The organism is Lysinibacillus sp. FJAT-14745, from assembly GCF_001275675.1.
In the GTDB taxonomy this organism is placed as follows: domain Bacteria; phylum Bacillota; class Bacilli; order Bacillales_A; family Planococcaceae; genus Lysinibacillus.
The window spans coordinates 230,092-287,762 of sequence record NZ_LITM01000005.1 but is presented as its reverse complement, the minus strand read 5'-3'; the positions used below and the strand labels follow the sequence as shown (position 1 = coordinate 287,762).

The following is a 57,671-nucleotide window of genomic DNA, read 5'->3' as shown; positions in this document are numbered from 1 at the left end:
GAATAGTAGAATTGGTCAGGCAATAGCAAAAGAGGCACAAACACTTGGAGCAAATGTCATCCTAATAGATGACAAAGAAACAAGCATGTATAAGCTTTTTGAACAGCTTGAGAATTATAAAAAACAATATCCATCCGCATTTTTTATCCATGCAGCAAATACGCCTACAATTGAAGAAGCACCGATATTATCTGTAGAAGGAATGACCGCAATAACTTTTGGACAAAAGGTTAAGGGTGAGCCAATGGTAACAATCATGTCAGACAAGTGGATTGATTTTAGTGACACGGCAGAAGTAAATGGTCAAATGTGGGATGCGACAGATGCTAAGCAATTCGCACAAGCATTTTGGACATATATATTACAGGGTGAGAAGCAATGAGTTTTTTGATTGCAGAGGTTATAGTGGATGTTTCAACTTACCATGTAGATCGTCCATTTGACTATGAAGTTCCTACAGAATGGGCACATGTTATAGAGATGGGCTGCCGTGTGAAAGTTCCGTTTGGGCCAAGAAATGTTCTCGGCTTTGTGGTCGGATTAAAAAATGAAACAGATGTACCGTCTAACAAATTAAAGTCTATTGCACAAATTTTAGATATTGAGCCTGTATTAACCGAAGAAATGCTGTTAATGGCAAAATGGCTGAAAAACGAAACGATTTGTTATGAAATTGATGCCTTACAGGTCATGCTACCATCAGCGCTTCGAGCGAAGTATGAAAAAATCATAACGCTACTAGAGGAGAAAGACGCTTTGCCAGATGAAGCGCAAGCTATTTTTGGAAAGCGACAACAGGCTAATTTCAAAGAATTCGAGCGTGCAGATTTACTTCCTTTATTAAAACAGCTTATCACTAATAAAATTGTAAAAATTGAAAATGTTGTGAAGCAGCAAGGTAATGTGAAAGAAATACGGATGGTCAAAATTTCAGATCATCAGCAAGATATCGACAAGGCCATGGTAGATGCAGCAAGAGCAGCCAAACAGCGCCAGCTGATTGAATGGATGGGCAGACACCTTGGAGAGGTTCTTTTGCCACAGAAAATTTATGAGGAAACAGGTGCATCTTCCGCGGTATTACAGTCAGTTATCGACAAAGGAGCCGCTCACTTTATACAAGAAGAGGTGTATCGAGACCCCTTTACGAAGGAGGTTTCCCGTACTCAATCTTTACAATTGACGGATGAACAGCACATAGCATTAAAGGCTATTACTGGATCGATGGAAGAACAGACAGCAAAAACTTTTTTGCTACATGGCGTCACGGGAAGTGGTAAAACTGAAATATATTTGCAAGCGATACAAAAGGTATTAGATGATGGTAAGGAAGCCATTATGCTAGTGCCTGAAATATCATTGACACCACAAATGACAGAGCGTTTTCGTAGTCGTTTTGGTGAGATGGTTGCTGTCATGCATAGTGGGTTATCTGTCGGTGAAAAGTATGATGAATGGCGTAAAATTCAGCAAGGAAAGGTAAGCGTTGTTGTTGGGGCTCGTTCGGCAATTTTTGCACCTTTTACAAATTTAGGTCTCATTATTCTAGATGAAGAGCATGAATCAACATACAAGCAAGAGGATTCACCGCGTTATCATGCTAGAGATGTAGCGATTTGGCGAAGTGAATTTTACAAATGTCCAGTTATATTAGGTAGTGCAACGCCTGCGCTTGAATCATTTGCGAGAGCGAAGAAGGGCGTATATAGTTTGTTATCATTAAAGCAACGTGCTTTGCATCAACCGTTACCAACTGTTTTTATTGCCGATATGCGAGAAGAACTTCAAAAAGGGAATCGTTCTATGTTTTCGGAGCAACTTATTGATGCTATACGTGTAAGGCTTGAGAAAAAAGAACAGATGGTGCTGTTTTTAAATCGTCGTGGCTATTCTTCTTTTGTGCTTTGTCGTGATTGTGGGACGGTTGTACAATGTCCGAACTGTGATATCTCGTTAACGTATCATCGAACAACAGAGAAATTAAAATGTCATTATTGCGGTTATGAGGAGCGTGTTCCTCAAATATGTCCACAATGCCAGAGTGAGCATATTCGTTATTTTGGTACGGGCACACAAAAAGTCGAAGAAGAAATTTATAAGCTATTTCCTGAGGCAAGGGTTCTCCGAATGGATGTTGATACAACAAAGCACAAAGGTGCACATGAAGAAATTTTGCAGGCATTTGGAGAAGAACAGGCAGATATTTTGCTAGGGACGCAAATGATTGCGAAAGGTCTTGATTTTCCTAATATTACGCTTGTTGGTGTACTTAGTGCTGATACATCTCTGCATCTACCCGATTATCGTGCAGCGGAGCGTACATTCCAATTATTAACGCAGGTTAGTGGTAGGGCTGGACGTCATGAAAAGCATGGTGAGGTAATTATTCAATCGTATACACCAGAGCATTATGCAATTGAATTGGCAAAAATACAAGATTACGAGCCATTTTACGAACGTGAAATGTTTTTACGCCGCCGCTCTAGCTATCCACCTTATTATTTTGTAGCACTTGTTCAAATATCACATGAAGATGTCATGATGGCGGCAGAGTATGCTGGACGTGCGGTGGATTGGCTAAGGGAAAACTTATCAAACCGAGTAGCAATTATTGGGCCAACAACTGCAAGCATTAGTCGTCTCCAAAATAGATATCGCTATCAATGTTTGATAAAATATAAAATTGAACCTAATCTAATCCCTGTATTACAGCGTCTTCTAGCGATGTATAGAGCGGAATGGATTAAACAGGGAATATTAATGACGGTAGATTTAGATCCGTCAACTATATAAAATGCTCCATCACCTAAATTTGAGCATGACTTTTTGTTGAAACGTATGTCATGGGGATAAGTTGATTGGAGTGGAGGTTGGGCGACTCCTCGGGGATTAGCGAATAGAGGAACGAAGGCTAATATCATCACATCTTGTGATAACGCCTTCGTGACTAACATCGTGCTGCTGCCGCTACGTTAGCACTACGCTTTCGCGCAAAAGACATCTGTTGGCCCGAGACCCTGCAGCGAAGCGAAGCGGCTCATCGAACGCCTCCAGGAAGCTTTGCTCTGTGCGAAAGCGAAGCGACAGCAATTGTTTTTTATCTGTGCGAAAGCGTAGCGACAGCAACAACAAAGCGCCCAACCGGAACGGAAATCAACCCCACATTATGATGTAGCGTTACAATTAGACAAGGTATAAGCCTTAATATAGAAATGAGGAACATAACATGGCAATTAAAAAAGTTGTAGAACATCCAGCAAAGATATTATCAACACCGTGCGCAGAAGTAACAGAAATTAATGAAGAAATTATTACATTACTAGATGATTTATATGACACAATGGTTGAATACGATGGCGTTGGTATTGCAGCACCACAAATAAATGTAGGATTACGTGTTGCAATTGTCGAGCTTGGCGAGGAACGAGATATTTTAGAAATGATTAATCCAACTATTATTGAAACGGATGGCGCTGAAGTAGATATTGAAGGATGCTTAAGCTTCCCGGGATTATACGGTGAGGTTGAACGACCTGACTATGTGAAAATTGAAGCATGTGACCGTGAAGGACGTGTATATGAGCTAGAAGCGGGAGGCTTTGATGCACGAGCAATTATTCATGAAATCGATCATTTAGATGGCGTGCTATTTGATTCTAAAATCAAACGCATTATCACTGAAGAAGAACTTGAAGCAATGTACGCTGAAGAGGAGGAATAACATGACTTCAATAATTTTCATGGGAACACCTGATTTCTCTGCGCCAATTTTGCGTATGCTACATCATGAAGGCTATGATATTAAAGCTGTAGTTACACAACCAGACCGTCCAGTTGGGCGTAAGCGTGTGCTAACACCACCACCTGTAAAGGCAGCAGCTATGGAGTTAGGTTTACATGTTATTCAGCCTGAAAAACTCCGCGGTTCTGAGGAATTGCAGCAAATTATTGATTTACAGCCTGACCTAATCGTAACAGCAGCTTTTGGCCAAATTTTGCCGAAAGAATTGTTAGATACACCACCGCTTGGTTGCATTAACGTCCATGCGTCACTTTTACCGAAATATCGTGGCGGAGCACCTATTCACCAAGCCATTATTGATGGTGAAAAAGAGACTGGTGTAACAATCATGTATATGGAGCAAAAGCTTGATGCCGGTGATATCATATCCCAAAAAGCCATCCCGATTGAAGAGGATGATCATACGGGTGGACTATTTGACAAGCTAAGTGTTGTAGGTTCTGATTTATTAAAAGATACGCTTCCTTCTATTATAAATGGAACAAATAGTCGTATAGTGCAGGATGAAGCACAAGTAACCTTTGCCAGCAATATTTCACGTGAGCAAGAACGTATCGATTGGACAAAGGATGCTACAACTTTATACAATCAAGTGCGTGGTCTTCATCCATGGCCAGTTGCCTATACAACATTTGAAGATGATAACTTTAAAATTTGGTGGGCACAGGTTGGTATCACTAAGCATGATGCTATACCTGGTGAGGTTGTTGCGATTTCAAAGGATCATTTTGAAGTTGCAGCAGGAAATGGTACAACACTTGCCCTGTATGATGTACAACCAGCTGGTAAAAAACGCATGATAGCAGAGGAATATTTGCGTGGTACAGGTTCTAAATTACAGATTGGGGACCAATTTAAATGAGTAAAAAAAGCGTAGTAATTTGGGATGGAAATGTGCGTGATGCTGCACTTTCTATTCTGTTAGCAGTGGATAAAAATCAAGCCTATAGTAATTTGCTTTTAAATGAAACGATCAAGCGCCATAAAATTGAAGCGAAGGATCGTGCGCTTTTAACAGAAATTACGTATGGCACTCTACAATATAAAATGACACTTGACTACTATTTAGAGCCATTTATTCGTGGTTCAGTGGATCATTGGGTGCGCTGGCTTTTACGTTTATCTTTATATCAAATGCATTATTTAACACGTATACCACCACATGCAGCGGTGAATGAAGCTGTAGAAATCGCTAAGCGTCGAGGTCACCAAGGGATAGCTTCAATGGTCAACGGTATTTTACGATCTATTTTACGTCAAGGTGTAGCTTCTACTGATGACATTAAAGATCCGATTGAGCGTCTTGCTATTGAAATGAGTCATCCAGAGTGGTTAGTGCAACGCTTTGTCGATAACTATGGTATGGAAGTAGCGGCTGAAATGTTACATGAAAATAATGTACCTCCGGTGCAGACTGTACGTGTAAATACGACGAAAGCAACCGTTGAGCAAGCGATTGCCAGCATAGAAGCGGAAGGGTTATCAGCGAAAAAAAGTGACCTGATGCCGGAATGCTTACATGTAACAAATGGTCAGCCAGCTCGAACGAAGGCTTTCCAAGAAGGGCTTATTACTATTCAGGATGAAAGCTCCATGATTCCAGCAAATGTGTTGCATCCATCTCCTGGCATGCGCGTCTTAGATATGTGTGCAGCTCCAGGTGGAAAGACAACACATATAGCTGAGATTATGAAAAATGAAGGTTCGATTTTAGCGACTGACCTTCACCCTCATAAATTAGATTTAATCGACCATAATACGAATCGTCTAGGGATTGATATAGTAGAGACTGCTCCAGTTGACGGACGTAAGGCACCGGATTATCTACAACTAGAATCATTCGACGCTATTTTAGTCGATGCGCCGTGTAGTGGTTTAGGTGTTATGCGCCGCAAGCCAGATATTAAATATACAAAACGTGAGGAAGATTTAGAAAACCTCCAAAAAATACAATTGGCGCTATTAGATGCTGCAACAAAAGTATTGAAAATAGATGGTAAGCTTGTGTACAGTACATGTACAGTCGATAAAAGGGAAAACGAAGGTACAGTAGAGGCCTTTTTAGCAACGCATCCAGAAATGGAAGCTATACAACTAGAATCTTTACCAACAAAATTAGCGGAAAAGCAAGCAAATGGCATGCTTCAAGTCTTTCCACAAGACTTTGGCAGTGACGGTTTCTTCGTTGCCGCCTTTCGTAAAAAAGGAGAATCCAACTAATGGTGGATCAAGATAAATTTAATGAGCGTATAAGCGACTTAGTTGAAGAAGCAGAAGACAAGCCTGTTCGACACGCAAAAAAAGAAAAACCAAATTTAAAGGAATCGGTATACTCATTACAGCCGAAACAGTTAGAAGAATGGTTAACGGAGAATGGTGAAAAATCGTTCCGTGCAGCACAAATTTTTGATTGGCTTTATAATAAACGAGTAAAAACATTTGAAGAAATGTCTAACCTTTCAAAGGGATTACGTGAAAAGCTTGAAGCAAGTTTTGCATTGACGACATTGTCAACAATTATTCAACAGGAATCAAAAGATGGTACGATCAAGTTTTTATTCCAATTACAAGATGGCTATTCGATTGAAACTGTATTAATGCGCCATGAATATGGGAATTCTATTTGTGTGACAACACAAGTAGGCTGCCGAATTGGCTGTACGTTTTGTGCGTCAACTTTAGGTGGATTAAAACGTCACTTACAAGCAGGGGAAATCGTGGAACAAGTTGTCAAAGTACAACAAACTTTAGATGAAGTGGGCGAGCGTGTGTCACATATCGTCATTATGGGTATTGGAGAACCTTTCGATAATTATGATGCGATGATGAACTTCTTAAAAGTCATCAACCATGAAAAAGGGTTAAATATTGGTGCGCGTCACATCACTGTCTCAACATCAGGGATTGTTCCAAAAATTTATCAATTTGCTGATGAACAGCTACAAATCAACTTTGCAGTATCCTTACACGCACCAAACCAAGAGGCTCGTCAAAAACTAATGCCAATTGCTCGTGCTTATAAGTTGGATGAATTAATGGAAGCCGTTCGTTACTATACCGAGAAAACTGGCCGACGTGTTACTTTTGAGTATGGTTTAATGTCTGGTGAAAATGATTCAGTTGAAATTGCAGAAGAATTATCTGCATTAATAAAAGGGCTTAAATGCCATGTGAACTTAATTCCTGTAAACTACGTACCAGAACGTGATTATGTTCGTACATCCCGTAGTCAAATTTTTGCCTTTGAAAAAACATTAAAGAAGAATGGGATTAACGTAACGATCCGCCGAGAACAAGGTTCTGATATTGCAGCTGCGTGTGGTCAATTACGTGCGCAAGAGAGATCTGAAGAGACGAGGTGACCAGTGTTGGAATACACAGTCGAAAGTGATATTGGGTTAAAACGAGCAATTAATGAAGACCGTGCGGCATTTTTTAAACGTCCAGACGGGCTTGCACTAGCACTTGTAGCAGACGGCATGGGTGGTCATAATGCTGGCGATGTAGCGAGTGATATGGCAATGAAACAGATAGAATCCGTTTTTTTACAGGCAGAGGCACATCATTTTGCATCAACAACAACAAAAAAAGAGTGGTTATTACAAGCAGTCAAGCAATTGAATAAAAGTATATACGACTATTCTTTATCACATGAAGACTGTAAAGGAATGGGCACGACGTTTATTGCAGTGTTAATTGAAGAAAATCATTGCTATATCGCACATGTTGGTGATAGTCGTGTGTATTATTTCTTTGATGATGGTGCACAACAAATAACAAGAGATCACTCCTATGTAAATGTTCTGGTTGAAAATGGTGAAATTAGTGAAGAGGAAGCCTTGACGCATCCGAAGAAAAATTTCATCTTAAAAGCTGTTGGTACAGAAGAAACGATTGAACCTGACTTTTATGAAGTTGATTTAGCATCAGAATCGTATTTACTCATTTGCTCTGACGGTTTAAGCAATAAACTTACAGTGTATGAAATGGCATCAATTATTACGTATCCAGATTCAATAGAAGAAAAAGGACGAAAACTTGTGGAATTAGCAAATGCAAGCGGGGGAGAAGACAATATCTCCCTCGTGCTACTCACAAGGCAAGATGAGGAGGTGTAAGTATGCTTGTAGGTAAACGAATTAGTGACCGCTATAAAATTATAGAGCTTATTGGTGGCGGTGGTATGTCCAATGTTTATTTAGCACATGACATGATTTTGAACCGTGATGTAGCGATTAAAATATTACGCTATGATTTTACCAATGAGGATGAATTGCATCGCCGTTTTCAACGTGAAGCACTTTCTGCTACAAGCCTTACACATCCAAATATCGTTAGTGTTTATGATGTAGGTGATGATGGTGATCTACATTATATTGTGATGGAGTATGTCCAAGGAAAAACATTAAAGCAGTACATACAGGAATTTGCACCAATTTCTCCGGCCAGAAGTGTGCATATTATGAAGCAGTTAACGTCAGCAATTGCCAATGCTCATGAAAATCATATTATCCACCGTGACATTAAACCTCAAAATATTTTAATGGATGCTGAAGGCAATGTGAAAATAACTGATTTTGGCATAGCGATGACGCTTAGTGCAACGTCATTTACACAAACGAACTCCGTGCTTGGAACGGTGCATTATTTATCACCAGAGCAGGCGCGTGGTGGTACGGCAACAAACAAATCTGATATTTATGCTCTGGGCATTGTTTTATATGAGTTATTAACTGGAGAATTGCCATTTTCAGGCGAGTCAGCAGTTTCGATAGCGCTTAAACATTTACAATCTGAGACACCGTCAGTCCGTGCATTCGATGCTACCATTCCACAAAGCGTGGAAAATGTTGTGCTAAAAGCTACGGCGAAAGATGCTGCTCATCGTTATTCAACGGTAGAAGAAATGCAAGCAGATTTAGAAACAATTTTATCGCCAAATCGTATTAATGAACCGAAGTTTGTCATACCGGAAGATAATGATGTGACAAAGGCTATTCCGATTATAAGAGAGCCAGTTATACGTAAAGACGAGGATTTAACGAAGACAAGAGCAATCGAACCAATTACGCAGTCAAAGCCGAAACCCGAGGCTAAGAAGCCAGTTGAAAAGGCAGCACCTGTAAAGAAAAAGATAAAATGGCCAATATATGTTGCTGGACTAGTAATAGCGGCTATCGCCATTTTCCTATTCTTTTATTTTGGCACAGATTTTTTTAGCCCTAAAAAGACACCTGTACCTAGTGTGGCTAATATGACAATTGAGGAAGCTACTAAGAAATTAGTGGCTGAAGGTTTTACTGTTGGTAAAGAACGTCAGGAGCGTTATGATGAGAATGTCGAAAAGGATAAGGTCATTGAAACGGACCCTGCGGAGGGTACAGAGCGTGTAAAAGGTACGGAAATAGACTTAATCGTCAGTCTTGGAAAAGAAACGACAAAAGTGGAAGATTATAGAGGGCAGCAAATTAGCCAAGTCAAATCAATGATAAAGGGTAAATTTTTAGAGCCAGAAATTAACTACGTGCATTCAACAGAGCCAGAAGGCACAATTATTGAGCAAGAGCCGAAACCTCCAGAAGAAGTAATTGCTAAAGATACAACGATGAAATTTACGGTAAGCGCAGGAGTGCAAATGGTTACAGTAGGTAATGTTGTAAATTACACGAAGGCTCAAATGGATGACTATGTAAGAAGAAATGGCTTAAAATGGAGTATTGCTCGTGAAGACTATAATGATACAGTAGCTGCTGGAAGTGTTATTTCGCAATTGACAAAATCCGGGACTGAAGTTGAAGTAGGATCTACAATCGTTGTTGTCATAAGTAAGGGACCTGCCGAAAAACCTAAAAAAACTATGGTGAAAACTGTAGCTGTGAAAATACCATATGAACCAGCTGAGGAAGGTATGGTGCAAACTATTCGTATTGAAATTCAAGATAAAAACCATACAATGTCATCAGTAGCCGATACATTTACTATTACAGCTGATAAAGACTATAAAATACAGCTTGTCATTGAAGAGGGCGAAGTAGGCGCATATAGAATTATTCGTGATTCAGAAATTATTGATGAAAACAGATACAACTCCGACGATGTCAAATAAGGGGGAATTGGATGGCTCAAGGCCAAATTCGTAAAGCATTAAGCGGTTATTATTATGTATATGATGGACAACAACTAATACAATGTCGAGGACGTGGGGTATTTCGTAATCGTGGGGAATCCCCACTCGTTGGCGACAATGTAGAATATACTCTGGAAACAGAGGGATCAGACGGCACTATTCAAAAAATTATGGAACGCCAAAATGAATTAGTACGTCCTCCAATAGCCAATATTGATCAAGGTATTTTGGTGTTTTCTGTCAAAGAACCTAATTTTAATACAATTTTACTGGATCGTTTCTTAGTTGTTTTAGAGTCATTTCATGTTCATCCGATTATTTGTTTAACAAAGATGGATTTGCTAAAAGACCATGAACGTAAGGAATTACAAGGTTATATAGCAGATTATGAAAGTATGGGTTATACCGTACTGCAAACCTATAAGGATGAGGAAGAATTAGTTGATCGTCTACAACCTATTTTAAAGGGAAAAAGTTCCGTGTTAGCAGGGCAATCTGGAGTTGGGAAATCCACACTACTGAATACATTGATTCCAGATTTAAATTTGAAAACCGGAATTATTTCACAAAGCTTAGGGCGTGGAAAACATACGACTCGCCACGTTGAGTTAATCGAGGTATGTGACGGCTTATTAGCAGATACGCCAGGATTTAGTTCATTTGATTTTGATGATATAGAGAAAGAAGAATTAGGCGCATGCTTCCCTGAAATGGTCCGTATTGCAGATGATTGTAAATTTAGAGGCTGTTTACACTTAAAGGAACCAAAATGTGCAGTAAAGGCAGCGGTGGAAACAGGAGAAATTCGTGACTATCGTTATAAACACTACGAACAATTTATGCAAGAAATTATGGATCGAAAGCCGAGGTATTAATGATGATACAAATAGCACCATCAATTTTAGCAGCTAACTTTGCTAAATTAGGAGAAGAAGTAAAGGAAGTTGAAAAGGCAGGGGCACAGCTTATTCATATCGACGTTATGGATGGTCATTTTGTGCCAAATATTTCTTTTGGCTCTATCGTATTAGACGCCATTCGTCCTTTAACTGATTTACCGCTAGACGTTCATTTAATGATCGAAAATCCTGATCAATATATTGAACAATTCGCCAAAGCAGGAGCGGACTATATTACGGTGCATGTAGAAGCTTGTCGCCATTTACACCGTACGATTCAATTAATTCGCTCATATGGAGTCAAACCAGGTGTTGTATTAAATCCACATACACCAATAGAATCTATTCAACACATTTTAGAAGATATTGATATGGTGTTGTTCATGACAGTGAATCCGGGGTTTGGTGGACAAAAATTCATTCATTCTGTTGTGCCAAAAATTGAAGCATTAGCAGCTATTATTAAAGAACGTAATCTAGATATTGCTATAGAGATCGACGGTGGCATTAATGCAGAGACAATTATTCCTTGTGCACAAGCAGGAGCAACAATTTTTGTAGCTGGTTCCGCTATTTATAGTAAAGAAGATCGTTCCGCGGCCTTACAAGAAATTTTAGCCGCTGGTGAGGCAGCGATTCAAGGATGACAGTAGTCGTTGTTTGTGCAGGTGGACCAAAAGAGGAACTCTGTTCATTTAGTCCGTATAAAGAGCAAAGTGATGTGTTATTTATCGGAGCAGACCGAGGAGCACTATACTTAATCGAACAAGGAATTACACCACATGCCATAGTAGGAGATTTTGACTCACTATCGCAAGAGGAATACGAGCTGGTGATGGCACATACAAATGATAGACAACGATTCCAGGAAGAAAAAGATGAAACAGACACGGACTTAGCGTTATTAAAAGCCTTGACCTATACACCGCTAGAAATTGTACTTACAGGTGTTACAGGTGGACGTTTAGATCATTATGAGGCAGCAGTTCGTTCGATTTATCGTTTACAAAAAGAGCATCCGCAGGTAGTATTGAAGATTATTAATCATGCAAATATGATGCAATTTTTAATGCCAGGCAAGCACATCATTGAAGCAGACGAGCAATATCGTTATTTGTCTTTCTTTGCACACGAAGAGCCGATTAAAGATGTGACATTAAGGCAAGTAAAGTATGAAACAACAAATGAAAAAATCTCTCTCGGTACATCCCGCTTTACAAGTAATGAAATAATAGGTGAATCAGGGTCTATATCTTTCTCGCAAGGCATATGTTTAATGATAAGAAGCATAGATTAGCGTAAGGGGGAGAGAGTCCTGAAAGTATATACGTTCCAGCTACCGAAATTTGTAAGTAGTATTACGCGTACGTGTATCAACATGTTTAAAAAAGAAAAGAAAGTAAAAAAATCCGACTAACACTAGTCGGATTTTTCTTATAGTATTGAAAAACAAAACGGTCAAGGAATTCTTTGTGAATATTATGGTGGATGATTTCCGTTCCGACTGGGCGCTTTCCTAGGGGCGCCCAGTCGGAACGGAAATCAACCCCTCGCTTTGTTGAAGAACTATACTTTATTATATCGTAACTGCCAGTCTGCATAGGTGTTTTGTTGTGCTGCTATATGTAATGAAAGCCGCTAGGAATTACTATGAGAAGTAATTTCTAGCGGCATAGTCATTTTATTATATAAATATTCACAAAGGCGGTTGGTAGTTTGCCTAGTTATTGAGACAGAAAAAAATCGATTTGCGCCAAATGCGAAATCGATTTTTTGGAAGCAACGATTAAACGCGCTCGATTTTACCTGATTTTAATGCACGAGCAGAAACCCATACACGTTTTGGTTTACCGTCTACTAAGATACGAACTTTTTGAAGGTTAGCACCCCAAGTACGTTTGTTAGCGTTCATAGCGTGGGAACGGTTGTTACCAGTACGAGCTTTACGTCCAGTGATTACACATTGTTTTGGCATGTTGTATTCCCTCCTTACTGTTGATGCTGAAAGATTATTATTTCAGTTCGGTATTTCACATACCATAATAATTTAACATACGATGACGTTCAGTGCAACAGTTTTCACATAACCTTTCAAGAAAAAAACCTTTACAGACAAAAAATACTTGTTAAATAATGGTTGTAAATTCCTAGGTAATACAATTTCTGGTATATAGTAGTTCGATTTTAACCCACATTAACATCCTGATTAAAGCTTCACTTTATTTCCCTCGGTAGCCAAGCTTCATAGAAACACGTTTACCAGTTTCTACTAAACGCTCTGTAAGGGAATTAATATGTTCTGCTGAAACGTTAAAGCTAACAAAACCTATACTTACTGCACCGACTACTTCATTGAAACCATTTAAAATAGAAACTGCAATGGAGGATGTTCCTGCTGTTCTTTCCCCATGACTAATGGCAAATCCTTGTAGTCTTATTTGCTCAAGCTGTGCCTCTAATTCAGCGATTTCTTCATGAGGAATAAGCTGTTCAATAATTTCCTTTGCTTGAGAAATGGGCATTGTAGCTAATATTGCTTTATTTGCAGCCCCAATATGCATCGGTATACGAATACCTAACTGATCGTAAATACGAATTGGATTAGCTGCACTGTCTATTCTTTCGATAATAATTGTATCTAAACCAGCAGGCTTACTTAAATAGACACTTTCCTCGACTTCTCTTGCTAAACGCTCTAATTCTGGCCTAATTTTACTAATGTAGTCCATCGTATCATACACTTGTAAGCCAAGTTCCATCCATATTGTACCGAGTCGATATTGTTTACTTTGATCGTCTTGTTCAATCATTCCTTCCTTAATCATCGCTTTTAAAATTCTATGTAATGTACTAAGTGGTAAATTGCATTTTGCCGAAAGCTCTGAAATGGACAAGCTGTTTTCGCTTGCAGAAGCCAAAACTTTTGCGATTGTCATAGCTCGTTCTAATAATTGCATGGATGTCCCACCTCTCCTTCATTTATTTTATTTTTAATCCTTGTCTACGTCTAGCTACATAATCGTGGATTTCTATTTCGATACGCTTTCTATCAGAAAAGAATGAATATATAAATTTTTCTAAATATATTGACAGTATACCGTAAAACGCATATATTTTTCATATAAACTTTCCTCTCTGCGGAAACGTTTTCCACTACACGGAAAAAGGGGTGAAGGGAATGCATTATTGTTCATCAATGTATGCACCTTTGAAACACGTAATAGTAAAACATCCAAAAGATGCTTTCCGAAGCCAAGAGCATCTTAGCGATGAATGGAAAACATTTAACTACTTATCAGAACCTAACTATGATGAGGCTCTGAAAGAATATGCTGAATTTATGAGCATTCTAGAAAAGTATGTTGAGAAAATTGATTTTTTACCAGAATCAGAAGAAGTAGGGTTGGATTCGCTATATGCACATGATCCTGTCAAATTTACGCCAAAAGGGGCCATTATCTTGAAATCTGGCAAAAAATTAAGACAGCCAGAAGCCGCAGTTTATAAAGCATTTTTACAGGAAAAGGGCATTCCAGTTATCGGAGAATTGACTGGAGAGGCTGTATCAGATGGTGGCGATATTGTTTGGCTTGATGATCGTACACTTGTTGTCGGTCGAGGTTATCGAACGAATGATGAAGCTATTCGACAATTAAAGGACATGACAAAGGATATTGTCGATGAATTCATTGTTGTGCAGCTACCGCATGATTTAGGTGAAGCAGAATGTTTACACTTAATGTCCTTCATTAGTATGGTGGACAAGGATTTAGCGGTTGTACATTCAAGATTAATGCCAGTTTTTTTTCGGCAGCTTTTAATCGAGCGAGGTATCCACTTAATTGAAGTTCCGAAAGAAGAGTATGATGCGCTAGGCTGTAACGTTTTAGCACTTGCACCTAGAGTATGTATGGTTCCGAATGGCAATCCAATGACAAAGCAACAATTACTTCATGCAGGCGCAACGGTTTATGAATATAAAGGACATGAAATTTCGTTAAAAGGAACAGGTGGACCAACATGTCTAACTTGCCCAGTAGTAAGAGGATAAAAGGAGACGATGTAAATGTTTAAAAATGTGATAGTAAAAAATCCAGGAAATAGCTATGTAAATGGTTTAACGACTAGTGATTTAGGAAAACCGAATTTAGAAGAATTATTTGAGCAGCATGAAAAATATATAGAAGCTTTAAAGAAATGTGGCGTCGAGGTTACACAGCTTCCAGCGAATGAAGCCTTCCCAGATTCAACATTCGTAGAGGATACAGCTGTTTTAACACCTGAATTTTCCATTATTTCAAATCCAGGGGCAGAAGCTCGTAATCGTGAAATTGAGGAAATCGAACCAGCTGTTACAAAGTTCTATGAAAACTTATATTATATCGAAGGCCCAGGAACACTTGATGGCGGAGATGTATTGCAGGCAGAGAAGAAATTTTATGTCGGCATCTCTGATCGTACTAATGAAGAAGGAGCTCGACAATTTAAAGAAATCGTTGAAAAAGAAGGCTATGAGGCAACGATTATTCCGTTAAAAGAATTTTTCCATTTAAAAACGGGCATCGCATATGTTGGTGGGAATCGTATGGTGCTAGCAGGAGAGTTTATTGATCACCCTGCATTCGAATCCTATGAAAAAATTATTATTCCAAAAGAAGATGAGTATTCAGCAAACTGTATTCAAGTAAATGATTATGTCATTATTCCAGCAGGCTATCCAGAAACAAATCGTAAATTAAATGATTTAGGCTACCAAACAATTGAGCTTGAAATGTCTGAATTTAGAAAACATGATGGTGGGCTAAGCTGCTTGTCATTACGTTTTTAATTCAAGATAAAAGTACCCAATCAATTTACATGGGATAAATTGATTGGGTACTTTAGTAGAAATGATATCAGAATTTTCATTGTATTAATAACAACTAGAGAGTGGGGATGGATATTGAGTAAAGGGGAACAACGGCAAGATAATCAATTAAACCGTTCAATGAAGAGTCGTCATTTATTAATGCTATCGCTCGGTGGAGTTATTGGAACAGGACTATTTTTAAATGTTGGCTATACAATTAATCAAGCAGGTCCTGGAGGAGCATTAATTGGTTATATATTTGGTGGCTTAATATTGTACATGGTCATGAATTGTCTTGGAGAATTAGCTGTTTACATGCCTGTAACTGGTTCTTTCCAAACCTATGCAACACGTTTTATTAGTCCTTCAGCAGGATTTTCTTTAGGATGGATGTATTTTGTCGGGTCTGCTGCCACAGCAGGGGTAGAATTTACAGCGGCGGGAATATTGATGCAACATTGGTTCCCAAATGTCCCTATTTGGATATGGTGTGCCGTATTCATGGTCCTGTTATTTACTTTAAATGCATTAACAACTAGAGGCTTTGCAGAAGCAGAATTTTGGTTTGCAAGCATTAAAGTCATTGCGGTGATTGCTTTTATCGTTATAGGAGCGGCAGCAATCTTTGGATTGATTCCATTAGCTGATCGTCCAACACCACATTTTACGAATTTAGCGCCGTCTGGTTTATTCCCAGCAGGTATTTCGATTATATTTGTCACAATGATGAATGTTATCTTTTCTTATCAAGGATCTGAACTTGTCGGTATTGCAGCAGGTGAAACTGAAAATCCTGAAAAAAATATTCCGCGTGCAATACGCACAATTCTTTTTAGAATTATAGTTTTCTATATTGCTTCTATTATTGTTTTATCTGCCATATTCCCTTCATCGGAGCTTGGACTACTGGAAAGTCCTTTTGTCACATTGATGAATTTAGCTGGCGTTCCATATGCTGCTGGCATTATGAACTTTGTTATTTTAACAGCGATATTATCAGTAGGTAACTCATGTTTATATGCTTCAACACGTTTATTATGGTCGATGTCAAAAGAGGGAATGGCTCCTAAATTGTTTGGACGATTAACGAAAAATAAAGTGCCATTAAATGCACTTATTTTCACGATGCTTTTCTCGTTACTTTCTTTATTAACGAGCGTGATGGAAGCAGATGCAGTATTTGTTTTACTCATGTCTATTGCAGGAATTTCTGTAACAATTTCATGGATGGGAATTTGCGCATCTCAATTGATGTTCCGATATCGTTATGTGAAAGCAGGAGGAGATGTAGCTGATTTAAAATTTAAAACACCATTTTATCCATTGATTCCAGTGTTCTGTATTATTTTTTGTACGCTAATTCTTGTCTTTTTAGCATTCGATCCTACACAAAGAGTTGGTTTACTATATGGTATCGGATTCTTTATCGCTTGCATGATTTTCTATAAATTAAAATTGAGTAAAACAAATACAGCTTCTTCTAAGTTTGAAATGAAAAATGAGGAATCACTTGATATACATTGATATGTATTCGGTGTTGAGAAGATCGGGTAAAGGAGAGTTTTTATGAATGTTTATCTTTGGAATACCCCTGAAAAGCTACGTGCATTATTATGTGAAATTGTCAGTTGGGAGAGCAGGACATTAACAAAAGGTGAACATGAATTTGCCTATAAATTAAAAAATAAATTGCAAACGCTTTCTTATTTTCAGAAAAACCCAGAATTTATTGAATTACGTGATGCGGGCCTTGAACGCAATGCTGTGACTGCTTTGTATAAACACCCATCTGCAACAGAATCGGTTGTGTTAATTAGTCATTTTGATACGGTCCATACGGAAGAATATGGTGAGCTGGAACCATTAGCCTTCTATCCTGAAGAGCTGACAAAAAAGTTAATGGAACCTAAATACAAAAAGGATTTACCTGAAGCGGCAAGAATTGATTTGGAATCAGGTAATTATTTATTTGGTCGTGGGACGATGGATATGAAAATGGGGCTTGCTTTGCATATGCAGTTGATTGAAAAGGCAAGTATCGAAGAATGGCCAATCAATCTTATTTTAACGGCTGTGCCAGATGAAGAAGTAAATTCTGCTGGCATGCGTGCAGCAGTTGTTGAGCTTGTTAGACTTCGTGAACAGTATGGGCTCTCTTATAAACTATTTTTAAATAGTGAGCCTTCTTTTTCACAAGGCCCAGCTGATACCAATGAATATATTTATTCAGGAACTATCGGTAAAATTATGCCTGCTGCCTTATTTTACGGAAAAGAGACACATGTGGGTGAGCCATTAAAAGGAATGACAGCGAATTTTATTGCTTCATACATGACGCAGCATATGGAGTGGAATCCAATTTTCCGTGAAACAGATCTTGGTGAAAGTACACCATTACCAGTATCCTTACAATTAAAAGATTTGAAAATGGAGTATTCAACACAAACACCATATCGTGCAGCAGCCCTTTACAATGTGTTTTTATTAAAGCGCACAGCATCGGAAGTAATGGATATTTTTGAACAAGTGGCTTTGGAAGCAATGTCAGCTTGCAATGAACAATATAAACGAATTTGTGAGCGAGAAAAGATACATGGCGTAGGTGAAGTAAAAGTACTTCGTTACGAGGCACTTTTAGAGCATGCGATCAAGAAATTAGGCGCTGAAGAAGTAAATGTAATAAAAAGCCATGTTCTAGAAAATAGTGCATGGGATGATCGTGAGAAATCTATTCGCATCGTGGATCAGCTAATGATTCGTTGCCAGGAATTAACACCAGCGACAGTGCTGTTATATGCACCACCTTACTATCCAGCGATTAATTCATCCGATCATCCCCTTGTCATTCAATCGATTGAATTAATGAAGAAAACAGCAAAAACATTTAATATTGACGTGGAGCAAATTCACTATTTTAATGGTATTTGTGATTTGAGCTATGTCAATTATTCGGATGACTCAAACGAATGGACAGCATTTGAGCGCAATGCACCGGTCTGGGGAGACACGTATAGTATTCCATTTGAAGAAATGTCCGCATTACAGGGCCCTGTTTTAAACGTTGGACCTTTTGGTAAGGATGCCCATCAAAAGACCGAAAGATTACATGTGGATAGCGCATTTAAGGAAATGCCAGTGATGCTTGATACGCTTATTAAAAGCCTGTTTTAATTAAAAAAGTGATTCAAATGAATAGGGAAGCCCGTCTTATCGTTCGTTTCTACGTTAGCACTTCACTTTTGACTACGAAAACCTGCCAAGCAATATGGTAGGTTTTTTGAGCTTTTTTAAAAGGTGGAGATAATTTCGTTCATTTTTAATGATTTTACAAAGACTACTTGTATTTTTCATTATTTAGACGATAAAAATAGGACAAAATTATTGTAAGATTGTTATTAGGAGCGGAAGTTATGGAAAATCAAGACAAGCTAGCTCTCTCTATTCAAATAGAAATGCTTCAATTTAATTTAATGCGAATGCGAACAGTAGCGTGGACAATGATGTATGTAACAGCCATCATTATCATTATTCATTATGGTGAGGTCTTCTTTACAAAAACAGAAAGAGCGATGGTGCCAGCTTATATAGGCATTCACACTATATTGTTTTATATAGATTTAGCGGTGTTATTATTCGTGAAGGAAAAGAGGATTAAGGTTACAACTCTTAATTTACGAAAATACGAATCTATCTTACTAACTTATATCTATACTATATTATTGTTAATTACTGTCATAACCGTAATGGACGTTTATTTCTTTAAACATGCGGCTCTTTATGAGGTGCTGTTTTTATTGATTTGCATTGTTTTTTCTATCCCTTTCCTGAAAATTTTTTGGATTATGTTAATAACAGTGCTACCAATTTTAATAAGTGCTTATTTGAGTGTTGGGATATCAGGTGAAAGTATTAAAATATTTTTACCGATGTTCCTTATTATTCCCATAGGGCTAATTATTCAGCGACATATTTTTAAAGCACAAAGACAATTTACAAAACAACATATTTTATTACAAGAAGAAATGACAAAATCCAAGAATTTGTCGAAATTATTAGCTGAGAAAAATAATGAACTATCAGAGCAAGTACTTCGGGATACGTTGACAAATTTGCCTAATCGACGAGCTTTTAATAATAAATTGACACAAATAGGGCAACAACTTAGTAAACCAAAATCTTTGTTTGTCATGATGATTGATATTGATTTCTTTAAAAATTTAAATGATTATTACGGTCATATACAAGGTGACGAAGCATTGATAAAAGTCTCAGCTCTATTAGATGAAATTACAGAAAAGTATAATGCATTTGCAGCGCGGTGGGGAGGCGAAGAGTTCGTAATTGTTAGTCAACATGCCGCAAAGTTTTCAGAACATGTTTGTGAGGAAATTTTAGAGGAAGTGCGCAACTTAAACATTCGTCATGAACGGTCAAAAGTAGCTAATATTGTCACAGTCAGCATCGGGATGTGTCATGCTAAAATCTCGAATAGCGAACAATTGAAAGCATGCTGTGTATTAGCCGATCAAGCATTATACACAGCAAAACAAAACGGTCGTAACAACTTTTTCAGCAAAAATGGAAATTTCGATAAAGATATATGATTACCTTTATACTGTCGGGAAACGTTGATACAGTGCGCTTTCATGCCTTCCAAGGTTGCTTAATGTATAACGAAAGTGTTACAATATAGTTTAGTCAAAAAGAGCCAAGGGGGCATTTCTATGTCAATTGAATTAAACAATGAATTCGGCCAAATTGATATTTCAACAGATGTACTTGCACAAATAGCTGGTGGCGCTGCTGTAGAATGCTACGGTATTGTTGGCATGGCATCTAAACATCAAATTCGTGATGGTCTAACTGATATTTTACGTAAAGAGAATTTTGCTAAAGGTGTTGTTATTCGAAAACAAGACGACGATTTACATATTGATATGTACATTATTGTTAGTTACGGGACAAAAATTTCAGAAGTTGCTTATCAAGTACAATCGAAAGTGAAATATACAGTGGATAAAACATTAGGTATGAGCGTAAAATCTGTCAATATTTTTGTGCAGGGCGTTCGTGTAGCGAATTAAGAGGAGGAACAAAATCGAATGCAGTCTTTAGACGGAATAAAGTTTGCAGAAATGGTGCAAATGGGTGCTCATCACCTATTCCAAAATGCAAATTATGTTGATTCATTAAATGTATTTCCAGTACCAGATGGTGATACAGGAACGAATATGAACTTATCGATGACATCTGGGGCAAAAGAAACGGAACTTTATGCATCAGAACATATCGGCAAAACAGCTCAAGCTTTATCAAAAGGTTTACTTATGGGAGCACGCGGAAATTCTGGCGTTATTTTATCGCAGTTATTCCGTGGCTTTGGTAAATTTATTGAAAAAGAAGCGACAATTGATGCCAAGGGCTTTGCAGGTGCCTTCCAAGCAGGTGTTGAAACTGCCTATAAAGCAGTGATGAAGCCGGTTGAAGGAACAATTTTAACAGTTGCACGTGAAGCGGCGAAAAAAGGTGTCGAAGTGGCAGAGACTGAAACCGATATCATTGCGGTGATGGAAGCATTTACTGCTGAAGCACAGGCTTCGTTAGAACGTACACCTGATCTTCTACCTGTTCTAAAAGAAGTAGGGGTTGTAGATAGTGGCGGTCAGGGTCTTCAATTTGTATATGAAGGATTTTTAGCATCCTTAAAAGGCGAGCCATTACCGGTGAAAAATGAAGCAACTTTAGATGATTTAATTAATGCAGAGCATCATAGAGCACAAGATTTCATGAATACTGCGGATATTGAATTTGGTTATTGTACAGAAATCATGGTACGTTTTGAAGAAGGAAAAGAGCCGTTTAGCGAAGAACAATTCCGCAATGAATTAAACCCTCTGGGTGATTCTTTACTCGTTATTTCAGATGAAGAAATTGCAAAAGTGCATATTCATTCTGAGCAACCAGGCACTGTTTTAGCAATGGGTCAAAAATATGGTAGTCTCATTAAAATTAAAGTCGATAATATGCGTGAACAGCATTCTGCCATTGTTGGTGAGGATCATAAAGCACCAACTCCCGCCAAAAAAGCAGAAAAGCATCCATATGCAATTGTAACGATTGCAATGGGAGAGGGAGTTGCTGAATTACTTCGTTCAATTGGTGCCTCATATGTGATTGAAGGCGGTCAAACAATGAATCCTTCAACTGAAGATATTGTGAAGGCAGTACAAGAAATTGGTGCAGAAAAAGTATTAATTTTGCCTAATAACAAAAATATCGTCATGGCAGCAGAACAAGCAGTAGAGCTTTTAGATATAGAAGCGGCTGTAGTGCCAACGAAAACAATCCCTCAAGGTATGGCAGCGATTCTATCGTTTAATCCAGAGGCGGCAGTTGAAATGAACCAAGCAACAATGACAGAAGCCTTTGCAAATGTTAAAACAGGCCAAGTAACTTATGCAGTTCGAGATACATCTATTGATGGTGTGGAAATTCATAAAGATGATTTCATGGCTCTTGCTGAAGGGAAAATTATATTATCTACTCCAGCATTAAAAGATGCTGCTGAGAAGGTCATTACTGATTTAGTAGATGAAGATGCAGAAATTGTAACAGTCATCTATGGTGAGGATACGACGAAAGAAAACGCCTCAGAATTAGTGAAATTTATTGAAGAGAATTATCCAGAGGTTGAAGTAGAGTTATTTAATGGTAAACAAGGATTATATCCATATATTATTTCGGTAGAATAATTTAATCTACTTTGCGCTTAAGTAGACAAAGCAGTGCACAAGCCGTGTACTGCTTTTGTTTATGGTACAAGGAGAATGGGGAATAATAAACTATAAAATCAGCTAAGGATAAATGATTTGATGTATGCTTCCAGAGGACAATGAACTCGGAAATACTGGAATATAAACATTTTGAAATCGTTGTGTATACGGAGTAGACAAAAGTTAATCAAAATTTCCGCTGTGTAAATTATAGTCGTGTAAATTTTCTGAAAGTTGATAAAGAAGTGCTTTACTTTTATAGTAACTATCAAGCATGATATAAGTAAAAAATCGATATTATTATATGGATAGAATAGAGGGGTGTTATTATGAAGTTTACATCAGTATTTGATATTATTGGACCAGTGATGATTGGGCCTTCTTCTTCTCATACGGCAGGTGCCGCTCGAATTGGACGCGTTGCCAGAGATTTATTTGGAAGACAACCAAAGTGGGCGAAAATCCACTTATATGGTTCGTTTGCAGAAACGTATAAAGGACATGGAACAGATGTTGCTTTGGTAGGGGGCTTGTTAAATTACGATACATTTGATGAGCGGATTAAAACAGCTTTTGCCGATGCAGAAAAGGCAGGCTTAGATTATGAGTTTATCCCAGAAACAGCAAACATGGAGCATCCGAATACAGCTCGCCTTGTGATTGGCGATGATGAAGGAGAGATGTCTGTCGTTGGTATTTCAATCGGTGGCGGTAAAATTGAAGTGAGTGAGGTTAATGGCTTCAAGCTACGTCTAACAGGTGGCATGCCAGCAATCCTTGTTGTACACGATGATCGTGCTGGTTGTATTGCTAATGTGGCAAATTGCTTAGCGATGCATGCTGTCAACATTGGGCATATGGAGGTTTCTCGTATTGAACGTGGTTTAACGGCTCTTATGGTGATAGAAGTCGATCAAAACATCGAGGATAAAGTATTACAACAAATTTCTTTAATACCACATATTTCGAAGGTTTCTAAAATTAATAACTAAGGAGTTGCCCTAATATGGACGTATTGTTTCATAATGTTCGTGAACTTGTTGAACGAGCGGAGCAAGAAGAAAAATTAATTTCTGACATTATGATTGAGCAGGAAATGTTAATTACAGGACGCACAAGAGCAGAAATTATACAGCAAATGGACACTAATTTAACGGTGATGGAAGAAGCTGTTGAAAGAGGATTGAAGGGCGTGAAATCTGTAACGGGTTTAACAGGTGGTGACGCAGTATTGCTTCAAAACTACATTGCGCAAGGCAAGTCATTGTCTGGAGATTTATTATTAGACGCGGTGAGTAAAGCGGTTGCAACAAATGAGGTTAATGCGGCTATGGGTACAATTTGTGCTACCCCAACTGCAGGCTCAGCTGGGGTTGTACCAGGGACATTGTTTGCAGTGAAGAACAAGCTAAATCCGACACGTGAGCAAATGATTCGTTTTTTATTCACATCGGGTGCTTTCGGCTTCGTTGTTGCCAATAACGCTTCGATTTCAGGTGCTGCTGGTGGCTGTCAAGCGGAGGTTGGCTCAGCTGCTGGTATGGCAGCGGCAGCGATTGTAGAGATGGCAGGTGGTACGCCACAGCAATGTTCAGAAGCATTTGCCATTACACTCAAAAATATGCTAGGGCTTGTTTGTGACCCGGTAGCTGGCTTAGTAGAGGTTCCTTGTGTTAAGCGAAATGCTATGGGAGCGGCAAATTCACTTGTGGCAGCGGATATGGCACTTGCAGGGGTTACAAGTCGCATTCCGTGTGACGAAGTGATTGGTGCGATGTATCGCATTGGACAATCTATGAGTCCGAATTTAAAAGAAACTGCACGTGGAGGCCTTGCTGCAACACCAACAGGTAAAGCTATTAGCAAAGCCATCTTTGATAATGGCAATTTAGAAAGTATCAAGTCACTTCAAAAATAAAAAATATTAAACACGCTTTCCTAATGGGAGCGTGTTTTTTTGAGTTCTACATTGTATAGGTGTTTTTATAGGGAAAATAAAGAACATATTGGTGAATTAGTATGGAAGTTTGGACAAAGTGGATACATTTTCCTGGTGATACACTCATCGCCATAACGTATGGTTGGTTTCCGTTCCAACTGGATCTTTTTAGGTGGGGCGTCCGATGAGCCGCTTTGCTTACACTACTGGGCCTCATCTGTGACGCTCCTATCAACTTATATACTGGAATATGTTTGAATAAATGTTATCTCTTACTTTTGGTGATGAGCCCTATCACAGCTAATAAAAAAGAAAAAGCCGCCTTTTGGAATTTTAGTAAAGGGTAGGGGTAGGGTAACAGGCAACGGCATCGATCAATCCTTCATCAAATCCGTAGAACGCCCAGTAGGCACCGTTCCATCTATATCCAGATACTTCACCCATTTCTATACGAGTAGGATAAAACCAAAATTCTCTCCCGTTTCTAAGCCATACATAAGTATTTTGATATACACAATCAATGATATAGGACACAGAAGGTTTTGTTGGTCTGTAGTTTGGTGGAGGTGATTGTGGTCTCATTGTTCCTTGAGGTGGAAAAAATCCCAAGTTATTTCACTCCTTTTCAACATTATATGCTGAGAAGAAATTAATGCTTTTATTTAACTGAACTTTTAAAACCTAAAGATTGTAAAGCTATGTATTTCTACTGAAGGTGGGCTTTATTTGAAACTCGAAATAAGTTTATGTTCTTTATGTACGCCTACTTAAAAATATAACTATCCAGGCGTGTTGAGTAGGGAAAAATAGGTTTATTATTGAGCGATAAAAGGATTTTTTTGGTGCTATTTTGCAAATATATTCTCATTTTTTCGTAGGGCTACTCGACTCTCGCGGGAAAGCGAGACAGACGAAACCTCACCCGTAACGGAAATCAGAGCCTTCTATTTAAACAGGGTGGATAAAAATGGTTAATAAACACACCTGTTAACTATCAATCAATTATTAATAAATTGAATTGCTATGTTAGTGAAATTGAAAAGTTATATAATGATATTGAATATAAAAAATGCTTAGTATGATTTGTTCAGAAGTGTTAAACGCAAACAACAATATTATGAAAGCTAAGAGTAATCGTAAGAAAGGGGAAAACTCATATGCTGAAAAATAGTATGGTTAAACGAATGACAGGTAAATTACTTGTGGTGAAAAAAATTGGAGGAGCTGTCGTGCAAGGTGACTGATTTAATGAGTCCCGTTACTGATTTAAAGGGTATCGGGAAAGAAACAGCAGGACATTTAGAGACATTGGGCATCGAGACGATCGCGGATTTGTTATGGACGTTTCCGCATCGACATGAGGATTTCCGTTTAAAGGATTTGACACAAACACCACATAATGAACGTGTCACTGTTGAGTGTAAAATTGAACGTGAGCCGACAGTATTGTTTTTAGGCCGCAATAAATCTCGGTTACAAGTCACGGTGCTGGCAGGCCGTCATTTAGTCAAGGTTGTTTTTTTTAATCAAGGCTATTTGAAGCAGAAGCTTGTATCAGGAGCTATTATAACCGTTACAGGTAAATGGGATCGCGGCAGACAAGTTATCAATGGGACGTCTGTTTCGTTTGGTCCGAAAACAGATCAGGTCGACTTTGAACCTGTTTATAGTCTTAAAGGGTTGATTCCACAAAAGCGCTTTCGTAAATATATGAGACAAGCACTAGATGAGTTTGGGGCGGAGATACCGGATGCAATTCCGCATCGTTTACAGGCTGATTATAAGCTTGCTACAATACACGATGGGCTGGAGGGAATTCATTTCCCTGTTGATGCAGGACATACAAAGCAGGCTAGAAGACGCTTTGCCTATGAAGAGTTACTAAACTTTCAACTACGTATTCAAGCGTTGCGTAAAATTCGCAAGGATAGCGAGCGCGGTACAGTTATACAGTTTGATTTGCAAAAGTTACGTACTTTTATTGCATCGCTACCATATGAATTAACAGGTGCACAAAAACGCGTCGTCAATGAAATTTGCAAAGATTTGAAAGAGCCACATCGTATGAACCGCTTACTTCAAGGTGATGTAGGGTCGGGGAAAACTGTTGTTGCGGCAATATGTTTAGATGCGGCTGTAACTGCTGGTTTTCAAGGGGCGTTAATGGCGCCGACAGAAATTTTAGCTGAGCAACATGCTGAAAATTTACAGGAATGGTTTGAGCCATTTGGTGTACGTGTAGCTTTGCTATCAGGATCGACGAAAGCAAAGGAACGTCGTTTGCTTTTAGAAGAACTAGCAAACGGAGACATAGATATTTTAATTGGTACACATGCGCTAATTCAGCCTGATGTCGTTTTTTACAAGCTTGGTTTTGTTATAACAGATGAACAACATCGTTTTGGTGTAGAGCAGCGTAGAATATTGCGTGATAAAGGGGAAAATCCAGATGTGCTCTTTATGACGGCGACACCAATACCGCGTACACTCGCGATTACAGCGTTTGGGGAAATGGATGTTTCGATGATTGATGAAATGCCAGCAGGGCGTAAGCAAATTGAAACACATTGGATGAAAAAAGAGCAATTTGGCTCTGTTATGTCAAAGCTAGAATTAGAGCTAGCTGCTGGTAGACAGGCTTATGCTATTTGTCCACTGATCGAGGAATCAGACAAGCTGGATGTACAAAATGCAGTAGAAATCTATGAGCAACTTGCATCATATTTTAATGGGCGTTACAATGTCGGATTAATGCATGGTCGCCTATCAGCAGATGAAAAAGACGCTGTCATGCGAGCCTTTAGTGAGGGAACTATTCATGTGCTCGTGTCTACAACAGTTGTGGAGGTTGGGGTTAACGTACCGAATGCAACTTTTATGATTATTTATGACGCTGAACGCTTCGGCTTAGCTCAATTGCATCAGCTACGTGGGCGTGTTGGACGTGGTGAACATCAGTCATATTGTGTGTTGCTAGCCGATCCAAAATCCGATGAAGGTAAAGAGCGAATGCAGTCGATGACAGAAACGAATGATGGCTTCCGCCTGGCTGAAAAAGATTTGGAACTACGTGGTCCAGGTGATTTCTTTGGGCGTAAACAAAGTGGTTTGCCTGATTTTAAAGTAGCGGATTTAGTGCACGATTATCGCATACTAGAAACTGCGAGAAAAGATGCAACAGACATGCTTGAGAAGGATGCTTTTTGGCATGATGATGAGTACAAATATTTACGTGAAATGCTTGAAAATTCAGGTGTTTTACAAGGGGATCGCTTCGATTAATTGAATATTTGTTGCTCAATCAAGAATGTGGGCACTTGTTTTGAAAACAAGTCTTGCATTCTTTTTTTATACTCTATATACTGATATTAGTACCAAGTGCTAATAACAACTAAAAAAAGGTGGCGAATGATGTTGAGACGAACGAAAAAAGAGCGACAGCGACTATTATCCGAAACGATAGCTGAAAATCCATTCGTCACAGATGAACAGCTAGCAACACGGTTTCAGGTTAGTGTCCAAACAATTCGTTTAGACCGTATGGAATTAGCGATTCCAGAATTACGAGAACGAATTAAAGATGTTGCTTCGAAAACTTATGAAAATGAAGTGAAATCACTACCGATTGATGAAATAATCGGAGAAATAATTGATATTGAATTGGATAATCGTGCATTATCTATTTTTGACGTAAAAGAAGAACATGTTTTTCAGCGCAATGGCATCGCACGTGGACATCATTTGTTTGCACAGGCAAACTCATTAGCGGTAGCAGTTATTGACGATGAACTAGCATTAACAGTACATTCTAACATTACCTTTGTGAAACCTGTTAGGGCTGGAGATCGTGTTATTACAAAAGCAATCGTTATCGGACGTGATGAAAATAGTCATCGTACAAAAGTAGAGTTAACGTCCACTGTTAACGGTGAAACAGTTTTTGTTGGTGAATTTGATATGTACCGCACGAAAGGTGAAGGTGAACAACAATGAAATTAGCGCTAGATGGAATGGGTGGAGACAACGCACCAAAATCAGTTGTTGAAGGTGCTTTATTAGCATTAGAGCAAATCCCAAATTTAGAAATTCAATTATATGGTCAGCAGCAAAAGCTTGAACCATTTTTAAAAATACATGATCGATTAACTGTAGTACACTGTGATGAGGTTGTGGAAGGAACAGACGATCCGGCACGCGCTGTTCGTCGTAAAAAGGATTCATCAATGGCACGAATGATGGATGCAGTTGAAGAAGGAAAAGCGGATGCTTGTCTTTCAGCAGGTAATACAGGTGCTTTAATGGCAGGAGGCTTATTTAAAGTAGGGCGTATTGAAGGAATTGCTAGACCTGCTCTAGCCACTACACTGCCTACTTTAGATGGTAAGGGCTTTTTAATGCTTGATTTGGGGGCAAATGCAGACGCGCGACCAGAGCATTTATTGCAATATGCGATTATGGGCGATATTTATGCGAAAAAGGTAGGCGGTTTACAAAAGCCACGTATCGGCTTGTTAAATATCGGTACTGAGGATAAAAAAGGAAATGAATTAACGAAGGCAGCTTTTGGATTATTAAAAGAAGCGGATTTAAACTTTGTCGGTAACGTTGAAGCTCGAGATTTACTTGAAGGAGTAGCGGACGTTGTTGTAACAGATGGCTTTACAGGTAATATGGTGCTGAAATCAATAGAAGGTACTGCTGGCGCGTTATTTTCAATGCTAAAAGAGGCGTTTATGTCTTCAACAAAAACAAAAATTTCGGCAGCGCTTATGAAAAATAATTTGCGTGACCTAAAAAATAAAATGGACTACACAGAATACGGTGGTGCAGGCTTGTTTGGTTTACAAGCACCTGTGATTAAGGCACATGGCTCATCCAATGCCAAAGCAATATACAGTGCAATTCGCCAAGCAAATACGATGGTTGAGCATACAGTCATCTCGACGATTACAGATACAGTACGTCACTTAGAAAATGATTAACTTCTTTCGGCTGGTGTCCAAACACCCACTGAAATAGAGGAACTCAGTCTAAGAACGCCACGTCCTGTGGCAATTTATCTGTGCGAAAGCGAAGCGACAGCAATAGGGTTTTATCTGTGCGAAAGCGCAGCGTCAGCAACAACACACGACTGAGTGACCAACATCGTGTTGGCCTAAGCCTCCGGACGTAATTATACCGAGGCATAATTGATTAAAAAGGGGATTAATGAAAATGACGAAAATAGCATTTATTTTTCCAGGCCAAGGTTCTCAAGTAGTTGGGATGGGGCAAGAGTTTATCGAGAATGCTGCAGAAAGTAAAGCATTTTATGAGCGTGCAAATCAAGCACTTAGCTTTGAACTATCTAAACTTATGTTAGAGGGACCAGCTGAGGAGCTAACATTGACTTACCATGCACAACCGGCACTTTTAACTACTGGTGTGATGGTTGCAGAAAAATTACGTGCAGCAGGTATTATGCCAAATTATGCAGCTGGACATTCACTTGGAGAATACGGTGCATTAGTAATCGCTGGTGTGTTATCGTTCGAGGATGCAGTTTCTGTTGTGCATAAGCGTGGGCTTTATATGAATGAAGCTGTACCTGCAGGGCAAGGTGCTATGGCAGCTATTCTAGGGATGGAGCTTGAGGCACTGCATGAAGTAACTGAAAAAGTATCTGCAGCAGGTGATCCAGTTCAGGTAGCCAATGTAAACTGTCCAGGGCAAATCGTTATTTCTGGTACAAAAGAAGGCGTTGAAAAGGCTTCTTTAGCGGCAAAGGAAGCTGGTGCAAAACGAGCAATTCCTTTAGTTGTTAGTGGTCCATTCCATTCAGAGCTAATGCGACCATCATCTGAAAAATTAAAAGCAGCGTTGGCTGACTTATCATTATCAGCTCCGCAAATCCCTGTAATCGGCAATGTAATGGCGACAGTATTAGAGGATGTTCCAGCTATTCAACAGGAGTTAGTAGAACAAGTATATAGCGCCGTGCAATGGGAGGCATCTGTGCGTGAAATGATTGCACAAGGTGTGGATGTCTTTATTGAGTGTGGACCGGGCAAAGTATTAAGTGGATTAGTGAAAAAAATCGATCGATCTGTTACGACATACTGTGTTTATGATGAAGCATCATTGGAGGCTGTACTAGAAGCGGCGAAGGAGTGGACAATTAATGCGTAAATTAGAAGGTAAAGTAGCGGTTGTAACTGGTGCTTCACGAGGAATAGGGCGATCTATTGCTTTAAAGCTTGCTGATGAGGGCGCTAAAGTTGTCGTTAACTACAGCGGATCACAGGCGAAGGCAGAAGAAGTTGTCGCGACGATTCAAGAGAATGGCGGCGAGGCTATAGCCGTACAAGCGAGTGTTTCTAAAACAGAGGAAGTTACCGCATTAATGGATGCAGCGGTGAAAACATTCGGCTCACTTGATATTTTAGTAAATAATGCGGGTATTACACGTGATAACTTGTTAATGCGTATGAAAGAAGATGAATGGGACGATGTGTTAGATACCAACCTAAAAGGTGTTTTCCTTTGTACGAAAGCAGTAACACGTCAAATGATGAAGCAACGTGCAGGCCGTATCATCAATATTTCATCGATTGTTGGTGTAGCTGGTAATGCAGGGCAAGCTAACTACGTAGCTGCAAAAGCAGGTGTTATTGGGCTAACTAAAACAACTGCAAAGGAATTAGCATCACGTAATATTTTAGTAAATGCGGTTGCACCAGGCTTTATAGAAACTGAAATGACTGACCAACTACCAGAAGATCTAAAGCAGGGCATGCTAACGCAAATTCCTCTAGCAAAACTTGGGCAGCCTGAGGATGTCGCAAAGGCAGTAGCTTTTCTAGCTTCAGATGACGCTAACTATATGACAGGTCAAACGTTACATATAGATGGCGGCATGGTTATGTAATTTCAATTAGTCATAGATAATGATTTTTTGTATAATCATTTGAGGGGAGGTGAATGTTTTGTCTACAGTATTAGAACGCGTAACAAAAGTAATCGTGGACCGTTTAGGTGTTGAAGAAAGTGAAGTTACTCTAGAAGCTTCTTTCCGTGATGATTTAGGTGCTGACTCATTAGACGTAGTTGAGCTTGTAATGGAGCTTGAAGACGAATTCGATATGGAAATTTCTGATGAAGATGCTGAAAAAATCTCAACAGTTGGTTCTGCAATTTCATACATCGAAAGTAAATTAAACTAATTCGTTTAACGTCTTTCAGCAATATACTTGCTGAAAGACGTTAAAGCCTCCGGTGGATGTCACGGAATCGGAAAGGAGTTCTTTGTGCAAGCACAAAGCCGATTCCCGACGCAATTATGCCGAGGCATAATTGAACTTTATATAGCAGAGATTAATCACCTCTACTGGTGTTGACATGGATGCGGTCATTAGACAATAAAAGTTTATGATTGAATAAAGTTAAAGCCTTTGGCAGAAATTACTCATGCTTTTCTTCAGTGTGAAGAGCAGATACTATGCTGAGGGTATGTTTAAAAAGGGGACGAAATGGTTCGTTGTGCGAACTGTGAACGTCCCTTTTTTTTATTTTGGAAAATAATTAAATAATTAAATTTCCAAAACATTGTATTTAAGCCGAAATACTTTTGCATAAATGCCTTGAAAAAGGTACACTTAAACGGTAGAAACTATTAGGAAGGCAGATTGTTCAATGGCTATGAAAAGAAAAGGAACTATGCAGAAATCTGGCGTGCTTCCTGAAAAAGTACGCAATCAATTCGAGCTTTTACAGCATGAATTAAATATCACATTTATTAATAAAAATTTATTGTATCAAGCATTCACGCATTCATCTTATGTGAATGAGCATCGCCGTAAACTGTTTACGGATAATGAGCGTCTTGAATTTTTAGGAGACGCAGTACTTGAACTGTCTGTTTCTAAATATCTTTTTGAGAAATATCCTCATATGAGTGAGGGTGAGCTGACGAAGCTACGAGCATCCATAGTATGTGAGCCGTCACTTGTTATCTTTGCAAATGAATTAGGCTTTGGTCGCTTTGTATTACTTGGAAAAGGTGAGGAATTAACAGGTGGACGGGAACGCCCAGCACTACTTGCAGATGTATTTGAGTCATTTGTAGGTGCCCTTTATTTAGATCAAGGCTTACAAACGGTTGTGTGCTTTTTAGAACGAATCGTATTCCCGAAAGTAGAAGTCGGTGCTTTTTCGCATGTGATGGATTTTAAAAGCCAATTGCAAGAAATGGTACAGCAAACAAATAACGGCCTTCTTTATTATGAAATTATTGATGAAAAGGGTCCTGCACATAACCGTACCTTTGTATCGAGCGTACTGTTAAATGGACAGGAGCTTGGTATTGGTCGTGGGAAATCAAAAAAAGAAGCCGAGCAGCAAGCTGCGCAATGTGCAATGCGTTCAATGCGTGAGCAAACTGCAAAAGAGGAGGCTTAATAGATGTTCCTAAAACGACTCGAAGTGATTGGCTTTAAATCTTTTGCGGAGCGCATTGGAATTGATTTTGTACCCGGTGTTACAGCAGTAGTTGGACCAAATGGCAGTGGGAAAAGTAATGTCATTGATGCCGTTCGTTGGGTACTTGGGGAGCAATCGGCAAAGTCGTTACGTGGGGCAAAGATGGAGGATGTTATTTTTGCTGGCAGTGACTCACGTAAGCCACTAAACTTTGCAGAGGTAACATTAATTTTAGATAACACAGATGAACAGCTTGCTTTTTCATACACAGAAGTCAGCGTAACAAGACGCGTATACCGTTCAGGTGATAGTGAATATTTACTAAATAACCAGCAGTGTCGCCTGAAGGATATTACGGACTTGTTTATGGACTCAGGACTTGGGAAAGAGGCCTTCTCCATTATTTCACAAGGCCGTGTCGATGAAATTTTAAATAGCCGACCTGATGACCGTCGCTCTATTTTTGAAGAGGCAGCTGGCGTGTTAAAGTATAAACTAAGAAAGAAAAAGGCAGAGCATAAGCTTGTTGAAACAGATGAAAATTTGTATCGTGTTTTAGATATTTTACATGAGCTAGACAGTCGTCTGGAGCCGTTAGAAATTCAGGCATCAAGTGCAAGAGATTATGTGCAAATGTCAACAGAGTTAAAGGATTTTGATATCGCTATCCTTGTGCACGATTTAAAAAATTGTGCACAATCTTTGCATGCTCTGAAAGCTGAGTATACGGAGCTATATGAAACGGAGCAAAAACAAGCTCATCATATTTCTTCGATAGAACAGCAAACTGCAAGTATTCGGAAGCTTTTAAAAGAGCTAGATGACTTTTTAGATACGACTCAGGCTGAGTTTGTTAATGCAACGATGGAGGTAGAGCGTTGGGATGGTCGTAAAGCGTTAATGGCTGAAAAGCGACAAAATGCTTCTAATCAACTACTTCAATTGAATACGGCATTACAAGAAGCAAAAGGTGAGGTTGAGGCTCTTATAGCTCAAGAGCAAGAGAAAAAAGAATTGTTCACTGAAAAACAGCAAGAAGTATCAGAGCTGAAACAAAGCATTAAACAATTAGAACAATCTTTAAATCGCTCAGTTTCTGAAATTGCTCAAGAAATTGAAGAATCAAAAAACCGATATATCGACTCCTTAAACGAAGAAGCAACAGTTAAAAATGAATTGAAAAATATTGAACAACAGTTAGCGCAGCAAAAAGCGATGGCGACAAGAATGTCAGATCAAACTGATGAAATCGGGCAAGAGCTTGCGCAAATTCTAGCTGAAAAAGAGAAGCTAGTTGTTGCTCATACTACAACTTCTAACGAATTGCAGGGAAAACTTGAGCAATATGAAGCATTGCAAATACAGTTGAAGAACGTCAATACATCGTTTAATGAAAAGCAAGATATGCTTTATAAAGCTTATCAGCATCAGCAGCAACTAAAGGCTAGAAAAGATACGCTAGCTGAGCTTGAAGCGGATTTCTCAGGCTTTTTCCATGGAGTAAAAGAAGTATTATTAGCACGTGATAAAGGTGAATTAGCTGGGATTGAAGGAGCCGTTGCTGAGTTAATTCAAGTGGATGGGAAATATTCTCAGGCTATCGAAACAGCATTAGGGGCAGCCTCTCAGCATATAGTGACAACTGATGAGCGATATGCTCAACAGGCAATTCAGTGGTTAAAACAAAAGAGAGCTGGACGGGCAACATTTTTACCTAAAACAGTTATTAAGTCACGGAAAATTCATCTATCTACGATTCAGCTAGCTACTGAGCACCCGGCATTTGTCAAAATGGCTGATGCACTTGTAACGTTCGATGAAGACAACCGCACAATTGTCGAGAACCTTCTTGGCAATGTCATCGTTGCATCAAGTTTAGAAGGTGCAAGTCAAATTGCCCGATTATGTGGGTTTAGATATCGTGTTGTAACACTTGAAGGTGATATCGTCAATGCAGGCGGTTCATTAACTGGTGGTGCAATGAAACAACAATCTTCACTCTTTACAAGAAAAGCGGAATTAGATGATTTAATAGTAAAGCTAGAATCGTTAGAAGCGTCTATTTATAGTGCTGAACAGGCTGTCTCAACTGAAAAAGAGAAGCTTGCAACATTGCGAGACAAAGTAGATCAATTGAAGCTTGACGGTGAGCAACTACGACAAGATGAAATGCAACAGGCGAGTCGTATACGTGAGCTAGAGGTTGGCGAGAAAAGCTTATCTGCACGAGTATCTTTTGCTTCTAATGAAACACAAGATGTAAAAACACGCGAAGAAGCATTGTTAACTCAAAAGGAAACGGCTACGGAGCGATTAACGGCATTAGCAAAAGAACTGTTAGAGATCAATGAAACAGTGGAACAATTAAGTAAGGTGAAGCTACAAAGTGAATCGGAGAAAGACGTACTTCGTGAGCAGTCAGCAGAAAAACGTTCGCAGTTAGCGGTAATGCAGGAGCAAATGTCACAAGTACAAATTGCTACAGCAGAGTTAGCCCTACAATTAAACAAAGCTCGTCAAAAAGTCGATAATATTTCTCAGGAAATAATCTGGCTCCAATCGGATGAATCGACAAAACTTTTAAGCGATGAAGAAGTGGCTGAGCAGGTTGCTACGTGGAAGGCGAGAAGAGATTCGCTACAAGACACGATTTCACAGAAAAAAGATGGAAAAATAGCACAACAACAAGAGCTTACTACTTTAGAAGAACAGCTGAAGGAATTGCAACGTACACATAAAGGCTACCTTGAAGCGATACGTGCAAATGAATTGAAGCGAAGTCGTGTAGAATTTGAAATCAATAATTTCAATGAACAGCTAGAAGAAAACTATCAGCTAACATTTGAGGAAGCTGAGGAGCTTGCCCTTGCAATTGAAGATGAAGAGCATATGCGACGTCGAGTGAAATTACTGAAGAAATCTATAGAAGAGTTAGGTCCTGTTAATTTGAGTGCCATTGAGGAATACGATCGGGTACTTGAACGCCATTCATTTTTAACAGAGCAACGTGAGGATTTACTTGCTGCTCAGGAAACATTACATGAGGCTATTAAAGAAATGGATGAAGAAATGACGCTGCGATTTAGCGAAACCTTCTATGCCATTCGAGAGCAATTTAAACGTGTATTCCGTGAATTGTTTGGTGGGGGACAGGCAGATTTAGTGTTATTAGATCCTCAAAACCTGCTAGAAACAGGTATAGAAATTGTAGCACAACCACCAGGTAAAAAATTACAAAATCTAAGCTTGCTTTCAGGTGGTGAACGTGCACTAACTGCAATCGCTTTATTATTCTCCATCCTAAATATTCGACCTGTACCATTTTGTATTCTCGATGAGGTAGAGGCGGCTTTAGACGAGGCAAATGTTGTTCGTTATAGCCAATATTTGAAGAAATTTAGCCGTGACACGCAATTTATTGTGATCACACATCGTAAAGGAACGATGGAGGGAGCGGATGTGTTGTATGGTATTACAATGCAGGAATCTGGCGTATCTAAACTTGTATCAGTAAAATTAGAAGATGAACCCGTACTTGCGGAGCAAAGGAGCGAACAAGCATGAGTTTTTTTAAACGTTTAAAAGATAAATTGATGGGCAATGAGGAAGAAAAAGTAGCAGCGATCAATGAAGAAGAAGCTGCTGAACAGAAGCAAGACGAAGCAACAGAGCCTGCTCGAATTGAAGCAACTGTAGATGAAATTGAAAAAGTTGAGGAAGTTTCTGTCACGGAAAGCTCAATTGAAACAGAACTTCCTGTAGCAATAGAAGATCAAGAGCAACAAGAAGTACAAGAGGTCGCAATAGTGGAAGAACCTGTAGAGGAGAAAAAACCTTCTGCATGGTCTATTACACAAAAGTTCAAGGCTGGACTTGAAAAAACGCGTAATTCATTTACTTCTAAAGTAAACGACTTAGTTGCGCGTTATCGAAAAGTGGACGAAGATTTCTTTGAAGAATTAGAAGACTTATTATTACAGGCGGATGTTGGCTTTGAAACAGTAATGGAGCTAATGGATAAATTACGCTTCGAGGTTCAGCGTAAAAATATCAAAGATACAAACGGTATTCAAGCGCTTATTTCTGAAAAACTTGTGGAAATTTATGAGCAAGGAGAAACGGATTTAATCGAGCTTAATATGCAACCTAAAGGTGAACTTACTGTCATTTTATTCGTCGGGGTAAACGGTGTTGGGAAAACGACAACAATCGGTAAACTTGCCCATCGTTTAAAATCACAAGGTAAAACGGTTGTTTTAGCGGCAGGTGATACTTTCCGTGCTGGTGCCATCGATCAATTACAAGTTTGGGGAGACCGCGTAGGCTGTGAAGTGATTAAACAATCGGAAGGCTCAGATCCAGCGGCAGTTATGTATGATGCAATTCGTGCGGCGAAAAACCGTAATGCAGATGTGTTAATTTGTGATACAGCAGGGCGCCTACAAAACAAAGTAAACTTAATGAATGAGCTTGAAAAAGTTCATCGAGTAATCTCTCGAGAGGTACCGAATGCTCCGCATGAAGTACTATTAGCTTTAGATGCAACAACAGGTCAAAATGCACTTGTTCAAGCACAAACATTTAAGGAAGCTACAAATGTAACTGGGATCGTTTTAACAAAGCTTGACGGCACTGCAAAAGGTGGTATTGTTCTTGCTATTCGTAATAAATTACACATTCCTGTAAAGTTTGTTGGTCTTGGTGAAAAAATGGATGATTTACAGCCATTTGATGCAGAGCGCTATGTGTATGGCTTATTTGCTGATGGTTTAGATAAAGAATTACAAAATAATGAGGACTAGGTTCATCATCAAGAGTTGTAGATGACTTTTGTTAAAACGTATACTATGTAAATAAGTTGATTGGAGTGGAGGCTGGGCGACTCCTTGGGGATTAGCGATAGAGGAACGAAGGCTAAAACCATCACATCCTGTGATAACGCCTTCGTGACCAACATCCTGTTGGCCTGAGACCCTGGAGCGAGCAAGTAGAGGAACGAAGGCTAAGCGCATCACGTCCTGTGATAACGCCTTCGTGACCTACATCGTGTAGGCCCAAGCGGCTCATCGGACGCCCCCAGGAAGCTTTGCTCTGTGCGAAAGCGAAGCGTCAGCAACAAAGCGCTCAGTCGGAACGGAAATCAACCACACGTTTTGGTGATGGTCCGAGGATTAATATTTGAGTAAGTAAATTTGTAATTGCGCTCGTCTGTGCAGGTGAATCGCATTGTTTAAAAGGGAAATACTAGCTATAGGTGAAAAACGCCTAAAAAGCAGTTAATTAAAGCTTTTAGACAAGGAGATTACCTTGACACAGACGGGCGCTTTTCGTTATGATACAAATGACTAATAACGGGAGGAGAAACATTCGATGCTACTTGAAAAAACAACACGCATGAACTTTCTCTTCGACTTTTATCAAGCATTATTAACAGATAAGCAAAGAAGTTATATGGAGCTCTATTATTTAGATGATCACTCACTTGGAGAAATCGCTGAATCGTATGGGGTTTCACGCCAAGCTGTTTATGATAATATTCGTCGAACAGAAGCGATGCTTGAAGAATATGAAGAAAAACTATGTTTACTTGAAAAATTTCAACAACGTACACAAATGCTTGCGCAGCTAACAGCAGGGATGACAGAACAAAGTATGACAGTTGAAGAGCAGCTAACGCTTATAGAACAGTTGAAAGAATGGGATTAGGAGGCGAAAGCAATGGCTTTTGAAGGATTAGCGGAACGACTCCAAGGAACGATCCAAAAGATTAAAGGTAAAGGTAAAGTATCGGAACAAGACGTTAAAGAAATGATGCGAGAAGTCCGATTTGCTTTAATCGAGGCGGATGTTAACTTAAAAGTAGTCAAAGAATTCGTTAAAAAGGTCAGTGAACGTGCTGTCGGTGTAGATGTTATGCAAAGCTTAACACCAGGTCAGCAAGTTATTAAAATCGTACAAGAAGAATTGACAGAATTAATGGGTGGCGAGCAAAGCCCAATTAAATTTAATACAAAGCCACCAACTGTTATTATGATGGTCGGCTTACAAGGTGCAGGTAAAACGACAACTACGGGTAAATTGGCAAATGTGTTACGTAAAAAATATAATCGTAAGCCATTACTAGTTGCTGCAGACGTTTATCGTCCAGCGGCTGTTCAGCAGTTACAAACATTAGGAAAGCAGTTATCCCTACCTGTTTTTGCGTTAGGAACCGATGTATCTCCAGTAGAAATTGCACGTCAAGCAATTGAATTGGCAAAAGAAGAACATCATGATGTCGTTATTATCGATACAGCAGGTCGTTTGCATATCGATGAAGATTTAATGCAAGAATTAAAAGATATTCGTGCGTTAAAAGAGCCGGATGAAGTATTCCTAGTTGTAGATGCTATGACGGGTCAGGATGCTGTCAACGTGGCAGAAAGTTTTAATGAAGCAGTCGGTATTACCGGAGTTGTTTTAACAAAGCTTGATGGAGATACACGTGGTGGTGCGGCGCTATCAATTCGTTCCGTTACACAGAAGCCTATTAAGTTTGTTGGTATGGGTGAGAAGATGGATGCACTGGAACCTTTCCATCCAGAGCGTATGGCTTCTCGTATATTAGGAATGGGTGACGTTTTATCACTTATTGAAAAGGCTCAGGCAAATGTTGACGAAGCTAAGGCTAAAGAACTAGAGGAAAAATTTAAAACCCAGACCTTTACGTTTGATGATTTTGTTGAACAATTGCAACAAGTGAAGAAAATGGGTCCTCTTGATGAAATTTTAAAAATGTTACCAGGTGCCGGCAAAATCAAAGGCTTAGACAATGTTAAAGTGGATGATAAGCAAATGGGACGTGTAGAGGCGATTATTTATTCGATGACACCTGCTGAAAAAACGAGTCCAGAAATTATTAACGGTAGCCGTAAAAAGCGCATAGCAAAGGGTTCTGGGACATCAATTCAAGAGGTAAATCGACTATTAAAGCAATTTGAGGAAATGAAAAAAATGATGAAGCAAATGACGGGCATGGCAAGTGGCAAAGGCAAGAAAAAGATGAAACTACCAGGCTTCGATTCATTGTTTAAATAATAATTTATAGGTGTTAAGAAAAAACACTTTACAAACAACCTAAACATTGATAATATACTATCTTGTGTGAAACTTATTCGGAGGTGCTATTAAAATGGCAGTTAAAATTCGCTTAAAACGTATGGGAGCTAAAAAATCTCCTTTCTATCGTATCGTAGTTGCAGACGCTCGTTCACCACGTGACGGTCGTTCAATCGAAACAGTTGGTACTTACAACCCACTTACTCAACCAGCTACTGTAAACATCGATGAAGAGAAAGCTCTTAAATGGTTAACTGACGGTGCAAAACCATCAGATACAGTGCGTAACTTGTTCTCAGAACAAGGTATCATGGAAAAATTCCATAACCAAAAATTCAGTAAATAATCGGGGGCGACGTCTTTGAAGCAGCTGATTGAAGCAATCGTTTTACCGTTAGTCGATTATCCAGAAGAAGTTCGTATAGAGACGGATGAAAATGCAAATCGAATTGTTTATAAACTTTTTGTTCATCCAGAGGATCGAGGGAAAGTCATAGGCAAGCAAGGGCGAGTAGCGAAAGCGATTCGTACAATTGTTTATTCAGCGGCGGGTAGTCACCATCAAAAAAAGACCTACGTCGATATATTGGATTGATAGAAAAGATTTTCACGCTCTTTTACATGCAACAAGCGCTGGAGAGTCCTGATCGGTATGTTTACATGCGCTTAGGAATTCAAAGTGGCTCTGAGGTAAAGCGTAAAATCTGGACTAAAAGGAAGGAGCTTACCGGTTCCTTCCTTTTTTCATTATCATAATTATATTGAGAGGTAATTGAACATAATGACATTGAGGAAGACTGGTCAACGTCTAAGCTATAACACCGTCCACCGAAAGTTAAACTGCTTTTGTAGGTGAAAGGTGAAAGAATACTTTTTGATCTAGTTAGCAAGTAGCTTGACGGGATGAGTTTGTTTAGCATTTTTTATATGAGGTGAGATTTGAATGGAATGGTTTAATGTAGGTCGGATTGTCAATACGCATGGTATTCGTGGTGAGGTACGTATATTATCAACAACAGATTTTGAGGAAGAGCGCTTCGCAGTAGGAAATAAGCTTGCAGCGTTTAAAAAAGACGATAAAAAGCCAACATGGGTAACAATTGAATCGATGCGTCGTCATAAAAACTTTATTTTATTAACTTTTGAAGGAATGTATAACATCAATTTTGTGGAGCCTTTCAAAGAAGGTATGCTCAAAATTACGAAGGATCAAATGTCAGATGATTTATTAGAGGAAAATGAATATTACTTCCATGATATAATTGGCTGTTCAGTTGTTTCTGAAGAAGGCGAAACAATCGGAGCAGTAACAGATATTCTTCAAACAGGTGCAAATGATGTGTGGGTAGTCAAAGGCGCTAAAAAAGAACATTACATCCCGTATATCGAAGACATCGTTAAGGAAATTAATATTGATGAGAAGAAAATTGTGATATACGTAATGGAAGGCCTGCTATGATGAATATTCATGTGTTAAGTTTATTTCCTGATATGTTTACAGGTGTCTTTGGTGCATCAATATTAAAAAAAGCACAAGAAAAAGATGCTGTAAAGCTAGAAGTAACTGATATTCGTGAATATTCGGGTAACAAGCACAATCAAGTAGACGATTATCCGTATGGTGGTGGTGCGGGAATGGTGTTAAAACCAGAGCCGATGTTTAGCGCTGTCGAGGCCATTACTGAAGGGAAAAATCCCCGTATCATTTTGATGTGTCCACAAGGTGAGCGTTTTACTCAGAAAAAGGCAGAAGAGCTAGCGCAGGAACAAGAACTAGTGTTTTTATGTGGTCATTACGAAGGCTATGACGAACGCATCCGTCAGCACCTTGTCACAGACGAGATTTCAATTGGAGATTTCGTATTAACTGGTGGTGAACTAGGGGCTATGACGGTTATAGATAGCGTTGTACGACTTCTTCCGGGGGTTTTAGGACAAGCGGATTCCCACATACAAGATTCGTTCTCAACAGGTCTTCTAGAGCACCCACATTATACACGACCTGCTGAATTTCGCGGAATGAAAGTACCTGATGTTTTACTATCGGGCAATCACGCAAAGATTGAGCAATGGCGTGCGGAAGAATCGCTGAAAAGAACTTTCGAGCGTCGTCCAGATTTATTCGAGAATTATCCATTAACAGACAAGCAAAAAATGTATGTAGAAAAACTTAAAAACAATAATAAAGATGCTTGATTGCTATCTATATTTATGATATCATCTATTCTGTACTTCTATGTGAAGTACTGAATTACGGTGTTCCGCTGTGGCATAGATTGCGTGCAAGAGCATCTGTCTAAGGAGAGAAAAACAATGTCAAACATTATTACAGAGATTACAAAAGCTCAGCTTCGCACTGATCTACCAACTTTCCGTCCTGGTGATACTGTTAAGGTACACGTGAAAGTAGTAGAGGGTACTCGTGAACGTGTCCAAGTATACGAAGGTGTAGTAATTAAACGTCGTGGTGGCGGTATTAGCGAAACTTTCACAGTTCGTAAAATTTCTTACGGTGTAGGTGTTGAACGTACGTTCCCTGTACACACACCAAAAATCGCTAACTTAGAAGTTGTACGTCGTGGTAAAGTACGTCGTGCTAAACTTTACTACCTACGTAACCTACGTGGTAAAGCTGCTCGTATTAAAGAAATTCGATAATTATGAATTAAAAGTGAGGGGCTTGTGTAACAAGCTCCTTTTCTTTTTGCTTGTCATCATAAATGGCTATCAACTAAAATGAGGATAGACAAGGGGGCAAATCTCGATGGAAAAACAAGTGAAGGAAAAGAATGAACTATGGGAATGGACAAAGGCACTTCTAATTGCATTTGCGATTGCAGCGATTATTCGTTATTTTTTATTTACACCCATTGCAGTAGATGGCCAATCCATGATGCCAACCCTTGAAGATGGCGACCGTATGATTGTGAATAAAATTGGTTATAAAATAGGTGAACCAAAACGTTTTGATATTGTTGTATTTCATGCTCCTGAGAAGAAAAACTATATTAAACGTGTTATTGGATTACCAGGAGAGACTTTGGAATATAAAAATGACCAATTATACATTAACGGTAAACCGATAGATGAGCCTTATTTAGATGCTTACAAATCAAAAATTACAGAAGGTACTTTAACCGAGGATTTTACATTAAAAGACATTGATGTAAACCTAAAAGATAATGTAATTCCAGAAGGCTGTTTTTTCGTTATGGGGGATAATCGTCGATACAGTAAGGACAGTCGTATTATTGGAGTCGTCGATCAGAAAGAGATTATTGGTAATACAAGTCTGATTTTCTGGCCGTATAGTGATATTAAAATTGTAAAGTAATTCTTGAAAGGGAGACATCCGCCGGAGGCTTTAACTTCTTTCAGCAGGCGTTTGGACACCTGCTGAAAGAAGTTAAAACTCCCTTTTTCTTTTAGTGTAGGAGGTATAGATATGACTATACAATGGTTTCCAGGGCATATGGCAAAGGCCCGTAGAGAAGTAACAGAAAAATTAAAGCTCGTTGATATTATATTTGAATTAATAGATGCACGTTTACCGCTATCTTCCCGAAATCCAATGATAGACGAAGTGATTAATCAAAAACCGCGTCTTCTTATTTTAAATAAGTCAGATATGGCAGATGAGCAGGAAACACGTAAATGGGTTGAATACTTTGCGCAAAGAGGTCATAAGGCAGTAGCCATCAATTCTCTTGAAGGTAAAGGATTACAGCAGGTGACAAAGGCTGCTCAAGAAATATTAAAAGAAAAATTTGAGCGTATGAAGTCACGTGGGATGAAGCCAAGAGCCATTCGTGCAATGATTGTCGGAATTCCGAACGTAGGGAAATCGACGCTAATTAATCGCCTTGCAAAGAAAAATATAGCAAAAACAGGGAATACTCCAGGGGTAACTAAGGCTCAGCAATGGATAAAGGTTGCGAAGGAGCTTGAATTACTCGATACACCAGGTATTTTATGGCCGAAATTTGAAGATCAAGAAGTAGGCTATAAATTAGCCTTAACAGGTGCCATAAAGGATACTATAACGAATATGGAGGATTTAGCTGTATATGGCCTACGCTTTTTATCCGTTCATTATCCGGCACGAATGGAAGAACGCTATGGCTTCCAGTTTATACATGAAGATTTAGTGGATACCTTCGATCATATCGGTAAACTTCGCCGTGTTTTCGGTCCCGGAGGAGAAATCGATTATGATCAAGTAGCTCAACTGATCGTTCGAGATATTCGTGGCTTGCAATTAGGTAAACTAACCTTTGACTTTGTTGGCGAACAGCTTGAAAAGGAAGCACAGCAGTAATAAGAAAAAAACTGTCATACTCACTTGAGAAGGTTGTGAGCATGGCAGTTTTTCTTTTAGGAATACTTCTTCTTGCCGATAAATGATATAGAGCGAGAAAAAAAGCAATAAATACTTTTTGAATCGATTCGGAGCTTTTCGTTATAAACTTGGGGATTGATTTCCGTTATTGTTGATCCCCAAGGAGTCGCCCAGCCTCCACTACAATCAATTAATATACATGAAATACCATTAAATGTAATCCCTGGATTTTAGTGAAATTTCCAAACCTGTTCTTTATAAAAAAGTATTGTTAGTATAAAAGCATGGGCGAGAAGACTCAAGCTGCGCACGTGCGGAATGAAGAGTGATTGTGCATTCAAGTACATATTACAAAAAAGGGATATATATTGTGAAAAACGCCAAAACGTTAGGGTGAATCCTTAGCCCTCTAAAAAGTAAGATTAGCGAATAACTGTTAAGAACCAAAAGGGAGTAAATATATGAAAACAATTAAAGAAATTACTGCAGCCTTAAAGGAAGCGGAGGAATGGCAGGGTTGGATGACCGCTGTAGCAACCGACGAACGAGCAGGAGTGCAAAAAGCTTGGCAAAATTGGGAAAAGCGTCAGGAGAAAAAACAACAGCTATTAAAGGAACATCAAGCGAAAGTCGATTTTGACCAAAGCTATGGAGAGCAAGGGGCACTCATTGCAGGTATAGATGAAGCAGGGCGTGGACCATTAGCAGGGCCGGTAGTAACAGCTGCTGTTATTTTACCTGCAAACTGTGAGGCTCTAGTCGGATTAAATGATTCAAAGCAATTACCAAAAGATAAACGCAATGACTATGCTGCTTTAATAAAAGAGCATGCATTAAGTTATTTTATCCATTTCCAATCAGCGCAACAAATCGATGAATTAAATATTTACGAAGCGACGAAGCAATCGATGAAAACAAGTGTAGAATCATTATCTATTAAACCTAATTATGTGCTAGTTGATGCTATGACGCTACCAATCTCTATTCCGCAGGATTCAATAATTAAAGGGGATGCGAAAAGCTTAGCTATTGCAGCTGCATCGATATTGGCGAAAACGGCTCGAGATAATTATATGGATCAATTGGACGAAGAATTCCCTATGTATGGTTTTGCTCAGCATGCAGGGTATGGAACAAAGCAACATTTAAAAGCACTTGAAGAGTTCGGTCCAACTACTCATCATCGCAAGTCATTTGAGCCGATAAAGTCAATGCTCTAACTTGTTTCAGCAAATGACATTTGTTAAAACGTATATCATGTGGATAAGTTGACTGGAGCGGAGACTGGGCGACTCCTTGGGGATCAGCGAAAGAGGAACGAAGGCTAAAACCATCACGTCCTGTGATAACGCCTTCGTGATTAACATCGGTGCGCTGCCGATTCGCTTTCGCGCAAAAAACATCTGTTGGCCCAAGCGGCTCATCGGACGCCCCAAGGGAAAAGCCCAGTCGGAGCGGAAATCAACCCCACGTTAAAAAAAGGACGCCAATTACGCCAAGGAGTAATTGATGAAAGGAGTATGTATATGACAGCCACATCTTTTAATCCGATTCAAATGCAACAAACTGCTTTAACCTCAGCTAATCAGCCGCTTACTTTAAAACAAGGACAAGTATTTCAAGGGACAATCAAACAATTATATCCAGATCAAATGGCGGAAATACAAGTTGGCCATCAGAAGTTTATTGCTAAACTCGAAGTCCCACTAAAAGCAGGAGATGCCCATTTCTTTCAAGTGACGGGTACAAGTCCACAAACAGAACTAAAAGTTGTTACGGGTCCCATGGTGCAAACGGCTTCCCAAGGTCAACAAATTAATCAGCTACTTGAATCAATGAATTTGCCAAAAACACCTGAAATGCAGCAGCTTTTAGCTCATTTTATGAAAGAGCAGCTACCGATTTCAAAAGAGCAGCTGATGCAGGCCGAAATGTGGTTAAAGGCATTACCAGAGGGCGTTACTAAAATGGATGCCCTGCTAGCCATTCAAAAAATGGTAGAGTTTAAAATGCCGATGACGAATGATGTTTTTCAAGCTCTTATGAGTGGACAAAAAACGAATGGTATGAATTCCGTAATGGAAAACTTTACGCAGCTTTTAACGAAGGATATAGCTTTACCAGAAAACCTTAAGCAAAATCTAATGCAACAGGTACAGGCAATTGCAAAGCCTTTTGAAGTAGAAACAGGTGGTTTAGTACTTGCCAAGTCCATTCAAATATTAACTAGTAATGAAGCTTCTATGAGTGACAAGATTCAAGCTATGAATATGTTGAAGGATGCGGGAATATTACCTCAGAAGGCAACCTTGCAAAACTGGTCAAGTCTCAGCGATATAAAGTCTGTTCAGCCAAATCAGCTTCAACAGGCTGGACAAGTTATTCAAACGATTTTAACAGCACAACCCGACAATACAAAGCAACTTGTCGACCAGCTTAAATCATGGACAGCGAATCAAAGTTTGTTAACCGATGAACAAAAGCAGTCATTAAATCAACTTATCGATCGATTTACTCAGCTACCAGCAACTAAACAAACTCTAGAGATTTTTGCAAAACAGATGCAAGAACAACTAATAAAAGCGTTTGCAGAAAATTCTTCGGAGCGTTTGTTTACACAAGACGCCAATGCTCTTTCGGTGAAGGACCATTTATTATCGCTTTTAAAGCATGAAGTAACTTCTCCAATACAAAACGAAGCATTCATGCGAAATCTCATGAAAAATAGTGTTGAATCCCCGCAATCTATGATTCAACAGATTGTTACACAAGCAGATGCCCATGTACAAAATTCTATGGACAGTAAAGCGATGGAACATGCACTTAAAACGGTATTGAAAAATCTGGGAGTTAGCTATGAAGCGGCACTTAGTAATAAGTCAGCAGATTTACAGCAAATTGCACATCAATTAAAACCTCAGCTACATACATTATTGCAGGAAACACATGTTACTCCGCAGCTGAAGGAAGCTGCGGAAATGTTAATGGCGCGTATGAACGGCATGCAACTAGCATCAGGGGAGAATGGCCATCAGCATCAACTTATTATGCAAGTACCATTGGAATTCTTCGGTAAGAAAATGGATGCAACATTACAGTGGAATGGACGCATGAAGGAAGACGGTAAAATTGATGCCAATTACGCGCGTATATTATTTTATTTACAAATGGAATCTATGAAAGAAACAGTTATTGATATGCAGGTTCAAAATCGTGTAGTTACTGTGACAGTATTTAATGAAAATAATGATATACTTGCGCTTGCAGAACCACTAAAAGCAGCATTAAAAATAGGACTAGCTGAAAAAGAGTATCAACTTTCAGGCGTTTTTATTAAACAATTTGAAAAAGCCCAACCTGAAAAAAAACCTGTAGTAGAACAGCAAGAGGAACATAGTGGGGTGGATTTTCGCATATGAGTGAAGAAAAATTTACTCGAAAAGAGGCAATTGCTCTCACGTATAAGTTAGGACGTTTTGATAGTCCAACAGTCGTAGCAAAAGGAAAAGGGAAAACAGCAGAAAATATATTAGCACGCGCGAATGAGCACGATGTCCCGATTTATGAGGATCCTAACCTTGTTCAATTACTTGGACAATTAGATTTAAATGAGTCAATTCCAGAAGAATTGTACGAAGCTGTCGCTGAGGTTTTTGCATTTATATATCGACTAGATCAACAACATGCGCAAAAATACAGAAAAAACAAAGAATTCTGATATTCACAAAACTCTGTTTTAGTACAAGAAACAGAAGAAATCGTCATATTAAAAGATAAAAAATGAATAAAAGACAAAGTGTGGACTTTATCAGAATCTTTAGTTAGAATAGATTATGTTAGTAAAACAATTTTGCAAATGTTTGATGGGAGGATGTATTATGAATATCCATGAATATCAAGGGAAAGAGATTCTTAGAAAATATGGTGTAGCTGTACCAAACGGAAAAGTTGCTTTTTCCCCTGATGAAGCAGTGAAAGTAGCGAAGGAACTTGGCTCTAACGTAACAGTAGTCAAGGCGCAAATTCATGCAGGAGGACGCGGTAAAGCGGGTGGCGTGAAAATCGCTAAAAACCTTGACGAGGTGCGTACTTATGCAAAAGAATTACTAGGTAAAATTTTGGTAACTCATCAAACAGGTCCTGAGGGAAAAGAAATAAAACGCTTATATATTGAAGAGGGTTCTGATATTCAAAAAGAATACTATTTAAGTTTAGTATTAGACCGCGCAACATCCCGTGTAACAATGATGGGGTCTGAAGAGGGCGGCATGGATATTGAGGAAGTAGCGGAATCACATCCAGAAAAAATCTTCAAAGAAGTTGTGGATCCTGTTATTGGGTTAACAGGTTTCCAAGCACGTCGCATGGCGTTTAATATGAATATTCCGGCTAACCTAGTAGGGAAAGCTGTTAAATTAATGCTAGGCCTGTATCAAGCATTTATCGACAAGGATGCTTCTATTGTAGAAATAAATCCACTTGTTGTAACTGGACAAGGAGAAGTTTTGGCATTAGATGCTAAATTCAATTTCGATGCAAATGCATTGTATCGTCATAAAGATATTGTCGAATTACGTGATTTTGATGAAGAAGATGCAAAGGAAATCGAAGCATCAAAATACGACCTAAGCTATATTTCACTAGATGGTAACATTGGCTGTATGGTTAATGGAGCTGGTCTTGCTATGGCTACAATGGACACAATTAGCTATTATGGCGGAAGCCCTGCTAACTTCCTGGATGTAGGGGGCGGTGCAACGGCTGAAAAAGTAACAGAAGCTTTCAAAATTATCCTTTCTGATTCACATGTAAAAGGCATTTTCGTAAACATTTTTGGCGGAATTATGAAATGTAACATTATTGCTGAGGGTGTTGTTACAGCTGCCAAAGAAATTGGCTTAACTGTGCCGTTAGTTGTACGTTTAGAAGGTACTAATGTAGAACTTGGAAAAGAGATTTTAAATGCATCTGGTTTAAACATCGTTGCAGCTGATTCAATGGCTGACGGTGCACAAAAAATTGTGGGACTAGTAGGCTAAGGAAGGCAGGGAGAACAATGGCTGTATTTATTGATAAAGATACGAAGGTAATTGTACAAGGGATTACGGGCGAAACAGCGCTTTTCCATACGAAGCAAATGCTTGAATATGGTACTAAAATTGTAGCTGGTGTAACACCAGGTAAAGGTGGTCTTGAAGTCGAAGGAGTGCCTGTATTTAACACTGTAGCGGAAGCTGTAGCTGCAACAGGCGCAACAACTTCAGTTATTTATGTACCTGCTCCATTCGCAGCAGATGCTATTTTAGAGGCTGTTGATGCTGAATTAGAATTAACAATCTGTATTACTGAACATATTCCTGTCCTTGATATGGTTAAGGTTAAACGTTATATGGAAGGTAAAAAGACACGTCTAGTAGGTCCAAACTGTCCAGGTGTTATTACGGCAGATGAATGTAAAATTGGTATTATGCCAGGATATATCCATACAAAAGGGCATGTAGGAGTTGTTTCTCGCTCTGGTACGTTAACATACGAAGCCGTACATCAATTAACACAAGCTGGTATTGGTCAAACTACAGCTGTAGGTATCGGTGGAGACCCTGTCAATGGTACAAACTTTATCGATGTTTTGGAAGCGTTCAACAACGATCCAGAAACATATGCAGTTGTGATGATTGGGGAAATTGGGGGTACTGCTGAAGAAGAAGCGGCTGAGTGGGTTAAAGCGAATATGACGAAACCTGTCGTTGGCTTTATCGGTGGACAAACAGCGCCTCCAGGAAAACGTATGGGTCACGCTGGTGCTATTATCTCAGGTGGTAAAGGAACAGCAGCAGAGAAAATTAAGGCCATGAATGCTGCTGGTATTGAAGTAGCAGAAACGCCATCTGTCATTGGTGACACACTTATTAAAGTAATTAAAGAAAAAGGGCTATACGAAAAGTGTAAAACCCATTAAAATGGAAGATGTAGCACGTTGTTGCTACATCTTTTTCTTTATGAAGACACGGCTTTCATAAGCTTCTAACGGAATTGTGTTCAAGAACTTCCTACTTACTTCTTAAGGACCTTTCCTAAAAAAGCTGTGTCATTAAAAATGCGGTCATTTAATTTCTTCTATATAAAAGGAGGTTTTTAAATGATTTTTTCAGTCGATACACAGAGATTACTAGCTTTACATTATATATACCCATTACCACTTCAAAAACTTCAGCAATTATTGTCCCCGGTGGATATACTAAGTTATTTTGAAGAAGCGCCCCCCTACGAGATTGCAAAAGCACTGCAAATATCATCGCACAAAGCATTAGAAATAACTCGTAGCTTTCGACAAAATATGACATTGTCGTTTGAAAAAGCTTATGAACGGGCCGATATTTCCCCTATCCCTTTTCATCATCCTTTTTACCCGGCGCAATTATTTGAAATATCCAGTCCACCTACTGTATTGTATGTGAAAGGTCGGTATTCTCTATTAACGAACGAAAAGCAAGTAGCTATTATAGGCTCTAGAAAGGCTACAGCTTATACGAAAACTGCGATGGACTTAATTGTTCCGCCTCTTGTTGAACACGAATATACTGTTGTAAGCGGGCTTGCAAGAGGGGCGGATACGATAGCTCATGAGACAACTATAAAAGTTGGAGGTTCCACAATTGCAGTGCTTGGACACGGGTTTAATTATCTATACCCTAAGGAAAACCAGTCTCTCGCTGGGCATATGGCGGAGCAACAGTTACTTGTCACAGAGTATCCTCCATATATGAAGCCTGAAAAATGGCATTTTCCTATGCGTAACCGTATAATTAGCGGATTGTCCAAAGCTTTAGTTGTAACCGAAGCAGCATTAAGAAGTGGAACGCTTATTACAACAGAATATGCATTAGAACAAGGAAAAGATGTATTTGTTGTACCGGGTCCAATTGATGCAGAGCAATCAAAAGGCACAAATAAACTACTATTAGAAGGAGCTATTCCAGTGTGCAACGGTCACGAAATCGTTGAAACACTTGCGCTCTTTTCTAACAAAAATTGAAAAAAAGTTGCATTATCTTAAAATCTGTTATACATTTTGCAACAGGTAACTTAAAAAATTAGCAATAGACCTCGCTAAGGGGGAGACATAGATGGCGGATTATTTAGTGATTGTAGAATCACCAGCAAAAGCAAAAACAATTGAACGATATTTAGGGAAAAAATATAAAGTGAAGGCGTCTATCGGGCATGTTCGTGATTTACCACGTAGCCAAATGGGCGTTAGTCCTGAAAATAATTATGAACCTAAATATATTACTATTCGTGGTAAAGGTCCTGTTTTGCAGGACTTAAAGTCTGCGGCTAAAAAAGTGAAGAAAGTCTTTCTAGCGGCCGATCCAGACCGCGAGGGAGAAGCGATTGCTTGGCACCTTGCGACTGCGTTAAATATTGATATTCATTCAGATTGTCGTGTCGTTTTTAATGAAATTACAAAAGATGCGATTGTAGAATCCTTTAAAAATCCACGTCCTATTAATATGGATTTAGTAGATGCACAGCAAACACGTCGTATATTGGACAGACTTGTTGGTTATAACATTAGTCCGATTCTTTGGAAAAAGGTTAAAAAGGGATTATCAGCAGGACGAGTTCAATCTGTAGCACTACGCATGATTATTGATCGTGAAAATGAAATTAAAAACTTCCAACCGGAAGAATATTGGACAATCGAAGGTTCTTTTGAAAAAGGTAAGAAAACGTTCGATGCGCTCTATTATGGTAATGGCAAAGAAAAAATTAAATTAACAAATGAAGAACAAGTAAAATCTATTTTAAAAAATGTTAAAGGTACAAGTTTTGAAGTAGTCAATGTATCTAAAAAAGAACGTAAACGAAATGCAGCACCTGCTTTTACAACATCTTCTTTACAGCAAGAAGCCGCACGTAAGTTAAATTTCCGTGCTAAGAAAACGATGATGCTTGCGCAACAATTATATGAAGGTATTGATATTGGTAAAAAAGAGGGGACAGTCGGTTTAATCACGTATATGCGTACCGATTCAACACGTATTTCAGATACAGCAAAAACAGAGGCAATTGCCTACATTGAATCTAAATACGGCAAAGAATTCATCTCCACAGAGCCGAAGCAGGCAAAAAAAGCATCGAATGCACAAGATGCCCATGAGGCCATTCGTCCAACTAGTACGATGCGAACTCCAGATGAATTAAAAGCAGTGCTTAGTCGCGACCAATTGCGCTTATATCGTTTAATTTGGGAGCGCTTTATCGCGAGTCAGATGGCGCCGGCTGTACTTGATACAGTTGCTGTTGATCTACAAAATGGTGATGTTTTATTCCGTGCAAATGGCTCACAAGTTAAATTTGCGGGCTTTATGAAGCTATATATTGAGGGAACAGATGATCAAACAGAAGAAACAACCAAGCTTCTACCTGAAATGGAAGTTGGCGATCAAGTAAAATCTCTTGAAATTGAGCCAAAGCAACATTTTACACAGCCACCACCACGTTATTCAGAGGCACGTCTTGTAAAAACAATGGAAGAGTTAGGTATAGGGCGCCCGTCCACATATGCACCGACCCTCGATACAATTCAGCGCCGTGGCTATGTCGTATTAGATGCAAAGCGATTTATGCCGACAGAGCTAGGAGAAATCGTGCACCAACTCGTACTAGAGTTTTTCCCTGATATCATAAATATCGAATTCACAGCACAAATGGAGCAAGATTTGGATGATATTGAAGAAGGTGGTCGTCAGTGGAAAGAAGTTGTACATGAGTTTTATAAGGATTTTGAGGTCCATGTAAAATATGCAGATGAGGCTATGGAAAAGGTTGTTATAAAAGATGAACCTGCTGGCGAGGATTGTGAGCTTTGTGGATCTCCAATGGTCTTTAAGCTTGGACGATATGGGAAATTTATGGCTTGTTCAAACTTCCCAGATTGCCGCAATACAAAAGCTATTATGAAACCTATTGGCGTAAAATGTCCTTCTTGTGAAACAGGCGAAATTGTAGAACGAAAGAGTAAAACAAAGCGTTTATTCTATGGTTGCAATCAGTATCCTGAGTGTGAATTTGTTTCTTGGGATAAGCCAATTAGTAGACCATGTCCGAAATGTAGTGCATTATTAGTAGAGAAAAAAATTAAAAAAGGTGTGCAAATTCAGTGTACGAAATGTGACTATGAAGAGACACCTACTCAATGATAGAAAGATGGTAAGTACATGACTGAACAAGTAGTAAATGTAATAGGCGCAGGACTTGCAGGCAGTGAGGCTGCTTGGCAAATTGCTCAACGTGGTGTGAAAGTTAGACTTTATGAAATGCGTCCGGTAAAGCAAACACCAGCTCACCATACTGATAAATTTGCAGAGCTTGTTTGTTCGAACTCACTACGTGCAAATGGATTAACAAATGCCGTAGGTGTGATTAAAGAAGAAATGCGTATGTTAGATTCTGTTATTATGAAGGCAGCAGATGCATGTTCAGTACCAGCAGGTGGTGCATTAGCAGTGGATCGTCATGAGTTTGCGGGCTATGTGACAGACGCAGTGAAAAACCATCCTCTTGTGGAAGTAATTCATGAAGAAGTCACTGAAATTCCAGAAGGTATTACTGTTATTGCCACAGGACCACTAACATCGAAAGATTTAGCTGAAAAAATTCAAGGCTTAACAGGTTTAGATTATCTATATTTCTATGATGCAGCAGCACCAATTATTGAAAAAGATAGCATCGATATGGAAAAGGTTTATTTAAAATCTCGTTATGATAAAGGGGAAGCAGCTTATTTAAACTGTCCTATGACAAAGGAAGAATTTGATCGTTTCCGTCAAGCGTTAATCGAAGCAGAGGTTGTGCCATTAAAAGAATTTGAAAAGGAAATTTACTTTGAAGGTTGTATGCCAATCGAAGTAATGGCTGCTCGCGGAGAGAAAACAATGTTATTTGGACCGATGAAGCCAGTAGGTCTAGAGGATCCAAAAACAGGGAAACGACCCTATGCTGTTGTCCAATTACGACAAGATGATGCAGCAGGAACTCTTTACAATATCGTTGGCTTCCAAACACATTTAAAATGGGGACCACAGAAAGAAGTATTGCAATTAATTCCGGGATTAGAGAATGTTGAAATCGTTCGTTATGGAGTAATGCATAGAAACACGTTCATTAATTCGCCGAAAGTTCTAGAGAAAACTTATCAGCTTCGCGAGCGAAAAAATATTTTCTTTGCTGGTCAAATGACAGGTGTCGAAGGATATGTTGAATCAGCTGGTAGTGGATTAATTGCTGGTATTAATGCGGCTCGATTAGCATTAGGACAAGAACAACTTATCTTCCCATTCGAAACGGCTTTAGGAAGTATGGCGCGTTATATAACAGAAGCACAATCGAAAAACTTCCAGCCAATGAACGTTAACTTCGGAATTTTCCCTGAACTACCACCAGGACGTCGTTCGAAACCAGAGCGTGCAGAGATGCATGCTACACGCGCAATAAACACAATTCGTAATTTTGTGAATTCACAAACAATTTGATTGCAAAAAGCCTCTAAAAGTTGATATACTCTTAGAGGCTTTTTCTTTTTTGTAGGCAAAATGCTAATTTACACGTATTTTATTATTTTGTATGGAGATTTTCTCAAAATATAAACATTTTCACTTGCCATATGATGAAGATAGGTATAGTGTCAATATGTATGTTTATCTACATTAACGATACCCAAAGTGACACACTAAAGAGGATAAAAGAAAATGCGCATCCTTTTATTGGCGAGTGTAAGTAATTTTGGCTCATCAGCCGTAATTTGAGAAGGTTATTAATTATCATTTGGTGGTGAATCTTTTAATGTTAGTTTCGTCCCAAGATGCACTTGAGCAGTTTATGCTTTATATTCAAATTGAAAAAAACTTCTCTGTTCATACAGTGCGAGAATATGAATCGGACCTGCTAGATTTTTTAGCGTTTTTGCAAGCGGAAGGTGTAAATGATTTAGCTAGTGTTGAGTATATACATGCACGTCTTTATGTAACAAAGTTGTACGATGAAAAGAGAGCAAGGTCATCTGTATCAAGGAAAATCTCCTCAATACGCTCTTTCTTTCGCTTTCTGAATAGACAGTACGGATTAGATGATGGGGCATTTCGATCACTTTATCACCCCAAAAAAGAATCGCGCTTACCAAGTTTTTTCTACGAAGAAGAATTGAAGCAGCTATTTGATGCGAATGTTGGCGATGATTTGAAATCATTAAGAAATATGGCTATATTAGAGCTGTTATATGCGACAGGTATTCGTGTAAGTGAGCTTACCTCAATTCAAGTAGAAGATGTTGATTTCCATTATTCGATTATTAGGGTAATGGGAAAAGGGCGGAAAGAACGTATTATTCCATTCGGACAATTTGCGAGTTTAGCTATGCAGGATTACATAGAGCAAGCTCGTCCACGATTGATGAAAAACACAAGTCATCAGCAATTGTTTGTCAACATGCGCGGTGGGGAACTTACTCCTCGAGGTGTACGTCATATTTTAACTGAAATGATTGACAAGGCCTCGCTCCATACGAAAATATATCCACATATGCTTCGCCATACTTTTGCTACACATTTATTGAATAATGGCGCAGATTTACGTACGGTGCAGGAGTTATTAGGCCACGCTCATTTAACTTCTACACAAGTTTACACACATGTAACAAAAGAGCATCTTCGTCAAACATATATGAATGCTCATCCAAGGGCATAATAAGCTAAGGAGGAAGGCAAATGGGACAAATTCATGCGACAACGATATTTGCAGTTCATCATAATGGAGGTTGCGCTATGGCAGGTGATGGTCAAGTAACCCTAGGGAATGCGGTTGTAATGAAGGGTACAGCAAGGAAGGTCAGACGTCTGTTTAATGGGCAGGTGCTTGCCGGATTTGCCGGATCGGTTGCCGATGCTTTTACACTTTTTGAAATGTTTGAAGGAAAGTTAAATGAATACAATGGTAACTTACAACGTGCAGCGGTAGAAGTTGCTAAGCAATGGCGCGGTGATAAAATGCTACGTCAATTAGAGGCCATGCTACTTGTAATGGATAAAAGTACACTCCTTCTAGTTTCAGGAACTGGAGAAGTGATTGAACCGGATGATGGAGTTTTGGCAATTGGTTCGGGGGGTAATTATGCATTATCAGCAGGTCGTGCTCTGAAAAAATATGCGGGTGATACAATGTCTGCACGTGAAATTGCAGAGGCAGCATTAGAAACCGCTGCTGAAATTTGTGTGTTTACGAATCATAATATTATCGTGGAGGCGCTTATCTAATGACAAAGAATAATTTAACGCCAAGACAAATTACTGAGCATTTGGACCGTTATATCGTTGGACAAAATGAAGCGAAACGAGCGGTAGCTATTGCGCTACGTAATCGATATCGTCGCTCACTGTTAAGTGATGAGATGAAGGCTGAAGTAATTCCGAAGAATATTTTGATGATTGGACCAACAGGTGTAGGGAAAACAGAAATTGCTCGAAGAATTGCAAAGCTAACAAATGCACCATTTGTAAAAGTAGAAGCAACGAAGTTTACAGAAGTAGGGTACGTTGGACGCGACGTAGAATCAATGGTACGTGATGTAGTAGAAGCTTCACATCGTCTTGTAAAAGAAGAAATGATGGAGTCTGTGAAGGACCAAGCAGAAGAATTAGCAAACGAAGCAATTGTTAAGTTATTGGTTCCTTCCTTACGAAAAAAACAGTCCATGCAAAATCCATTTGAAATGTTATTTGGTGGGAAAGAACAGCAAGCCAATGACGATTCCTCTGAAGAAACTGAAGTACGCTCTAAACGTGCGCAAATCGCTATCGATTTACGTAATGGTAAATTAGAAAATGAATGGGTTACAGTTGAAGTGACGGAACAAAATCCTTCTATTTTTGATGCGTTACAAGGAACGGGCATGGATATGTCTTCAAACAGTGGCATGCAGGATATGCTATCTAATTTGATGCCTAAAAAGCATAAGAAACGCCGTGTACAAGTGAAAGACGCGCGCCGTATTTTAACAATCGAGGAAGCGAATAAGCTCATAGATGCAGATGAAGTTGCACAAGAAGCCATTTCAAGAGCTGAACAGTCAGGCATTATTTTTATTGATGAAATTGATAAAATCGCTAGTAAGGAAGGTAACTCTTCTGCGAATGTATCACGTGAGGGCGTACAACGCGATATTCTGCCAATTGTTGAAGGTTCTACTGTAACGACGAAGTACGGTGCAGTAAAAACAGACTTTATGCTTTTCGTTGCTGCGGGAGCATTTCATATGTCAAAGCCGTCAGATTTAATTCCTGAATTGCAAGGTCGATTCCCGATTCGAGTAGAGCTTGAAAAATTAACGA

General features: G+C 39.0%; 53 protein-coding genes (2 of these 53 only partly in view). 50 read left to right on the top strand and 3 right to left on the bottom strand.

Annotation, left to right across the window (positions count from 1 at the left end):
• The 12 genes from coaBC to spoVM form a co-directional block, all read left to right on the top strand.
• Positions 1-382, top strand: partial view of a bifunctional phosphopantothenoylcysteine decarboxylase/phosphopantothenate--cysteine ligase CoaBC gene (gene coaBC / locus AMS59_RS08725; protein ID WP_053483348.1) — the final stretch only. It extends 629 nt beyond the left edge of the window; only the last 382 of its 1,011 coding nucleotides appear in the window; the start codon falls outside the window, past its left edge; its stop codon occupies positions 380-382.
• Positions 379-2,793, top strand: a complete 2,415-nt coding sequence (gene priA, locus AMS59_RS08720; RefSeq protein ID WP_082337436.1) for a primosomal protein N' — start codon at positions 379-381, stop codon at positions 2,791-2,793. The genes coaBC and priA overlap by 4 nt, the downstream gene beginning before the upstream one ends.
• A gap of 433 nt (positions 2,794-3,226) precedes the next feature.
• Positions 3,227-3,721 carry a peptide deformylase gene (def, locus tag AMS59_RS08715; RefSeq protein ID WP_053483347.1) on the top strand — a complete coding sequence of 165 codons (495 nt, stop codon included), beginning with the start codon at positions 3,227-3,229 and terminating at the stop codon, positions 3,719-3,721.
• Position 3,722: 1 nt separating this feature from the next.
• Positions 3,723-4,664, top strand: coding sequence for a methionyl-tRNA formyltransferase (gene fmt / locus AMS59_RS08710; protein ID WP_053483346.1), 942 nt, complete (start codon positions 3,723-3,725; stop codon positions 4,662-4,664).
• Positions 4,661-6,022 (top strand): 16S rRNA (cytosine(967)-C(5))-methyltransferase RsmB, encoded by a 1,362-nt coding sequence (gene rsmB, locus AMS59_RS08705; protein WP_053483345.1) that lies wholly within the window; start codon positions 4,661-4,663, stop codon positions 6,020-6,022. The genes fmt and rsmB overlap by 4 nt, the downstream gene beginning before the upstream one ends.
• Positions 6,022-7,164: a 23S rRNA (adenine(2503)-C(2))-methyltransferase RlmN gene (gene rlmN / locus AMS59_RS08700; protein ID WP_053483344.1), complete on the top strand. Its 1,143-nt coding sequence runs from the start codon at positions 6,022-6,024 to the stop codon at positions 7,162-7,164. The genes rsmB and rlmN overlap by 1 nt, the downstream gene beginning before the upstream one ends.
• Positions 7,165-7,170: 6 nt before the next feature.
• Positions 7,171-7,920: a Stp1/IreP family PP2C-type Ser/Thr phosphatase gene (locus tag AMS59_RS08695; RefSeq protein ID WP_053483343.1), complete on the top strand. Its 750-nt coding sequence runs from the start codon at positions 7,171-7,173 to the stop codon at positions 7,918-7,920.
• A gap of 2 nt (positions 7,921-7,922) precedes the next feature.
• Positions 7,923-9,908 carry a Stk1 family PASTA domain-containing Ser/Thr kinase gene (gene pknB / locus AMS59_RS08690; RefSeq protein WP_053483342.1) on the top strand — a complete coding sequence of 662 codons (1,986 nt, stop codon included), beginning with the start codon at positions 7,923-7,925 and terminating at the stop codon, positions 9,906-9,908.
• An 11-nt stretch (positions 9,909-9,919) separates the two neighbouring features.
• Complete coding sequence (rsgA, locus tag AMS59_RS08685; RefSeq protein ID WP_053483341.1) at positions 9,920-10,804, top strand: ribosome small subunit-dependent GTPase A; 885 nt, start codon at positions 9,920-9,922, stop codon at positions 10,802-10,804.
• 2 nt (positions 10,805-10,806) lie between these two features.
• Positions 10,807-11,475, top strand: coding sequence for a ribulose-phosphate 3-epimerase (rpe, locus tag AMS59_RS08680; RefSeq protein WP_053483340.1), 669 nt, complete (start codon positions 10,807-10,809; stop codon positions 11,473-11,475).
• A complete protein-coding gene (locus AMS59_RS08675) occupies positions 11,472-12,125 on the top strand; it encodes a thiamine diphosphokinase (RefSeq protein WP_053483339.1) in 654 nt (217 codons plus the stop codon). Before rpe ends, AMS59_RS08675 begins: the two co-directional genes overlap by 4 nt.
• Before the next feature lie 18 nt (positions 12,126-12,143).
• A complete protein-coding gene (gene spoVM, locus AMS59_RS26935; RefSeq protein ID WP_156304606.1) occupies positions 12,144-12,245 on the top strand; it encodes a stage V sporulation protein SpoVM in 102 nt (33 codons plus the stop codon).
• Between the two features lie 369 nt (positions 12,246-12,614).
• Here spoVM and rpmB read toward each other — a convergent pair whose 3' ends face one another.
• Together rpmB and AMS59_RS08665 are read right to left on the bottom strand one after the other, a co-directional pair.
• Complete coding sequence (gene rpmB / locus AMS59_RS08670) at positions 12,615-12,803, bottom strand: 50S ribosomal protein L28 (protein WP_004227417.1); 189 nt, start codon at positions 12,801-12,803, stop codon at positions 12,615-12,617.
• 244 nt (positions 12,804-13,047) lie between these two features.
• On the bottom strand, positions 13,048-13,785 hold the full coding sequence (locus tag AMS59_RS08665) for an IclR family transcriptional regulator (RefSeq protein WP_053483338.1): 738 nt from the start codon (positions 13,783-13,785) through the stop codon (positions 13,048-13,050).
• A gap of 221 nt (positions 13,786-14,006) precedes the next feature.
• On the opposite strand from AMS59_RS08665, the gene AMS59_RS08660 reads away from it, so the two are divergent.
• The 9 genes from AMS59_RS08660 to sdaAA all read left to right on the top strand — a co-directional run bounded on the left by AMS59_RS08660 (position 14,007) and on the right by sdaAA (position 24,368).
• Entirely contained in the window at positions 14,007-14,879 is an 873-nt protein-coding gene (locus tag AMS59_RS08660; protein ID WP_053483337.1) for a dimethylarginine dimethylaminohydrolase family protein, read from the top strand.
• Between the two features lie 15 nt (positions 14,880-14,894).
• Positions 14,895-15,656: a dimethylarginine dimethylaminohydrolase family protein gene (locus tag AMS59_RS08655; protein WP_053483336.1), complete on the top strand. Its 762-nt coding sequence runs from the start codon at positions 14,895-14,897 to the stop codon at positions 15,654-15,656.
• Between the two features lie 159 nt (positions 15,657-15,815).
• On the top strand, positions 15,816-17,201 hold the full coding sequence (locus AMS59_RS08650) for an amino acid permease (protein ID WP_053483637.1): 1,386 nt from the start codon (positions 15,816-15,818) through the stop codon (positions 17,199-17,201).
• 42 nt (positions 17,202-17,243) lie between these two features.
• Positions 17,244-18,848 (top strand): M20/M25/M40 family metallo-hydrolase, encoded by a 1,605-nt coding sequence (locus AMS59_RS08645; RefSeq protein ID WP_053483335.1) that lies wholly within the window; start codon positions 17,244-17,246, stop codon positions 18,846-18,848.
• Positions 18,849-19,087: 239 nt separating this feature from the next.
• Positions 19,088-20,281 carry a diguanylate cyclase gene (locus AMS59_RS08640; RefSeq protein WP_053483334.1) on the top strand — a complete coding sequence of 398 codons (1,194 nt, stop codon included), beginning with the start codon at positions 19,088-19,090 and terminating at the stop codon, positions 20,279-20,281.
• A gap of 120 nt (positions 20,282-20,401) precedes the next feature.
• Entirely contained in the window at positions 20,402-20,761 is a 360-nt protein-coding gene (locus tag AMS59_RS08635; protein WP_053483333.1) for an Asp23/Gls24 family envelope stress response protein, read from the top strand.
• An 18-nt stretch (positions 20,762-20,779) separates the two neighbouring features.
• Positions 20,780-22,429: a DAK2 domain-containing protein gene (locus tag AMS59_RS08630; protein WP_053483332.1), complete on the top strand. Its 1,650-nt coding sequence runs from the start codon at positions 20,780-20,782 to the stop codon at positions 22,427-22,429.
• Between the two features lie 350 nt (positions 22,430-22,779).
• Positions 22,780-23,442, top strand: coding sequence for an L-serine ammonia-lyase, iron-sulfur-dependent subunit beta (sdaAB, locus tag AMS59_RS08625; protein ID WP_053483331.1), 663 nt, complete (start codon positions 22,780-22,782; stop codon positions 23,440-23,442).
• A gap of 14 nt (positions 23,443-23,456) precedes the next feature.
• Entirely contained in the window at positions 23,457-24,368 is a 912-nt protein-coding gene (gene sdaAA / locus AMS59_RS08620; protein WP_053483330.1) for an L-serine ammonia-lyase, iron-sulfur-dependent, subunit alpha, read from the top strand.
• A 354-nt stretch (positions 24,369-24,722) separates the two neighbouring features.
• Here sdaAA and AMS59_RS08615 read toward each other — a convergent pair whose 3' ends face one another.
• On the bottom strand, positions 24,723-24,998 hold the full coding sequence (locus tag AMS59_RS08615) for a transporter (RefSeq protein WP_234007715.1): 276 nt from the start codon (positions 24,996-24,998) through the stop codon (positions 24,723-24,725).
• A 639-nt stretch (positions 24,999-25,637) separates the two neighbouring features.
• Here AMS59_RS08615 and recG point away from each other — a divergent pair.
• From recG to hslU, 29 genes are all read left to right on the top strand, one after another.
• Positions 25,638-27,671 (top strand): ATP-dependent DNA helicase RecG, encoded by a 2,034-nt coding sequence (gene recG, locus AMS59_RS08610; protein ID WP_053483329.1) that lies wholly within the window; start codon positions 25,638-25,640, stop codon positions 27,669-27,671.
• 132 nt (positions 27,672-27,803) lie between these two features.
• Positions 27,804-28,382: a transcription factor FapR gene (gene fapR, locus AMS59_RS08605; protein ID WP_053483635.1), complete on the top strand. Its 579-nt coding sequence runs from the start codon at positions 27,804-27,806 to the stop codon at positions 28,380-28,382.
• Positions 28,379-29,371, top strand: a complete 993-nt coding sequence (gene plsX, locus AMS59_RS08600; RefSeq protein ID WP_053483328.1) for a phosphate acyltransferase PlsX — start codon at positions 28,379-28,381, stop codon at positions 29,369-29,371. Before fapR ends, plsX begins: the two co-directional genes overlap by 4 nt.
• Before the next feature lie 232 nt (positions 29,372-29,603).
• On the top strand, positions 29,604-30,557 hold the full coding sequence (fabD, locus tag AMS59_RS08595) for an ACP S-malonyltransferase (protein ID WP_053483327.1): 954 nt from the start codon (positions 29,604-29,606) through the stop codon (positions 30,555-30,557).
• Positions 30,550-31,296 (top strand): 3-oxoacyl-[acyl-carrier-protein] reductase, encoded by a 747-nt coding sequence (gene fabG, locus AMS59_RS08590; RefSeq protein WP_053483326.1) that lies wholly within the window; start codon positions 30,550-30,552, stop codon positions 31,294-31,296. The genes fabD and fabG overlap by 8 nt, the downstream gene beginning before the upstream one ends.
• 58 nt (positions 31,297-31,354) lie before the next feature.
• Positions 31,355-31,591, top strand: coding sequence for an acyl carrier protein (gene acpP, locus AMS59_RS08585; RefSeq protein ID WP_036124798.1), 237 nt, complete (start codon positions 31,355-31,357; stop codon positions 31,589-31,591).
• Positions 31,592-32,060: 469 nt separating this feature from the next.
• Entirely contained in the window at positions 32,061-32,825 is a 765-nt protein-coding gene (rnc, locus tag AMS59_RS08580; RefSeq protein WP_053483325.1) for a ribonuclease III, read from the top strand.
• A 3-nt stretch (positions 32,826-32,828) separates the two neighbouring features.
• The gene (gene smc / locus AMS59_RS08575) at positions 32,829-36,410 is read left to right on the top strand and encodes a chromosome segregation protein SMC (RefSeq protein WP_053483324.1); all 3,582 of its coding nucleotides are present in this window, start codon (positions 32,829-32,831) and stop codon (positions 36,408-36,410) included.
• Positions 36,407-37,648: a signal recognition particle-docking protein FtsY gene (ftsY, locus tag AMS59_RS08570; protein WP_053483323.1), complete on the top strand. Its 1,242-nt coding sequence runs from the start codon at positions 36,407-36,409 to the stop codon at positions 37,646-37,648. Before smc ends, ftsY begins: the two co-directional genes overlap by 4 nt.
• A 568-nt stretch (positions 37,649-38,216) precedes the next feature.
• Positions 38,217-38,552, top strand: a complete 336-nt coding sequence (locus tag AMS59_RS08565) for a putative DNA-binding protein (protein ID WP_053483322.1) — start codon at positions 38,217-38,219, stop codon at positions 38,550-38,552.
• A gap of 12 nt (positions 38,553-38,564) precedes the next feature.
• Positions 38,565-39,923 (top strand): signal recognition particle protein, encoded by a 1,359-nt coding sequence (gene ffh / locus AMS59_RS08560; protein ID WP_053483321.1) that lies wholly within the window; start codon positions 38,565-38,567, stop codon positions 39,921-39,923.
• A gap of 94 nt (positions 39,924-40,017) precedes the next feature.
• The gene (gene rpsP, locus AMS59_RS08555; RefSeq protein WP_053483320.1) at positions 40,018-40,290 is read left to right on the top strand and encodes a 30S ribosomal protein S16; all 273 of its coding nucleotides are present in this window, start codon (positions 40,018-40,020) and stop codon (positions 40,288-40,290) included.
• A gap of 15 nt (positions 40,291-40,305) precedes the next feature.
• On the top strand, positions 40,306-40,539 hold the full coding sequence (locus tag AMS59_RS08550; protein WP_004269410.1) for a KH domain-containing protein: 234 nt from the start codon (positions 40,306-40,308) through the stop codon (positions 40,537-40,539).
• A 348-nt stretch (positions 40,540-40,887) separates the two neighbouring features.
• Entirely contained in the window at positions 40,888-41,403 is a 516-nt protein-coding gene (gene rimM / locus AMS59_RS08545) for a ribosome maturation factor RimM (RefSeq protein WP_053483319.1), read from the top strand.
• Entirely contained in the window at positions 41,403-42,140 is a 738-nt protein-coding gene (gene trmD / locus AMS59_RS08540) for a tRNA (guanosine(37)-N1)-methyltransferase TrmD (RefSeq protein WP_053483634.1), read from the top strand. The genes rimM and trmD overlap by 1 nt, the downstream gene beginning before the upstream one ends.
• A 117-nt stretch (positions 42,141-42,257) precedes the next feature.
• Positions 42,258-42,602 carry a 50S ribosomal protein L19 gene (gene rplS, locus AMS59_RS08535; RefSeq protein ID WP_049668419.1) on the top strand — a complete coding sequence of 115 codons (345 nt, stop codon included), beginning with the start codon at positions 42,258-42,260 and terminating at the stop codon, positions 42,600-42,602.
• A 106-nt stretch (positions 42,603-42,708) separates the two neighbouring features.
• The gene (gene lepB, locus AMS59_RS08530) at positions 42,709-43,278 is read left to right on the top strand and encodes a signal peptidase I (protein ID WP_053483318.1); all 570 of its coding nucleotides are present in this window, start codon (positions 42,709-42,711) and stop codon (positions 43,276-43,278) included.
• A gap of 111 nt (positions 43,279-43,389) precedes the next feature.
• Entirely contained in the window at positions 43,390-44,262 is an 873-nt protein-coding gene (ylqF, locus tag AMS59_RS08525; RefSeq protein WP_053483317.1) for a ribosome biogenesis GTPase YlqF, read from the top strand.
• 482 nt (positions 44,263-44,744) lie between these two features.
• Positions 44,745-45,503, top strand: coding sequence for a ribonuclease HII (locus AMS59_RS08520; protein ID WP_053483316.1), 759 nt, complete (start codon positions 44,745-44,747; stop codon positions 45,501-45,503).
• Between the two features lie 306 nt (positions 45,504-45,809).
• Positions 45,810-47,702, top strand: a complete 1,893-nt coding sequence (locus AMS59_RS08515; RefSeq protein WP_053483315.1) for a hypothetical protein — start codon at positions 45,810-45,812, stop codon at positions 47,700-47,702.
• On the top strand, positions 47,699-48,001 hold the full coding sequence (locus AMS59_RS08510; RefSeq protein WP_053483314.1) for an EscU/YscU/HrcU family type III secretion system export apparatus switch protein: 303 nt from the start codon (positions 47,699-47,701) through the stop codon (positions 47,999-48,001). Before AMS59_RS08515 ends, AMS59_RS08510 begins: the two co-directional genes overlap by 4 nt.
• A 160-nt stretch (positions 48,002-48,161) precedes the next feature.
• A complete protein-coding gene (gene sucC / locus AMS59_RS08505; RefSeq protein WP_053483313.1) occupies positions 48,162-49,322 on the top strand; it encodes an ADP-forming succinate--CoA ligase subunit beta in 1,161 nt (386 codons plus the stop codon).
• 17 nt (positions 49,323-49,339) lie between these two features.
• A complete protein-coding gene (gene sucD, locus AMS59_RS08500; RefSeq protein ID WP_053483312.1) occupies positions 49,340-50,242 on the top strand; it encodes a succinate--CoA ligase subunit alpha in 903 nt (300 codons plus the stop codon).
• Positions 50,243-50,422: 180 nt separating this feature from the next.
• Complete coding sequence (gene dprA, locus AMS59_RS08495; protein WP_053483311.1) at positions 50,423-51,319, top strand: DNA-processing protein DprA; 897 nt, start codon at positions 50,423-50,425, stop codon at positions 51,317-51,319.
• Positions 51,320-51,410: 91 nt separating this feature from the next.
• On the top strand, positions 51,411-53,489 hold the full coding sequence (gene topA / locus AMS59_RS08490; RefSeq protein ID WP_053483310.1) for a type I DNA topoisomerase: 2,079 nt from the start codon (positions 51,411-51,413) through the stop codon (positions 53,487-53,489).
• Between the two features lie 18 nt (positions 53,490-53,507).
• On the top strand, positions 53,508-54,821 hold the full coding sequence (gene trmFO, locus AMS59_RS08485) for an FADH(2)-oxidizing methylenetetrahydrofolate--tRNA-(uracil(54)-C(5))-methyltransferase TrmFO (protein ID WP_053483309.1): 1,314 nt from the start codon (positions 53,508-53,510) through the stop codon (positions 54,819-54,821).
• Between the two features lie 310 nt (positions 54,822-55,131).
• Positions 55,132-56,031, top strand: a complete 900-nt coding sequence (xerC, locus tag AMS59_RS08480) for a tyrosine recombinase XerC (RefSeq protein WP_053483308.1) — start codon at positions 55,132-55,134, stop codon at positions 56,029-56,031.
• A gap of 20 nt (positions 56,032-56,051) precedes the next feature.
• Positions 56,052-56,597 carry an ATP-dependent protease subunit HslV gene (hslV, locus tag AMS59_RS08475; protein ID WP_053483307.1) on the top strand — a complete coding sequence of 182 codons (546 nt, stop codon included), beginning with the start codon at positions 56,052-56,054 and terminating at the stop codon, positions 56,595-56,597.
• Positions 56,597-57,671, top strand: partial view of an ATP-dependent protease ATPase subunit HslU gene (gene hslU / locus AMS59_RS08470; RefSeq protein WP_053483306.1) — the 5' portion only. The gene runs 323 nt beyond the window's last position; 1,075 of the gene's 1,398 nt are visible here — the first part of the coding sequence; its start codon is at positions 56,597-56,599; its stop codon lies off the right edge, out of view. The genes hslV and hslU overlap by 1 nt, the downstream gene beginning before the upstream one ends.

Bases quoted from the DNA above. Each gene is read 5' to 3' on its own strand.
- priA (WP_082337436.1), top strand. From the start codon at position 379: ATGAGTTTTTTGATTGCAGAGGTTATAGTGGATGTTTCAACTTACCAT.
- def (WP_053483347.1), top strand. From the start codon at position 3,227: ATGGCAATTAAAAAAGTTGTAGAACATCCAGCAAAGATATTATCAACA.
- fmt (WP_053483346.1), top strand. From the start codon at position 3,723: ATGACTTCAATAATTTTCATGGGAACACCTGATTTCTCTGCGCCAATT.
- rsmB (WP_053483345.1), top strand. From the start codon at position 4,661: ATGAGTAAAAAAAGCGTAGTAATTTGGGATGGAAATGTGCGTGATGCT.
- rlmN (WP_053483344.1), top strand. From the start codon at position 6,022: ATGGTGGATCAAGATAAATTTAATGAGCGTATAAGCGACTTAGTTGAA.
- pknB (WP_053483342.1), top strand. From the start codon at position 7,923: ATGCTTGTAGGTAAACGAATTAGTGACCGCTATAAAATTATAGAGCTT.
- rsgA (WP_053483341.1), top strand. From the start codon at position 9,920: ATGGCTCAAGGCCAAATTCGTAAAGCATTAAGCGGTTATTATTATGTA.
- rpe (WP_053483340.1), top strand. From the start codon at position 10,807: ATGATACAAATAGCACCATCAATTTTAGCAGCTAACTTTGCTAAATTA.
- AMS59_RS08675 (WP_053483339.1), top strand. From the start codon at position 11,472: ATGACAGTAGTCGTTGTTTGTGCAGGTGGACCAAAAGAGGAACTCTGT.
- rpmB (WP_004227417.1), bottom strand. From the start codon at position 12,803: ATGCCAAAACAATGTGTAATCACTGGACGTAAAGCTCGTACTGGTAAC.
- AMS59_RS08665 (WP_053483338.1), bottom strand. From the start codon at position 13,785: ATGCAATTATTAGAACGAGCTATGACAATCGCAAAAGTTTTGGCTTCT.
- AMS59_RS08660 (WP_053483337.1), top strand. From the start codon at position 14,007: ATGCATTATTGTTCATCAATGTATGCACCTTTGAAACACGTAATAGTA.
- AMS59_RS08655 (WP_053483336.1), top strand. From the start codon at position 14,895: ATGTTTAAAAATGTGATAGTAAAAAATCCAGGAAATAGCTATGTAAAT.
- AMS59_RS08650 (WP_053483637.1), top strand. From the start codon at position 15,816: ATGAAGAGTCGTCATTTATTAATGCTATCGCTCGGTGGAGTTATTGGA.
- AMS59_RS08645 (WP_053483335.1), top strand. From the start codon at position 17,244: ATGAATGTTTATCTTTGGAATACCCCTGAAAAGCTACGTGCATTATTA.
- AMS59_RS08640 (WP_053483334.1), top strand. From the start codon at position 19,088: ATGGAAAATCAAGACAAGCTAGCTCTCTCTATTCAAATAGAAATGCTT.
- AMS59_RS08635 (WP_053483333.1), top strand. From the start codon at position 20,402: ATGTCAATTGAATTAAACAATGAATTCGGCCAAATTGATATTTCAACA.
- AMS59_RS08630 (WP_053483332.1), top strand. From the start codon at position 20,780: ATGCAGTCTTTAGACGGAATAAAGTTTGCAGAAATGGTGCAAATGGGT.
- sdaAB (WP_053483331.1), top strand. From the start codon at position 22,780: ATGAAGTTTACATCAGTATTTGATATTATTGGACCAGTGATGATTGGG.
- sdaAA (WP_053483330.1), top strand. From the start codon at position 23,457: ATGGACGTATTGTTTCATAATGTTCGTGAACTTGTTGAACGAGCGGAG.
- recG (WP_053483329.1), top strand. From the start codon at position 25,638: ATGAGTCCCGTTACTGATTTAAAGGGTATCGGGAAAGAAACAGCAGGA.
- plsX (WP_053483328.1), top strand. From the start codon at position 28,379: ATGAAATTAGCGCTAGATGGAATGGGTGGAGACAACGCACCAAAATCA.
- fabD (WP_053483327.1), top strand. From the start codon at position 29,604: ATGACGAAAATAGCATTTATTTTTCCAGGCCAAGGTTCTCAAGTAGTT.
- fabG (WP_053483326.1), top strand. From the start codon at position 30,550: ATGCGTAAATTAGAAGGTAAAGTAGCGGTTGTAACTGGTGCTTCACGA.
- rnc (WP_053483325.1), top strand. From the start codon at position 32,061: ATGGCTATGAAAAGAAAAGGAACTATGCAGAAATCTGGCGTGCTTCCT.
- smc (WP_053483324.1), top strand. From the start codon at position 32,829: ATGTTCCTAAAACGACTCGAAGTGATTGGCTTTAAATCTTTTGCGGAG.
- ftsY (WP_053483323.1), top strand. From the start codon at position 36,407: ATGAGTTTTTTTAAACGTTTAAAAGATAAATTGATGGGCAATGAGGAA.
- AMS59_RS08565 (WP_053483322.1), top strand. From the start codon at position 38,217: ATGCTACTTGAAAAAACAACACGCATGAACTTTCTCTTCGACTTTTAT.
- ffh (WP_053483321.1), top strand. From the start codon at position 38,565: ATGGCTTTTGAAGGATTAGCGGAACGACTCCAAGGAACGATCCAAAAG.
- rpsP (WP_053483320.1), top strand. From the start codon at position 40,018: ATGGCAGTTAAAATTCGCTTAAAACGTATGGGAGCTAAAAAATCTCCT.
- rimM (WP_053483319.1), top strand. From the start codon at position 40,888: ATGGAATGGTTTAATGTAGGTCGGATTGTCAATACGCATGGTATTCGT.
- trmD (WP_053483634.1), top strand. From the start codon at position 41,403: ATGAATATTCATGTGTTAAGTTTATTTCCTGATATGTTTACAGGTGTC.
- rplS (WP_049668419.1), top strand. From the start codon at position 42,258: ATGTCAAACATTATTACAGAGATTACAAAAGCTCAGCTTCGCACTGAT.
- lepB (WP_053483318.1), top strand. From the start codon at position 42,709: ATGGAAAAACAAGTGAAGGAAAAGAATGAACTATGGGAATGGACAAAG.
- ylqF (WP_053483317.1), top strand. From the start codon at position 43,390: ATGACTATACAATGGTTTCCAGGGCATATGGCAAAGGCCCGTAGAGAA.
- AMS59_RS08520 (WP_053483316.1), top strand. From the start codon at position 44,745: ATGAAAACAATTAAAGAAATTACTGCAGCCTTAAAGGAAGCGGAGGAA.
- AMS59_RS08515 (WP_053483315.1), top strand. From the start codon at position 45,810: ATGACAGCCACATCTTTTAATCCGATTCAAATGCAACAAACTGCTTTA.
- AMS59_RS08510 (WP_053483314.1), top strand. From the start codon at position 47,699: ATGAGTGAAGAAAAATTTACTCGAAAAGAGGCAATTGCTCTCACGTAT.
- sucC (WP_053483313.1), top strand. From the start codon at position 48,162: ATGAATATCCATGAATATCAAGGGAAAGAGATTCTTAGAAAATATGGT.
- sucD (WP_053483312.1), top strand. From the start codon at position 49,340: ATGGCTGTATTTATTGATAAAGATACGAAGGTAATTGTACAAGGGATT.
- dprA (WP_053483311.1), top strand. From the start codon at position 50,423: ATGATTTTTTCAGTCGATACACAGAGATTACTAGCTTTACATTATATA.
- topA (WP_053483310.1), top strand. From the start codon at position 51,411: ATGGCGGATTATTTAGTGATTGTAGAATCACCAGCAAAAGCAAAAACA.
- trmFO (WP_053483309.1), top strand. From the start codon at position 53,508: ATGACTGAACAAGTAGTAAATGTAATAGGCGCAGGACTTGCAGGCAGT.
- xerC (WP_053483308.1), top strand. From the start codon at position 55,132: ATGTTAGTTTCGTCCCAAGATGCACTTGAGCAGTTTATGCTTTATATT.
- hslV (WP_053483307.1), top strand. From the start codon at position 56,052: ATGGGACAAATTCATGCGACAACGATATTTGCAGTTCATCATAATGGA.